This is a genomic window from Pseudomonas sp. FW305-70, from assembly GCF_058783925.1.
Map to the genome: position 1 here is coordinate 115,057 of NZ_JBYSYZ010000009.1, position 57,671 is coordinate 172,727.

Consider the following 57,671-nt stretch of genomic DNA (forward strand, 5'->3'; position numbering starts at 1 on the left):
AAGCGGCCAAACGCCTGGGCTATGACCTGCAGGTGGAAACCCAGGGCTCGGTCGGTGCGCGCAATCCACTGAGCGCAGCGGCGATTGCCGAGGCCGATGTGGTGCTGTTGGCGGCCGATATCGAAGTCGCCACCGAGCGTTTCGCCGGCAAGAAAATCTATCGCTGTGGCACCGGTATTGCCCTCAAGCAAGCCGAAGCAACCTTGAAAAAAGCCTTGGCCGAAGGCCAGCAGGAAAGCGCATCAGGCGCTGCCAATACAACGGTCAAGCAGGAAAAAACCGGCGTTTACAAACACCTGCTGACCGGCGTGTCGTTCATGTTGCCGATGGTGGTCGCCGGCGGCTTGCTGATCGCCTTGTCGTTCGTGTTCGGCATCACCGCGTTCAAGGAAGAGGGCACGTTGGCGGCGGCGTTGATGCAGATCGGTGGCGACACTGCATTCAAGCTGATGGTGCCGTTGCTGGCAGGCTATATCGCCTATTCCATTGCCGACCGTCCCGGCCTCGCTCCGGGGATGATCGGCGGACTGCTGGCGAGCACCTTGGGCGCGGGTTTCATCGGCGGGATCATCGCCGGGTTCCTCGCCGGTTATGCGGCCAGGGCGATCAATAAATACGCGCGTTTACCCCAGAGCCTTGAGGCGTTGAAACCGATCCTGATCATTCCGTTGCTGGCGAGTCTGTTCACCGGTCTGGTGATGATTTACGTGGTTGGCAAACCGGTGGCCGGAATGCTCGCCGGACTCACGCATTTCCTCGACAGCATGGGCACCACCAACGCGATCCTGCTCGGTGTGCTGCTGGGTGGAATGATGTGCGTCGACCTCGGCGGGCCGATCAATAAAGCGGCCTATGCCTTCTCGGTCGGCTTGCTGGCATCGCAGAGTTACGCGCCGATGGCGGCGACCATGGCCGCCGGCATGGTGCCGCCGATTGGCCTGGGCATCGCCACGTTCATTGCCCGACGCAAGTTTGCGCAGACTGAACGCGAAGCCGGCAAAGCGGCGCTGGTGCTGGGGCTATGTTTCATCTCCGAAGGGGCGATTCCGTTTGCCGCAAAAGATCCGTTGCGGGTGATTCCGGCAAGTATCGCCGGCGGTGCGCTGACCGGTGCGTTGTCGATGTATTTTGGCTGTAAATTGATGGCGCCCCACGGCGGTTTGTTCGTGCTGGCGATCCCGAATGCGATCAACCATGCGCTGTTGTATCTGCTGGCGATTGTCGCGGGGAGTCTGTTGACGGCGGTGGTGTATGCGTTGGTGAAGCGTCCGGAGACGGTGGAGCTGGCACTGGAGCCGGCCAAGGCCTGACACCAATAAGTGTGGGAGCGGGCTTGCTCGCGAAAGCGGAATGTCAGTTGACATCAACTTCGCTGCCACTCCGCTTTCGCGAGCAAGCCCGCTCCCACAGGGTGGTAGGGTGTGGGAAGGATTTGTGTCATGTCTGGGTCATAGGGCCATGCATTGGTTTTCCATTTCAGGGAGAACCCCATGAGCGATTTCAACCTCGGGCGCCGTCGTGTCGTGCAAGCGGTCGGCGCCGGGTTGTTGTTGCCGGGGCTGGCGCCGGCGGTGATCGCTTCGGTCAAGGATCGGCCGCAACTCACCGATGGCGTGCAGTCTGGCGACCTGCTGGGTGACCGGGCGATCATCTGGAGCCGCTGCGACCGCCCCGCACGGATGGTGGTGGAGTGGGACACCCGCAGCTTGTTTCCCGACCCTCGACGATTCGTCTCGCCCCTGGCTGATGCGCGCACCGATTTCACTGCCCGGGTCGAACTCACCGGGCTGCCCGCCGACCAGGCGATTTTCTATCGAGTGCAATTTGAAGACGCCCAGAGCGGTGTTGCCAGTGAACCCTGGTTCGGTCACTTGCGCAGCGTGCCGCAGACCCGGCGCGACATCCGGTTTGTCTGGAGTGGCGACACGGCCGGCCAAGGCTTTGGTATCAACCCGGACATTGGCGGCATGCGCATCTACGAGTCGATGCGCCGGCGCCTGCCGGACTTCTTTATCCACAGCGGCGATACCATTTACGCCGACAACCCGATCCCGGCGCAGCTCAGCGCGGAAGGCGGCCGGGTGTGGCGCAACATCACCACCGAGGCCAAGAGCAAAGTCGCCGAGACCCTCGATGAGTATCGCGGCAATTACCGCTACAACCTGATGGACGAAAACATTCGCCGCTTCAATGCCGAGGTCCCGCAGATCTGGCAGTGGGACGACCACGAAGTGATGAACAACTGGTCACCGGGCAAAAAGCCGGATGCACGATACCAGAGCAAAGATATCCACAGCCTGGTGGACCGCGCGCGTCAGGCCTGGCTCGAATACGCGCCGATGCGCTTGCAGAGTGCCGAGGGTGGCGGGCGGATCTATCGCAAGCTCGGTTACGGGCCGCTGCTGGATGTGTTCGTGCTGGACATGCGCAGTTATCGCGGGGCAAACGACGACAACCTTGGCGAAGCCAGGCCGTTTCTCGGGCGTGAGCAACTGAACTGGCTCAAGCGCGAAATGCAGGCCTCGAACGCGCGATGGAAAGTGATCGCTACTGACATGTCCATCGGCCTTGGCGCGCCTGACGGTGAAGTCAGCCCCGGTGTCACGCGGTGGGAAGCGGTGGCCAACGGCGACCCTGGACCTGCCCGGGGTCGCGAACTGGAAATCGCCGAACTGCTCGGTTTCCTGCGGGCGCAGCAGGTGCGCAATTTCCTGTTTCTGACGGCGGATGTGCATTACTGCGCGGCCCATCATTACCACCCGGATCGGGCGGCGTTCCAGGACTTCGAACCGTTCTGGGAGTTTATTGCCGGGCCGTTGAATGCGGGCAGTTTCGGGCCTGACTCGCTGGATATGACCTTTGGCCCTGAAGTGGTATTCGAGAAGGCCTCCCCTGTGCATAACGCCTCGCCGTTTGCCGGATTTCAGTTTTTCGGCGAGGTGAATATCGATGGACAGACGGGGGAGTTGAACGTGGTGTTGCGCGATCTGGATGGTGTGTCGGTATTCGAGCAAAAACTGTTACCGTGTGACTCGGCTGTTGCTCGTTATGTGGGAAATGATTTTTGCACAAAAAGCTGATACTGGAAGTTGCGGGGTTTTATTTGTCATTACTGTCAAATGCAGGCTCTGGGTGTTGGTGTGTAGATGTTGATTGAAGTTTCAGTGGCTCTCGTTAGTCGCTGAGTTTGATGTTTTTTTGCTGGGGTTTCATCCCGGTTTTCTAACTATCATATTTTCATATATTTAATCGCTTGATCGGCATTGGCGGGTTGCTTACTTTCTTTTCTCAATTTATGGCGATAAGCAGGCTATGAAAGTTAAATAGTCTGGTTAAGCGTCAAATTTTAGAAAGGAGTCGCTATGTCCGCTATGTTGTGGGAAAAGAGCCTGGAAGGCAAAAATCACGAAGAAATTGCAGATCTTGCAGCCGTTGTCCCCCAATCACTAATGTCTTTGTCGACCGGGGGCACGAATGACATTACTCGCCCAAACGGTTTGATACTGACCAAAGCCCAAATCATTTCCCTGCGAAAGTACGAAGCCGTAGGGCTGGCACTTCCGACCAACGAGCGATCCCTTGCGACCTATCTGAACTTTGGCGACGAAGACGGTGGCAAGGGTTTCACAACGGAAGACTTTCTCGCCTCTTTTACGAAGATAAACTCGCATGCCAGTTTGTGGTCCCCCCTGCGCTCTCGCATCATGCTGACGGGAGCCCACTTGAAAATGTTTGCTTTGAGCATGGAGGTATACCTTACTTCGGTTGAGGAAATTTTCGCTGACATAAAGCTGGCCAAGACGCTGGGCACGCACAAAATCACCAACTACAAGGAATTGCGTGACTGGGAAGTGAAAGAAGGCAAACCGTTCCCGGATCTTGCGTTGGAAGAGGACACCATCCCGAATCTGGGGGATGTTCTGGATCTGATCTTCGAACAGGTCAAGGAGCATCTGCAGACGGCCGTTGAAATCAAAACCGATCTAAATACGTTTAGTCGACAACTGACTAACGATATCATTCCCACGATCAAGTTGCTGGCGCTGGCTCTTGAGAGCAATACGTACGCGGCGGATATCGAGAGTTTGAATAACGAGATCAAGGAACGCGCTAATCAGATTGATGAGTTGAATAAAGAGTACAAAGCGCTGGTCATGAAATCGCTTGAGTCAGCGAGCAAACTTTCGCCCATAGGATTGGGGGTTGCCATCTATATCGGAGTCGAAGCCGAAGGTGTTCGATCCCGGCGCAATGATCTGAGGCGCCTCCAGGAAGCAGCCATCAAGAACCTTGAGAGCAAGTCCAAGACCCTGGGCTCGATCGCGCGGATCAGAGGTGACATGCAGGATATGCAGACGGTCGCTCTGGATGCTGAAGTGGCGACAAATAACGTGGTTCATACCTGGAATGTGCTCCATACCTATATCGAAAGCTCCGGAAAAGCGATCTCGAAGATCGAAGGCGGCGTTCGGTTGTTCGGCTTCATTACCCAATTTCGTTTGGTCGCTGCGCCATGGCGCGCAATCTACGACAGTGCGGATGAACTTGTTGAATTATTCCGCGAGGCGGAAATGGAATACATGAGGGAGTACGGTTTTCAAGGAAAAAGATCAAGGAGGTCTTTAATGCAAAGTGATATGTACCCTGGCGTGCAAACCGATGTCTTGCAGGACAGCAGTTCGAAGCTGCGAAACAGTGCGGTGGAAGCAAAGTTGTTGTTTATGAAAACTGATTATCTTCCGGACTTGAGCGAAAAGTTTAAAACACTTTCGGTCGATATTTCGAGCTGCTCCAATGTGGTCAGGGAAAAGGCTCTGAAAACCGAATTTTTACTTAAATCCACACTTGGACAGTTGATGTCGCTCGATGAAGAGCTGCAAGAAGGTTCCGAAGAGGTCGATGAAATTCATGGCGAGCAGGCTGTGTTGTTGAATGAGGCACAGGCATCCGTCGGTGAAGTCTCCAACTCGTTGAGTGAGAACCTCAATAATATCAACGCAGACTACGACGAGACGACCGTGCAGGGATTCAAAGCCTCGTTGATTAATGACGTTTCAGAGCGTGAAGTCGTACTGGAACGTTTGGATTCCAGCCTGACTGATCTTGAAAAAAAACGTGCAGTCATCAACGAAGCTGTGGATGAACTCAATAAGCTCGGAATTTCCGGTATTACCAAAAATATCGAATTGAGTGTTGAAACGGTCAAAAAACTTGGTGCAAAGCCATCTCAGGTTGATCTTGTGCTGGCAGCGATCGAAAAAGTGAAACAGGACCTGGAGGGCGCAGTTAAGAGTGTTTCCTTTGTCTTGATGGTAAAACAGAATCAGGTACTTCGTGATAAGACTTTGGAGGTGCAGGCGCAAATCGCTGCCGAAAAGCGCAGCGCACGAATCACTGCCGACAAGATCAAGCTGATCGAAGTGTTTGGCGAGATGAATGAGCAGCGCAAGCTCTACGTGGCGGAGTTCGAAAAAATCGACAAAACAGTGTCGGGTTTCTTGAGCTCGATGAAGGCTCATCAGGCTATGCCCTTGAATAAGCAGATTTCAGAATTTTTCTCTACCGCCAATGGTTTTGTCGGTTACCTGAATCAGCTTTCTTATCTGTAATTCTTACGTTTCATACCGCCCTTGAATGGCCGTGCGTCGAGCCACTTGATGCACGGTTATTTAATGATTCTATGACTCGGGATTGAATATTCACAGGAGGCGCCTATGAGCGACGAGAGCAGGGATGCCCTGTTTTTTCAGGAAGATGATTTTATTTCGTTGCGCGCATACAAATTGTTCTTGAACGAGGTGCTCCACAGGGATTTCATCACTCACTCCACCCCTGAGACATCAAAGGTGCTAGGTGCCTATGCGCAGAAGTTGACTGAAGAGGCTGACGCCGATCTCTCCAGATTTCAGTCCTTGGTGGATGATGTGGAGTCGGTACGGGCGGGAGTGCTTGCCTGCGTCGATCAAGGCCGAGACCTTCGGCAGGTTTTCATTGAGGCCAAGCCAGGCGTGACGCGTTATCGACGGGTGGCTGTTGATACTTTGGGGTGCGCTCCTTTCGACTTCCACCAACCTCACTTTGCCATTTGCAGCTTTTACAACGTTTCCGGAGTCGTCAGCTATTTCATTGACCAGTGCCGCACCAACCTGAAAACAGTTGAACGGTACAGATTGAACGTCTCCTCGATGGAGCGAGGGATTCATCCAATGTTCTACCGCATCGTTGCAGCAAGAAAACAAAAAATAGAGGCGTATGGCTACTCACCGCAAAAGCCTCCTTCGGGTTCCGGGACCTCCCCCTTCGATTTCAGGAGACCGTATAGAGGAGATCCTGAACCGCAAACGCTGGAGCTGTATCGTTTGACAGGCATATACGCGTCCTCCGCTTCCGCACTCTTCAACTTCGGCAATTTTCTGAACAGGATTCAGCTGTTATTGACGGTGATGATTGACAGGCTTTCCTCAATAACAGCTTCCTCGACGTATTCGACATTGCTCTTGGTGCTGAACCTGGTTGCCAGCTTGCTGAACCCGCTGCAACTGCGGATAGACAGGTTGCAGGAGTGGTCAGACTTCATGCGCCATAAAGGTAAATATGCTGTTGAAGAACAATGAGCAACGTGGAGTGGTAGCCGGATGAGATCCGGCTGCACTCAGTAGACGTCGCGGCGATAACGGTTTTGTTCGATAAGCGTTTCTACCTGCGCTGCTCCCAGGACTTCCTGCAACACTTGATCAACCCCGCTGGCCATCCCATGCATACTGCCGCAGATATAAATCACCGCACCCTCTGCCAGCCATTTTTTCAGTTCCTCGGCCGACTCCTTCAAGCGATCCTGCACGTAGATCTTCTCGGCCTGATCCCGCGAGAAGGCCAGGTCGAGACGCGCCAGATCACCGTTGATCAACCATTCTTCCAGTTCTGCGCGGCAGAGGAAATCGTGCTCACGATTTCGCTCGCCAAACAGCAACCACTGACGCTGTTGACCGTCAGCAATCCGCGCCTTGAGCAAACTGCGTAACCCGGCCAGACCCGTGCCGTTACCCAGCAGAATCATCGGCACCGGCTCGTTTGGCAAATGGAATCCGCTGTTGCGCCGTACCCTCAGGCTGATGCTGCCACCCACCGGCGTATGTTCGGTTAACCAGCCGGAACCAATGCCGAGACTGCCGTCGGCATGCCGCTCCTGGCGCACGATCAGCTCCAGCACGCCGTCTGCTGCAATTGAGGCGATCGAGTATTCACGCACAGCCAATGGCACCATCGCATCGACCAATGATTGAGCATGCAGGCCCACCAGATGCGCGCGGTGTTCCGGCAGTTGACGCGAGGCCAGCGCTACTTCAAGCGGCTCTTCGAGGCCGTTGATTTTCACTATGGTCTCGCCACGAATACCGAGGCCGTCGAGGAAGTGTTCGATGGCCCACGGGCAGTTGCGCGGCAGCACTTCGACGAGATCGCCGGCCAGCCAACTGCTGGTGTTCGGAGCAATCAGGCCCAACAGATAAACCGGCGAACCGCTGCTGTCAGGGTTCATCAGTTCGCGACGCACCAGTGTCCAGTTGTCGTAGCTCGGTGCCTGCCAGGTATCGACCGGTGCCTGCCCGGTGAGCAGACCGAGCTGGGTTTGCCAGTGACGCAGGGCGTAGGGATCACCACTGTCGACTTCCACTGGCGCGAACAGCGTCTTGCCGCCGTGTTCGTTCAGCCACTGATGCAGGCGTTTGGCGAACCCGCAAAAGTGTTGATATTGACGATCACCGAGACCGAGCACGGCGTAGTTCAGGCTGTCGAGCGTCGAAGTCTTACCCAGTACCTTGCGCTCGAAACCGCGAGCATTGTCCGGTGCATCGCCGTCGCCGAAGGTGCTGACCACGAACAGCGCATTACTGGAGTCACGCAAATCCTGTTCGCTGACATTTGCCAGTGGCTGCACCTTCACCGCTAATCCGGCGGCCTGTAATTGGCCGGCAGTCTGCCACGCCAGCTGCTCGGCAAAACCACTTTGGCTGGCGAAGCCGATCAGCCACGCTGGCACATCGCTGGCGGTTTGCACGAGGTCTTTGCGCGCATCCTTGATCTGGCGTTTTTTGCGACGACGATCCAGGTACAGCATCCAGCCGGTGACGAAGAACAGCGGCATGCTCAGCGCCGTGAGGGTCAGGATGATGCGCCCGACGATGCCGAAGTAACTGCCGACATGCAGTGCATAGATGCTGGTCAGCAATTGCGCCTTGAGGCTCTTGTCGCTATAGCGGTCAACCCGTTTGACCAAGCCCGTGGCCGGGTCGAGGGTGATCTGGTTCAGCGCCCGGTCGTGGGGCGAGGTTTTCAGCAGGAAGTAAACGGTCGCTGGCTGGCCGGCCACTGGCGGCATGCGCACGTTATAGGAACTGAGTTGCGGGCCGGCAGCGCTGTAGATGCTGCTCCACATTGCTGCGTAATCGGCTGTTGGTGCCGGACCTTGCGGCGCAGGGCCACGTCCGCCGCGAACGCGTTCGTTCTGCGGTGAGTCGGAGAGCAACCGGGTCAGGCCCTTGTTGTACCACTCGTAGGACCAGGACAACCCGGTCAGTGCTGCCAGGAGGTAAAACACCAGGCACCAGGTGCCGGCCACCGAGTGCAGGTCCCAGTTGAAGCTGCGACCCTTTTTCTTCCAGTCCAGGGTCAGCCAGGCGCGCCAGCTTCTCCACTGGCGCGGCCAGCGCAGGTACAGGCCGGACAGGCAGAAGAACACCAGGATCAGCGTGCACGCGCCGGTGATCTGCCGACCCGTGTCGCCCATGGCGAGGAAGCGGTGAAGTTGCAGCATCAGGCCGAAGAAGCCTTGGCCTGAGGCATCGCCGAGGAGCTCGGCGGTGTACGGGTCGAAGTAGCGCATCTCGCCACGGCGTTCACCCGGCGGCGGGGTGAACCACACTTTGGCGGCGTTGCCGCTGTCGGTTTCCACGGTGAGCATCGAGACTTTTTTGCCCGAAGCGGCTTCGATGTGCTCCACCAGTTCGGCAGGCGGCAGCACACCGGCGAGCTGTTTTTCGACCTGCAACACAGAAGGGTTGAGTGTGCTCAGGATTTCATCCTGAAACGACACCGCCGCCCCGGTAATGCCCATCAGGGCCAGGACCAGCCCGGCGCTGATGCCGAAAAACCAGTGCAACTGGAACAGGGTTTTCTTCAACACGTCACTCGCCTTGTTCGTTCAAGTTGATTCATCACGGCGCGCATTATGCCGTGGGGTTGTCGAGAAGCATTTTTTTACGCGCAAAAGCCCCGTTCATCTGGATGAACGGGGCTTTTGCGCCAACACCGACCTCTGTAGGAGCGAGCTTGCTCGCGATGAACTCAAGAACGACGTGGGGTTTCAGGCTAACCGCGTCATCGTTGACGACCATCGCGAGCGAGCTCGCTCCTACAGAAGAGGTTGCGTATTCAAATGTCCATCAGAAGTGGAAGTTGGTGCTCAGCAACGCGGTGCGACCGGCCGCCTGGTTGGCGAAGTGAGTCGAGAACGCCTTGTCGTAGTAGGTTTCGTCGGTCAGGTTCTGCACGTTCAGTTGCAGGTCGACGTTTTTGCTCAGCTTGTAGGCTGCCATCGCGTCGTAACGAACGTAGGAGTCAACCATGGTGGTGTTGGCTACGTTGCCGAACACGTCATCGACATAGAACGCACCGCCGCCGATGGTCAGCTTCGGCGTGACCTGATAGGTCGTCCACAGGCTGGCGCTGTTTTTCGGCGTGTTCGGCAGTTCGTTACCGTCGTTGGCTTTGTTGGCCGGCATATCACCGCCATCGAGTTGTTCACTGTCCATGTAGGCGTAACCGGCGAAGACCTGCCATTTGTCGGTGAGCTTGCCGCTGGCCGACAGTTCGATACCTTGAACGCGGGTTTTGCCGGCGTTCTCATAAGTGGTGGTGTTGGTTTGCACCCGAGCGTTGTCTTTCTCGGTGCGGAAGATATCGGCGGTCACGGACAGACGATCGTTCAACAGGTCCCACTTGGTACCGATTTCGTAGTTCTTGGTGGTTTCCGGCTCCATGTCGCTTTTCAGCAGGTTGCCGTTGCGATCCGGCGTGCCACCCAACGGGTTGCCCTCCGAACCTTCACCCAGGGTGTTGCCCGGTGGAGTGGCAGACGTCGCGTAGGACGCATAGATGCTGCCGTTTTCCGCAGGTTTGTACACCACGCCGAACTGACCGGTAACGAATTCGCTGGTGTCATCGCCCTTGGACGTGGTCACGCTGGAACCGTTGAAGGTTTTGTAGCTGGTGTCGAAATGGTCGTAACGCAGGCCCATGTTCACCAGCCACTGTTCGGACAGCGTCAGGGTGTCGAACACATACAGTGCGTAGGTGTCGGCCTTGGTGTCAGTGCCGGCGTAGTTACGCGAGATGGCACCGTTCCACGGATCATTCGGGTTCGGATTGGACAGCGAGGTGCAGTTGTAGCCACTTGGCGCGCCGATCAGGGCCGGCGAACAGTTGGTGGTTACCGGGGTTGTTCCCGGGGTGGTGTCCGTGTTGACGTTGTACGAGGACTTTTGGTTTTCCTCATGGGTGTACTCGACACCGGTGGAGAAGCTGTTCTTGAAACCGGCGATGTAGACATCACCAAACAGGTCGGTCTGGTTGGTGGTGGTCTCGGTGTTGCTCACGCGGGTGTTAGCGCGGCGCCAGACGCTGCCATTGTTGACGTTGCCTTTACTGTCATCCGGCTGGGTCAGGATGTAATCCTGCATGCTGGTGCCGTGACGCAGGGTGTTCTTGATGGTCAGCGCGTCGCTCAGGTCGTGCTCGATGGCGAAGGTCGCCGTATCGACGCGGGTCTTGCGGAAGTCGCGGTCGTTCAGGCCATAGAAGTTGCTGCTGTCGCCGCCGTCATTCGGCTTGTCCGGATTGGCTTTGGTACGCGCAGCCGAGCCACCGGCCGGGATCGAATACGGAATGCCCGAATCCGGCGTGTCGTTGCTTTCGAGGTGGTAGTAGTCGAGGTTGACGCGAGTGTCCGTACCCAGGCCGAAGGCCAGGGACGGTGCAACACCCCAGCGGTCGTAGTTGACGCTGTCACGCCCGGCGACGTTGCTCTCGTGGCTCAGCAGGTTCAGACGGCCTGCGGCGGTGTCGGTGAACTGGTAGTTGCCGTCGAAGGTGTAGCGCTGGGTCTGGTCGGAACCCCAGGTGAAACCACCGTCGAGCGAATCGCCCAGGTGCGCTTTCTTGCTGACCAGGTTGATGCTGCCGCCTGCTGCGCCACGGCCGCCGATCGCGGAGTTCGGGCCTTTGCTGACTTCAATCGATTCAACGGCGAAGATCTCGCGGCTCTGGGAGCCGGTATCGCGCACGCCGTCCAGATAGGTGTCGCCCTGGGCGTCGAAGCCGCGGATGAACGGACGGTCGCCTTGCGGATTACCGCCTTCACCGGCACCGAAGGTGATGCCTGGAACAGTGCGCAACGCGTCCTGCAGGTTGAGCGAACCGGTGTCTTTCAAGACTTGCTGCGGAACAACGGTCACCGAGCGCGGTGTGTCGATCAGCGGCGCGGTGTACTTGGGCGAGGAGGCTTTCTCTACGTTGTAGCTTGTCTCGTCCTGGGCTTCGCCGGTAATGGCGGTGGCGCCCAGCGAAATCACATTGTCCGGTGCTTTCCCGTCGGTTTTCTCCGCCGCGAAAACCATGTGGCCCGCAGAGCCGGCAGTAATCGCCATGCCGATGGCCGATGCGAGCAGACGTGGTGAACTGACCGGTACTTGTGGTTGTTGACGCGACATTTGAATTCCCCTCCCCAAGGATTTGAGGCCGCGGAATATAGGGTAAATAGGTATTCGTAACAATTGCGAAACATTACTATTCGCACTGAATTTACAATCTTTACAATTTAACCTTACGGTTTCTGCTGACTCATTCGTCAGATGTGTTTTACACAGGCAATAAGAATCAATACCATTGGTACCCCTTTGTATTCAGGTGTCTTGTCATGCTGCTGCACATTCCAGGCCTGTTCGAGAAAGACGAGGTGCAGCGCATTCGCGAGGCTCTGGAACAGGCCGATTGGGCCGATGGCAAGATCACCGCCGGCTTCCAGTCAGCCAAGGCCAAGCACAATCTGCAACTGCCTGAAGGGCATCCGTTGGCCAAGGAGATCGGCGCGGCGATGCTGGAGCGGCTGTGGAAAAATCCGCTGTTCATGTCGGCTGCACTGCCGCACAAAGTCTTTCCTCCGCTGGTGAACTGTTACACCGCCGGTGGCAGTTTCGATTTCCATATCGACAACGCGGTGCGTCAGCCCAAAGGCAGCATCGAGCGGGTGCGCACGGATTTGTCCGCCACGCTGTTCTTCAGCGAGCCTGAGGATTACGACGGCGGCGAGCTGGAAATCCAGGACACCTTCGGCACCCAGCGCGTGAAACTGCCCGCCGGCGACATGGTGCTGTACCCCGGCACCAGCCTGCACAAGGTCAACGCGGTGACACGCGGAACGCGACTTGCCTCGTTTTTCTGGACGCAAAGCCTGGTGCGCGAAGACAGTCAGCGCGCCCTGTTGTTCGAGATGGACGGGGCCATCCAGCAACTGACTCGCGATGTTCCTGATCATCCATCGCTGATTCGCCTGACCGGCGCCTATCACAATCTGTTGCGTCGCTGGGTCGAGGTGTAAGTGGCGGATTTTCGTTTACGCCGAGAGGAAATGCTCGACGGCGAACGCCTGCGCTCCATGCTCGACGAAAGTCCGGCCCGCGCCGCCCAGGCCATCCTGATCGCCGCACGTGAAGGTGAAGTCGAGGCCCAGGCCTTGCTCGGGCAGATTCTGCTCGACGGCCAGGGAATCGCGCAGGACCAGCCGCTGGCGATGCGCTGGTTTGGCATCGCCGCGCGCCAGGGGCACCTGATGTCACGCAATATGCTTGGCCGTTGTCATGAGCATGGCTGGGGTTGCGTTGCCGACGCATCGCTTGCTGCTCGGCATTATCGAGTCGCGGCGCAGGCGGGACTGGATTGGGCGATGTACAACTACGCCAACCTGCTGGCGACCGGGCGTGGGGTCAGCAAGAATCAGGCGCTGGCGTTTACCTACTATCAACGCGCGGCACACTCGGGCCATGCCAAATCGATGAACCTTCTGGGTCGATACCTGGAAGAGGGGCAAGTGTCTCCCATGGATTTGCCAGCAGCCCATGACTGGTATCGGCGCTCGGCCGAGGGCGGGGATTTTCGCGGGCAGTTCAGCCATGCGGCGGTATTGGCCCACGCCGGCCAAACCGACGAGGCCCTGGGTTGGCTGCGCAAGGCGCTGACAGGCGGGAATCTGAAGTTTCTGCGGGTGGCGCACAAAGCATTGTCAGCCGCCGATCATCCGCAGATTCAGGCGATGGCTGTGGATTACAAACGTCGTGCCGAACAGTTGGCAACTTTGTAGGAGCGAGCCTGCTCGCGAAGGCCGTCACCGATAACGCGTTCATACTGGATGAGCGCGTTGCCTCAGGTCCTTCGCGAGCAAGCTCGCTCCTACAGAGGGGTTACACGTAGAACGATTTCAGCGGCGGGAAACCATTGAACTCGACAGCGCTGTAACTGGTGGTATACGCACCGGTCGACAGCCAGTACAGGCGATCACCGATGGCCAGGTTCAGCGGCAGGCCGTACTTGTAGTTTTCGTACATGATGTCGGCGCTGTCGCAGGTTGGGCCGGCGATGACCACTTCTTCCATCTCGCCCTTTTTCTCGGTCCAGATCGGGAACTTGATGGCTTCGTCCATGGTTTCGATCAGGCCGGAGAACTTGCCCACGTCCGTGTACACCCAACGCTCTACCGCGGTGCGGGATTTGCGTGCGACCAGTACCACTTCGCTGACCAGGATGCCGGCGTTGGCGATCAGCGAACGGCCCGGTTCCAGGATGATTTCCGGCAGGTCATCACCGAAGTCTTCCTTGAGGAAGCGGATGATTTCTTCCGCGTAGGTTTCCAGGCTGTTGGTGCGGGTGATGTAGTTGGCCGGGAAGCCGCCGCCCATGTTGATCAGCTTCAGGTGGATGCCGTCTTCTTCTTTCAGGCGCTCGAAGATCACTTTGACCTTGGCGATCGCCGCGTCCCAGACGCTGATGTCGCGCTGCTGCGAGCCGACGTGGAAGGAGATGCCGTAAGGCACCAGGCCCAGGTCGCGGGCGAGGATCAACAGGTCCATGGCCATGTCGGTCTGGCAACCGAATTTGCGCGACAACGGCCAGTCGGCGGTGGTCGAGCCTTCGGTCAGGATACGCACGTAGACTTTCGAACCCGGGGCGGCCTTGGCGATGTTGCGCAGGTCGGCTTCGGAGTCGGTGGCGAACAGGCGCACGCCCTTGTCGTAGAAGTAGCGGATGTCCTTGGATTTCTTGATGGTGTTGCCGTAGCTGATGTGCTCGGCGCTGACGCCACGGCCCAGCACTTTGTCCAGCTCATAGATCGAGGCGATGTCGAAGCTCGAGCCTTTCTCTTTGAGCAGGTCAATGATTTCGACGGCCGGGTTGGCCTTGACCGCGTAGTAGACCTTGGCGAATTCGAAACCGGCGCGCAGGTCGTCGTAGGCCTGGGCGATCATCGCGGTGTCGATCACCACGAACGGGGTTTCCTGTTTGTCGGCGAACGCCTTCATTTTCTGAAAGGTTTCACGCGCGAAATAGTCTTCGACCTGGATCGACATGCTGGGAACTCCTACTGGCAAACTAAAATTATCAATGGGTGCAAATGAACGTCCTCCGTATCCCCACTTTGGTTCGCCTACTTCCCAAGGCATGTCGCCGAAAGCAAAAAGGCCATGGGAAGTGCAGCTTTCCCTTGGCCTTGCTGTCTCGTCGTCAGTACTTGAGCCGGATGGATCGTTTCCAGCATGGACGTTCGGCGCGAACTTTAGGGCGTGAGGGGCTTGAGATCAACAAAAAATGTCGCGTTTTTGCACTCTTCTGACGCGCGTTGCGGGCATCACTCTTTGTAACCGACTCAGATGACAGTCGGATGTTCCCGAAGAATTGCGAAGTGTTAAAAATACCTGCACGTTCGATGCTGTTGTGCGCCAAGTCATAGATAAGTGTGATGGCGTCAACATCGGCGACGTTAGCTGCGAGAAGGTGGGCTGAGGGGGGATTTGGCTATTTCAAAAGGTATGTTCGGATAGCTTTTGCATCCGCTGCTGTTGATATTTTTTTCCGACCTGCGAATCCCTGAAAAATTGCACATAAACTGTGGGAGCGAGCTTGCTCGCGATAGCGTTATGTCAGTCAACTACGATGTTGGCTGTGAAAATGCCATCGCGAGCAAGCTCGCTCCCACAGGTTTTGTATTTTTACCGAGCAAGCTGTCAGGCGACTACTGCCTCGGCCGGCGAGACAATATTGGTTTTCATCCCTCGCGAACGTCCCGAACTCAGGTAGGCCGCAATCGACTCCTGCGTCACCTCACCCAAAAACACCCGCTCGGCATCCATCACCGGCAACCACGACCGGTTGAACTCGTACATGCGCGACAGCAGGATGCGTAAATGCTCGTCGTACGCCGCCGTGGCGTTGAACTCGCGTTGGTATTGCGCGCAGGTGCCGGTCTGACGGTGCAGGTCGCGACGTCTTACGTAACCCAGGGCCTTGTTCTCTGTGCAGGTCACCACCACGTAGCGACGGTCATGTTCGTCCATCAACTCCAGCGCCTCGGCCACCGGGGTTTGCGGGCTGACGGAGGGCGCGTTGTCCGCCGCGTCTTCGGCTTTCACCAGCAGCAGGCGTTTCAGCGTGCTGTCCTGGCCGACGAAGTTGCTGACAAACTCATCCGCCGGGTGCGCGAGCAAGGTGTCCGGGTGATCGATTTGCAATAGCTTGCCGGCGCGGAAGATCGCGATCTTGTCGCCGAGCTTGATCGCCTCGTCGATGTCATGGCTGACCATGATCACGGTCTTGTTCAGCGCCCGCTGCATCTCGAAGAATTCGTTCTGGATCATCTCGCGGTTGATCGGGTCGACCGCGCCGAACGGTTCGTCCATCAACAGCAATGGCGCATCTGCCGCCAGGGCGCGAATCACGCCGATCCGTTGTTGCTGACCACCGGACAACTCCCGTGGATAGCGATGCAAGTACTGCTTGGGTTCGAGCTTGATCATGCTCATCAATTCGCGGGCGCGGTCGTGGCATTTCTGTTTGTCCCAGCCGAGCAGTTTCGGTACGACCACGATGTTCTCTTCGATGGTCATGTTCGGGAACAGGCCGATTTGCTGGATCACGTAACCGATGTTGCGGCGCAGCGTCACTTCGTCGAGGCCGGTGGTGTCTTCGCCGTTGATCAGGATCTTGCCCGAGGTCGGAGTGATCAGGCGGTTGATCATTTTCAGCGTGGTGCTTTTGCCGCAACCCGACGGCCCGAGGAACACGCAGATTTCGCCTTCATTGACGGTCAGGCTCACCGAGTCCACGGCTTTCACATCCTTGCCGTTGCTTTGGAAGGTCTTGCTGAGGTTTTGAAGTTCGATCATTTGAGCAGTCCTTTTGGAGTCAGCGAGCGTTGCAGCACTTGCAGGATCAGGTCGGCGATGATCGCCAGCACACTGACCAGCACGGCGCCGACGATCAGCATCGACATGTCGCTGCGGCTGATGGAAGCGAGGATGAGTACACCGAGGCCGCCGGCACCGATGGTGGCGGCGATGGTCATGACGCCGATGTTCATGACCACGGCGGTGCGTACGCCGGCAAGGATCACCGGCACGGCGATGGGCAGCTCAACCATGCGCAGGCGCTGGCCGAACGTCATGCCGATGCCGCGCGCCGCTTCGCGGATGCCCGGTTCGACGCTGGTCAGGGCCAGGTAGGTGTTACGCATGATCGGCAACAGTGAATAGAGGAACACTGCGGTGATTGCCGGCATCGGGCCGAGGCCCTGGCCGAATCTGGAGTAGAACGGCAGCAACAGGCCGAACAGGGCAATCGACGGCACCGTCAGCAGCACCGTTGCACTGGCCTGCAAAGGCCCGGCGAGGCTCGGGAAGCGCGTCATCAGGATGCCCAGTGGCACGCCGACCAGAATCGCCAGGGTCACGGCAATGCCGACCAGCGTGATGTGTTGCCCGGTCAGATACATCACCTGTTGCCAGTCGAGATGGGAAAAGGCGTTCAAGAATTCCATGACTTCTCCTTCTCAGTTCAATGGATGCTGGCGCAGGAAATCGGCGGCCACGGCTGAAGGGCTCTGGTGATCGACATCCACCCGCGCGTTGAGCTCGCGCATGGTCTTGTCGTCGAACAGTTCCGCCAGTGGCTTGAGCTGTGCGGCCAGTTGCGGATGCGCATCGAGGCAGGCCTGACGCACCACGGGCGCGGCGGTGTAGTCGGGGAAGTAGTGCTTGTCGTCTTCCAGCAATTTCAGCTTGAAGGCATTGAGGCGACCATCAGTGGTGTAGACCAGGCCGGCAAACACCTGGCCATTGCGCAGCGCGGTATAGACCAGCCCGGCGTCCATCTGCCGGATGTTGTTGCGGGTCAGGTTCATGTCGTACAGCTGCACCATGCCTGCGAGTCCGTCCGAGCGGTTGGCGAACTCGGTATCCAGTGCCACCAGATTGTTGGTCTTGGCCTCCTGGTGCAGCACCTTGTTCAGCTCACTGATGGTGTTGATCTGCGGGTATTGGTCAGCGACGTTTTTCGGCAGGGCAAGGGCGTAGGTGTTGCTGAATTTCGACGGAGTGAGCCAGACCAGGCCTTTTTGTGCGTCGAGTTCTTTCACCCGCGCGTAGGACTGTTCGCTGTCGAGTTTTTCGGTGACATGGTTGTAGGCCACCAGCGACACACCGGTGTACTCCCAGAGCATGTCCAGTTGACCGCTTTCGTGGGCGCTGCGGGCCAGATTGCTGCCCAGGCCGCCGGTCACTTGCACGTCGTAACCCTTGGTGCTCAGGTATTGCGCGGTGATTTCCGCCAGCAGGGTCTGTTCGGTGAACACCCGGGCGCCGATGCGGATCAACGGTTTTTCCGCGGCCTGGGCAAATCCTGCACACAGCAGAACGCAGCCTAGTAAAAAGCTTGTTGTTTTCATGAGAGTTCCTTTGCCGAGGCTTAAGACGGGCGCAGGCCGCGTTCGAGCCAGAGGCGACTGCCAAGTGTGACCATGCCGTCCAGCAACAGGGCCAGCAACGCGGTGCAGGCGGCACCGAGTAGCAACTGCGGCTGATTGTTCAGGGCAATGCCGGGGAATATCAGGCTGCCAAGACTGTTGGCGCCGATCAGGAACGCCAGCGGCGCCGTCCCGACATTGATCGCCAACGCCACGCGCACGCCACCGATGATGATCGGCACGGCGTTCGGCAGCTCGACTTTCCATAGCACCTGGCGCGGGGTCATGCCGATGCCGACGGCGGCTTCCTTGAGCGAGCCCTGAATGTTTTTCAGGCCCTCATAAGTGTTGCGCACGATGGGCAGCAAGGAGGCGAGGAACAGGGCGAAGATGGCCGGGCCGCTGCCGATGCCGAGGATGCCCAGGGCAATGGCCAGGACGGCCAGGGGCGGAACGGTGTTGCCAATGTTGAAGAACTGCATGAAGCGTTCAGCGCGCCCGACCATGGACGGGCGGCTGAGGAAGATACCGGCGGGGAGACCCACGACAAGGGCGGCCAGCATGGAAGCGAGGACGAGAATCAGATGAGCTTGCAGGTAAAACAGCAAATCGTCGCGGTAGTGTTCGATCGTGTTGATGCCGATCCATTGGATCAGCAGGGCCAGAAGGGCGATTACCAGCGCGCCTCCCATCAGCCCTTTGCCATAGCGGATAGCCACAGGCGGACTCCTTTTTTTCAGTCGGCGAACACTTTTTCGCGTGGCAACGCCATTCCTGGCTGCCGAAAAAATGATCGCGAGAAGCAGCTCATGCCGAGCGCGCTCCACTGTAGGAGCGAGCTTGCTCGCGAAAAACGTCCAGGCAACGCATACATTCGGTACCCAGCGTTATCGTTGAAGTCCATCGCGAGCGGGCTCGCTCCTACAGGGGGTTGGCGCAGGGCAATCGAGCCATGAGCACAGCCTCGTCAGGCTGAAATGCGGGTGTTTCAGGCCTCCGACGAGTGGTCGTTACGGGGGAGTGGACGTCTCCGTGCTTTAAAAGGTTCCCATCCAAGGCAGCGTTTGGCCACCCCTGATGTGCTCAACGGTTCGGTTATTGACTCAACTTGGGCTATAATCTGCGCCCTTTTTTGAATCACCTGCCAGGCGATTTCCCATGACCAAACAGGCCGCCGAAGTCGCGAAACGCCGCACTTTCGCCATTATTTCCCACCCCGATGCCGGTAAGACCACCATCACCGAGAAGCTCTTGCTGATGGGCAAGGCGATCGCGGTAGCCGGTACGGTGAAATCTCGTAAATCCGACCGCCATGCCACCTCCGACTGGATGGAAATGGAAAAGCAGCGTGGTATTTCCATTACCACCTCGGTCATGCAGTTCCCGTATCGCGAGCACATGATCAACCTGCTCGACACCCCGGGCCACGAAGACTTCTCCGAAGATACCTACCGCACCCTGACGGCGGTGGACTCGGCCCTGATGGTTCTCGACGGCGGTAAAGGTGTAGAGCCACGGACCATCGCCCTGATGGACGTCTGCCGTCTGCGTGACACGCCGATCGTCAGCTTCATCAACAAACTCGACCGTGATATCCGCGACCCGATCGAACTGCTCGACGAAATCGAAGCCGTCCTCAAGATCAAGGCCGCGCCGATCACCTGGCCGATCGGTTGCTACCGTGACTTCAAAGGCGTGTATCACCTCGCCGACGACTACATCATTGTCTACACCGCCGGTCACGGCCATGAGCGCACCGAAACCAAGATCATCGAGAAGCTCGACTCCGACGAGGCGCGTGCGCACTTGGGTGACGAGTACGAACGTTTCCTCGAACAGCTTGAACTGGTGCAGGGCGCCTGCCACGAGTTCAACCAGCAGGAATTCCTCGACGGTCAGCTGACCCCGGTGTTCTTCGGTACGGCGCTGGGCAACTTCGGTGTCGACCACGTCCTCGACGCCGTCGTTGATTGGGCTCCGCGCCCGTTGGCCCGGGTGGCCAACGAGCGCACCGTGGAACCGGTGGAGGAGAAGTTCTCGGGCTTCATCTTCAAGATCCAGGCGAACATGGACCCGAAACACCGCGACCGCATCGCCTTCATGCGTATCTGCTCCGGCAAATACGAAAAAGGCATGAAGATGCGCCATGTGCGCACCGGCAAGGACGTGCGGATCGGCGACGCGCTGACCTTCTTCTCCTCCGAGCGTGAGCAACTGGAAGAGGCGTTTGCCGGCGACATCATCGGCCTGCACAACCACGGCACCATCCAGATCGGCGACACCTTCAGCGAAGGCGAAGTCCTGGGCTTCACCGGCATCCCGCACTTCGCCCCGGAACTGTTCCGCCGCGTGCGCCTGAAGGATCCGCTGAAATCCAAGCAACTGCGCCAGGGCTTGCAGCAGTTGGCCGAAGAAGGCGCGACCCAGGTGTTCTTCCCGGAACGCAGTAACGACATCATCCTCGGCGCCGTCGGTGTGCTGCAGTTCGATGTGGTCGCCAGCCGTTTGAAAGAGGAATACAAGGTCGAGTGCTCCTACGAGCCGATCACTGTTTATTCCGCGCGCTGGATCGAATGCAGCGACAAGAAGAAGCTTGAGGAATTCTCCAACAAGGCTGTGGAAAACCTGGCACTGGACGGCGGCGGTCACCTGACCTACCTCGCGCCTACGCGGGTCAACCTGGCACTGATGGAAGAGCGCTGGCCGGACGTGAAATTCCGCGCGACCCGCGAGCATCATTAAGCGCTGAATGGCGACACCCGAAAGCCCACTGTGAAAGCAGTGGGCTTTTTTTTGCTCTTCTCTCTTCTGTAGGAGCGAGCTTGCTCGCGATGGACTTTAACGATGACGCGCAAACTGGATAAACGTGGCGCACTTGAGCCCATCGCCAGCAATCGAGCGTCGACCGGCCGCTCCTACAGTTTCCCGGGATTGCGTGATGAACATTTTTTGGATTGATTTCGCGCTGGAGGCGAATATGTAGGTCTTTTCCTTCGCATTTGTAGCCTGCCTCTGGTTTTTCCCTATGGGGAGATTTGCCCGCGACAAGTCAGTCGTTGGCGTTTAGTGTCCAAGACACATTTCGCAATCAGCGGCCATCTTGATGATCAAGGGAATGACGCATCGGCTGACTCATCTACTGAGGCTGGACGGCTATTTCGGCGTGATGGCCTGGGTGCTCGCGGCGCTGTTGTTCATCAATCGACTGAGCAGCATGGTCAAGTTGTTCATGGCGCTGTACCTGCGTCAGGAACTGGGGCTGGCTATTGAAACCGTTGGCTGGCTGTTGTCGGCCTATGGCGCTGGGTTGTTGATCGGTTCGATGCTCGGTGGTTTGCTCAGTGACCATGTGCGCACGGCACGGCTCACCGCGGCGCTGTTCTTTGTGTCGATGTGGGTGCTGATCCTGCTCGGGCTGGTCACGCAGGTGCCGTTGCTGGCCGGGCTGCTGTTGCTCAGCGGGGCCGTCGACGGGGCGATCCGTACGCTGCATCAGCGGCTGATCATGGAGTATTGCGAGGTTGCGCAGCGTTCCCGGGCACAGGCCTTGAGCCGGGTAGCCCGGAACCTCGGAATGGCCGCTGCCGGGGTGGCCGGCGGCGTTTTGGCGCAGACCGATTTTCGCTGGGTGTTCTTCGCCAGTGCAGCCATGACCCTGTTGGCCTTGCTCTGGTTTGTCCGCACGACATGGCGCCGACCGGTGCTGGTGTCTGACGAGAAACCTGATACCGGTTCAGGCTCATGCGTGCCGTATCGCGACAAACCCTTTCTCTGGTTATTGGCGACGACGGTCTTGCTCGGGATGGCATTCGACACGGTCTACAGCACGCTGGGTAACTACCTGCGTGATTACTATCGCCTGAGCACCGAAGCGATCGGCTGGCAGTTCGCATTGAATGCCGTATTGGTGGTGTCGTTACAGATTCCGTTGACCCATTGGGGTGAACGCTGGGGTACGCGTCGCCAACTGGTGGCGGGCAGTCTGTTGCTGGCCTGTGGGCTCGGTATGTTGCCGTTGGGTTCCGGGCTGTTCTATGCCTGTCTGTCGACGGTGGTCTGGACATTGGGCGAGGCGCTGTTCATGCCACCACTGAATGCACGGGTCATGCAGCATGCGCAACGTGGAAAAAGCGGACAGTACTTCGGCGTGTTTTTCATGAGCTGGAGTGCGAGTGCGCTGTTGTCGCCGATGCTTGGCGGTCAGTTGTACGGTCACTTTGGCGGGCACAGTGTGTGGCTGGTCAGTGCGGCACTGGCGCTGCTGTCCATCCCCATGATTTATCTGGCTACCCGCCCTCGCGCTCCAGACAAGCCTGAGGGGTAGACTGGCCGAACTGTTTCGCTTAGTTGATCCGGCTATTGGGTATATTTGAAACCGGTCTTTCCGCCGAGTGCATTTCTGCTCGCTCGTCAGCGTCCAATCTGGAGAACCCGGCTGATCGGAACTAGATTTCACTCAGCGCCAGACAGGCACTCCACGAAAGGAAGGAATCGGCTATGAACAGGTTGTTTCGCGTTTTACTGCTGTTGAAGGTGTTGGTGATGCTATCGCTCGGGACGTCGACGGCGTGGGCCGAGTGCATCGATCACGGGGAGCAGGCTTCGAGCGGGCAAGCGGGATACGCGGGGTTGATGCTTGCCAAATCCGAATCGGAACCGGGAGATCTGGGGCAGGGTGGTGCTGACAACGACGATGACTCGACCACCGACGAGCCGGACTCCGATGAAGAAGAAAGCGACAGCCAGACGTAATCGCTCGATGGCGAGCATGACTGATAGGCAATCGAGGTAGAAGGGGTTGGGTTACAACTCCAACCCTGTGGGAGCGGGCTTGCTCGCGAAAGCGGTCTGTCAGTCGACATTGATACTGACTGGCATGACGCCTTCGCGAGCAAGCCCGCTCCCACTGTTTTTATGCCGCGCCGTCGAGAACGGGGTCAGGCCTGAAGCCCGTAGACGACCGGGCCGCGATTCCCTGCTTCGATGAAAGCCTCGCCGCCCACGATAATGCGAGCACCGCTCTGGACCTTCACATCCCACGGCAATCCTCCTGAAGGACCAAAAGAAACCCACCCGGCCCCAGTCCCGCCGAAGTGGGTGTCATAGTCTCCAGTGGGCAGCAACCTGCCAGCGATGATATGGAATGCCCGGTTGTAACCGACCACGACAATCTTGCCATCCGGTTGCGGGGCCAGGGAACGCCAGAATGTTTCAGGACCGGCGTTGGTGAATACAGGAAGTCCGCCATTCCACGACTTATCGGGGTGACCGTCTGCGGTAAACCTCATCGCCACGCCCATGCTCTCCTGGAGACCGCCGGCGCATACCAGCTTGCCATCCGCCTGTGCGATGAGTTGACTCATTTTGAGTGAGCCATCCGTTGTTGCCAAGAAAGCAAAACCGTCGACACCAAATTGGCTATCGACCTGCCCCTCCAGATCAAATCGTGCAAGAACGAGCTGGCCGGACACAGTGGTTCCGCCAACAACGATTTTTCCCTCTTGAATCACTACGCTGCAAAGCCGGATGAAGTCGCCCCCGGTTTCGATCTCGACAAAACCGTTATTGCCGAAACCGGTATCGAGTTCGCCGTTACTGTGCAGGCGAACCAGCAGTGCCCCTTCGGAGTCACTGATGAAATAGCTGAACGCCACAAGCACTTTTCCATCCCCCTGCAGACAGCCGTCGATCAACGCCACTTGGGAATAATCATGCTGTGCTACAGGAATGACGACACTGCCGAAGTCCAGGTCAGGGCTGCCGTTGGCATGAAAACGTCTCAGTGCTGCTCGGCCAATACCGTCGGGTTCCCGGGTATCACCGATCACCAGGATCTTGCGATCCTCTTGCAGTAGCAAACGCGACGGACTTGCCTTCTTGCCGCTGACGAACTGCCACTCCCCCGTGTTCCCGTCATTGCCAAACGCCTTGTCCTTGATACCGTCAGAATCGGTGCGGTACACAGTGAAACCCTCTCCCTGCCGAGTGGCGTAGGTCAGTTCACCTTCACCCGATAACACAACGGCCCTGACCGAGCCGGCCAGAAAATTGGGCCGGATCTGGCCAACAACACCAAATGCCGGGTCTAGTTGACCAGCGTTTTCGTCTGTTGCTTGAATTTCCATGATGCTTGCACCTGTCCCTGTAGTTTGAATGTTTCCGGGTCTACGCCTTGTGTCACGTGACACATGACTCTCCGACAGGATTCAAACAAAGCAGCTGGGCGTGCGTAACTGTCAGAAATGGCCGTGCGCTTGTGCAAACAAAAGAAAACCCCTCCTCCGTCGATTGATGCGCAATCGCAAGAGAAGGGGTTTGCCTGATTCAAGCGCGCCCCAATGACCGAGGCGTTTTTTTATGCCGCGCCGTCGAGGAATTGCTCGGCGTAGTGGCAAGCCACCTGGCGGTTGTCGAGCAAGCGCAGGGCCGGCTCTTCAGTGCTGCAACGCGCGGTGGCGTAGGGGCAGCGCTTGTGGAAGGCGCAGCCCGGTGGCGGGTTCAGCGGATTGGGCAACTCGCCGACGATCTTGATTTTCGGCTTGTCCGGATCCGGGTGGATGGCTGGCGTCGCCGACAACAGTGCCTGGGTATAGGGGTGCAGGGGACGGGAGTAGATGTCCTCCTTCGTGCCCATTTCCACCGGGCGACCCAGGTACATCACCATCACATGGTCGGCCACGTGGCGAACTACCGCCAGGTTGTGGGAGATGAACACGTAGGCGGTGTTGAACTCTTGCTGCAGATCCATGAACAGGTTGAGCACCTGTGCCTGAATCGACACGTCCAGCGCCGAGGTCGGTTCGTCTGCCACCAGCACTTTGGGTTGCAGCATCATCGCGCGAGCCAGGGCGATCCGCTGGCGCTGGCCGCCGGAAAACATGTGCGGATAACGCTGGTAGTGCTCGGGACGCAAGCCCACCTGCTTCATCATCGCCTGGACTTTCTCACGACGTTCCGCAGCGCTCAGGTTGGTGTTGATCAACAGTGGCTCGGCCAACTGATCACCGACTTTCTGCCGTGGGTTCAACGAGGCGTAAGGGCTCTGGAACACCATCTGCACGTCTTTGCGCAGTTGCTTGCGCTGAGCCTTGTCGGCACCGGCGACTTCCTGGCCGGCGATTTTCAGGGAACCCGAGGACGGCTCTTCGATCAGGGTCAGGGCACGGGCCAGCGTGGATTTGCCGCAACCGGATTCACCGACGACAGCGAGGGTCTTGCCGGCTTCCAGTTCGAACGACACGCCGTTGAGGGCGCGCACGGTGGCGTGACCCTTGAACAGGCCTCGGGACACCTCGTAGTGACGGGTCAGGTCGCGGGCGGTAAGAACGACGGCCATTACGCCACCTCCTGGTTCAGCGGGTAGAAGCAGCGAGCGAGGCTGTTGCTTTTCTGGTCAAGGGCCGGACGTTGTTGACGGCAGTTGTCTTTCACGTACGGGCAGCGTGGCGACAGCAGGCAACCCTGCGGGCGGTCGTAGCGACCGGGAACGATGCCCGGCAGCGTCGACAGGCGCGAGGCCCCCAGGCTGTGTTCCGGAATCGCCTTGAGCAGCGCTTCGCTGTAAGGGTGTGCCGGAATGTCGAACAGTTGCGGCACCTGACCGACTTCGACCGCCTGGCCGGCGTACATCACGCACACGCGCTGGGCGGTTTCGGCCACGACCGCGAGGTCGTGGGTGATCAGCACCAGGCCCATGTTCTGCTCTTTCTGCAACGCCAGCAGCAGGTCCATGATCTGCGCCTGAATCGTCACGTCGAGTGCTGTGGTCGGTTCGTCGGCGATCAGCAGTTTCGGTTCGCCGGCAATCGCCATGGCAATCGCGACACGCTGGCTCATGCCGCCGGACAGTTGATGCGGGTAGGCGTCCATACGGCTGGCTGCACCCGGGATTTCAACTTTTTCCAGCAGTTCGATGGCACGCTTGCGGGCCACCTTGCCGGACATTTTCAGGTGCAGGCGCAGCACTTCCTCGATCTGGAAGCCGACGGTGTAGCTCGGGTTCAGCGCGGTCATCGGGTCCTGGAAGACCATGGACAGGTCTTTGCCGACAATCTGTCGACGCTGGCGATTGTTCAGCTTGAGCATGTCCTTGCCGTCAAAGCTGAGCGAGTCGGCGGTAACGATGCCGGGGTGCTCGATCAGGCCCATCAGCGCCATCATGGTCACGGACTTGCCGGAACCGGACTCGCCAACGATGGCCAGCACTTCGCCCTTGTCCACTTTCAGGTCGAGGCCGTCGACCACGGGCGTGGCGTTCTTGTCGCCGAAGCGAACGTTGAGATTCTTGATTTCTAACAGTGACATGGGAATCTCCTCAGGCGGCGTTCTTGAGTTTCGGGTCCAGCGCGTCGCGCAGGCCGTCACCCATCAAGTTGATTGCCAGCACGCTGAGCAAAATGGTCAAACCAGGCAGGCTCACCACCCACCAGGCGCGTTCGATGTAGTCGCGGGCCGAAGCCAGCATGGTGCCCCACTCAGGGGTTGGCGGTTGTACGCCAAGGCCGAGGAAGCCCAGTGCGGCGGCATCGAGGATCGCCGAAGAGAAACTCAGGGTGGCCTGAACGATCAGCGGCGCCATGCAGTTGGGCAGCACGGTGACGAACATCAGGCGCGGCAGACCGGCACCGGCCAGGCGCGCAGCGGTCACGTAGTCGCGGTTCAGTTCGCCCATCACCGCGGCGCGGGTCAGACGAACGTAGGACGGCAGCGACACCACGGCGATGGCGATCACGGTGTTGATCAGGCCAGGGCCGAGGATGGCGACGATCGCCACGGCCAGCAGCAGGGACGGCAGGGCCAGCATGATATCCATCAGGCGCATGATGGTCGGGCCGAGCACGCGGGGGAAGAACCCGGCGAACAGACCCAGCAGGATCCCCGGGATCAGCGACATCACCACCGACGACAAACCGATCAGCAGCGACAGGCGCGAGCCGGTAATCAGGCGCGACAGCAGGTCGCGACCCAGTTCATCGGTACCGAGCAGGAACTGCAGTTGCCCACCTTCCAGCCAGGCTGGCGGAGTCAGCAGGAAATCGCGGTACTGCTCGCTCGGATCGTGTGGGGCGACCCACGGGGCGAAGATGGCGCAGAAAATCACCAGCAGCATGAACATCAGGCCGGCGACGGCGCCTTTGTTCTTGGAGAACGCTTGCCAGAATTCTTTGTACGGAGACGGGTACAGCAGGCTTTGATCGACTGCTACCGATGGAATTGGAGTGGTCATGGTCATGATCTCAGCGCTGATGACGGATGCGTGGGTTGGCAAAGCCGTAGAGGATGTCCACTACGAAGTTGACCAGAATCACCAGGCAGGCGATTAACAGGATGCCGTTTTGCACGACGGGATAGTCCCGGGCGCCGATGGCTTCGATCAGCCATTTGCCGATGCCGGGCCACGAGAAGATGGTTTCGGTCAGGACCGCACCGGCCAGCAGGGTGCCGACTTGCAGGCCGACCACGGTCAGTACCGGAATCAGCGCGTTACGCAGACCGTGCACGAACACCACGCGCGACGGCGACAGGCCCTTGGCCTTGGCGGTGCGGATGTAGTCTTCACGCAGTACTTCGAGCATCGAGGAGCGGGTCATCCGCGCGATCACCGCCAGCGGAATGGTGCCCAGCACGATGGCCGGCAGGATCAGGTGGTGCAGGGCGTCGAAGAAGGCGTCCGGCTCGTTGGCCAGCAGCGTATCGATCAGCATGAAGCCGGTGCGTGGCTCGATGTCGTAGAGCAGGTCGATCCGTCCGGATACCGGGGTCCAGCCCAGGCTCACCGAGAAGAACATGATCAGGATCAGGCCCCACCAGAAGATCGGCATCGAGTATCCCGCCAGGGAGATACCCATCACTCCATGGTCGAACAGGGATCCTCGCTTGAGTGCCGCGATCACCCCGGCCAGAAGGCCCAGGATGCCGGCGAACAACAGGGCGGCCATGGACAGCTCCAGGGTCGCGGGGAACAGGGAAGTGAATTCGTTCCAGACGCTTTCACGGGTACGCAGGGACTCGCCGAGGTCGCCGTGGGCCAGTTTGCCGATGTAATCCAGGTACTGGGCATACAGGGGTTTGTTCAGACCTAGGCGTTCCATTGCCTGAGCGTGCATTTCCGGGTCGACTCTGCGTTCGCCCATCATGACTTCCACGGGGTCGCCAGGGATCATGCGAATCAACGCGAATGTCAGCAAGGTGATGCCGAAAAACGTGGGGATCAGTAACCCCAGTCGGCGGGCAATAAAACTAAACATCGTAAGGTGTACCTCATCAGCCGGTTAGGCGTGCCCGGCATCCCTGCGTCAGGAATGCCGGGAGTTTTCTTATCTACTTCACCTGGGTGGTGGCGAAGTTGTTCGTGGTGAGGGGGCTAATGTGATAGCCCTCTACGTTGTTGCGCATCGCGGTAAACATTCTAGTGTGCGCCATACTGATCCATGGCTGGTCCTGGTTAAAAATAACCTGGGCCTGTTCGTAGAGTGCTGCACGTTCGGCCGGATCGGTTTTTTCCCGGGCCTGGTCGATCAGCGCCTGGAACTTGTCATTGCACCAGCGCGCGTAGTTTTCTCCGTTCTTGGCCGCTTCACAACTGAGCATAGGCGTAAGGAAGTTATCCGGGTCGCCGTTATCGCCCGCCCATCCGGCGGAAACCATGTCGTGCTCGCCGTTTTTGGCGCGTTTGAGCATTTCGCCCCATTCCATCACGCGGATGTCGATCTTGATCCCGACCTTGGCCAGGTCGGCTTGCATCATCTGCGCGCCGAGCATCGGGTTCGGGTTGGTGGCACCACCGCCGTTACGGGTGAACAGGGTGAATACCGTGCCTTCTGGTACGCCGGCTTCCTTGAGCAGGGCGCGGGCCTTGTCCAGGTCACGGGGCGGGTTCTTCAGGTCGTGGTTGTAGCCCAGCAGAGTGTCCGGGAACGGGTTGACCGCCGCGGTCGCATTGCCTTTGCCGAACAGCGCGTTGACGGCTGCTTCCTTGTCGAAGGCGATGTCGATGGCTTTACGCACACGCACGTCGCTCAGGTATTTGTGAGTGGTGTTGATGGCGATGTACGCAACGGTCATCGCGTTCAGTTCGTCGACTTTGAGGTTGGTGTCTTTCCTGATGCTCTGGATGTCGTCCGGTTTCGGGTACAGCGCGACCTGGCATTCGTTGGCCTTGAGCTTCTGCAGGCGCACGTTGTTGTCGGTGGCGATGGCGAAGATCAATGAGTCAGCCGGTGCCTTGCCACGGAAGTAGTCCGGGTTGGCCTTGAAACGCACCTGGGCATCCTTGTTGTAGCGCTGGAAGACGAACGGGCCGGTGCCGACGGGCTTGTTGTTCAGATCGCCGGTCTTGCCGGCCTTGAGCAACTGGTCGGCGTATTCGGCGGAGTAGATCGAAGAAAACGCCATGGCGATGTCGGCCAGGAACGGCGCTTCGCGACGGGTCAGGGTGAACTTGACTGTGTTGTCGTCGACTTTCTCGACGCTTTTGAGCAGCTCTTTGAAGCCCATGCTTTCAAAGTACGGGAAGCCCACGCTCGACAGTTTGTGCCACGGATGATTCGGGTCCAGCTGGCGCTGGAAGCTCCAGACCACGTCGTCGGCATTCATGTCGCGGGTCGGCTTGAAGTATTCGGTGGTGTGGAACTTGACGCCTTTACGCAGGTGGAACGTGTACGTCAGACCGTCCTCGCTGATGTCCCAGGATTCGGCCAGTGCCGGAATCACATCAGTGGTGCCGGGCTTGAAGTCCGCCAGGCGATTGAAGATGGTTTCGGCCACCGCATCGGCTGTGACTGCAGTGGTGTACTGGACCATGTCGAAGCCTTCGGGGCTGTTTTCGGTGCAAACCACCAAGGGTTTGGCCGAGACGCCGACAGCGACACTGAGCAAAGCAGCCGCGATGGCCGCACGTAGGGGAAGCATTTTCATCAAGAACCCTCTGCAATCAGTTAAAGGACAAAAGCCGAACGGCCGATTCGTCATTGAATCAGCCGTCAGGCGCGCGCATTACAGGATGTTGAACGGAACCGTGGTCACGAGACGGAACTCGTTGATGCTGCCGTCAGCCTGGTTTTCGCTGGCACGGTGAGCGGTGTAGGTACCGCGGATCGTGGTGGCCTTGAGTGGGCCGCTCTGCACGGCGTAGGTTGCGCCGATGCCATATTCATAGTGGTGTTCGCCATCCTGGGACTGGATGCCGTCGTAACCCTTGCCAGCCACGCCGCCGTTGCCGGTGTAGTGAGTGCCGTCGATACCCCAGCCGCGCGCCTGGTAGATGTTGAACTTCAGGCCTGGCACGCCGTATTCGGCCATGTTCAGACCGTAGGCAACCTGGAACGATTTTTCGTTCGGGCCGTTGAAGTCCGACAGCAGGGAGTTGGCCAGGTAGATACCGTTGGTTTCGTGCAGGTAGTCGAAGTACTCGTTGCCGTTCACTTCCTGGTACGAGAGGGTCAGGGTGTGCGCCTGGTGGGTCAGGCCGAACGACAGGGAATAGGTGTCGTTGTCGATAGTGCCGATCAGGGCCTTACCGGTGTCTTGGGTTTTGTAGTAGTTCAGGCCGGTGGTCAGGCTCAGTACCTGGCTGTCGCCCAGTACGTGGGAAGCGCCGAAGTAGTACTGGTTCCAGATGTCTTCCGCCTGGGTCGCCCAGAGGCTGGTGGTCAGGCTGGCAAATGGGGTGTAGGTCAGGCCGCCGGTGTAGACGTGATCGGTCTCGACGATGCCGTTGGCGTATTCGGTGCGGAATTTGCGCTGGCTTTCTTCGGTACGCGGTGAGTTGCGGTCGAAGGTGGCCAGGTCGAAGGCCAGGTTGTTCAGCTCTTCGCTGTGGATGGCCACACCTTCGAAACTCGAAGGCAGTGCGCGGTTACCGATCACGTCGACCATCGGGCTGCTGAAGTTCATGCGGCCGGCGGTCAGGGTGGTGTTGGAGACACGGGCCTTGACGTTGGCCAGGCCCAGTTTGCTCCACTGGCCTTGAGCGTCGCCGCCTTCTTTGGTCAGGGTACGGTTGTTGCCTGCGCTTGGACGAGTACCCGGTGCGCCACCGTTGCCGGATGCCAGGTCTTTACGATCCTGGTCCAGTGCGATGGCGTTGTAGGCCGCCACTTCGGTGCTGAAACCGACTGTCCCTTCGGTGAAGCCCGAGTTGTACTTGACGATGGTGCCCTGGACCCAGTTGATACGACGATCGGTATCGGTCAGCGTGCCGTGATCGTTGTATTTGAACTTTGCACCACGTTTCAGTTGTTCATTGGCGTACCAGTTGCGCGTGGTGCCGGTGATCGACTGGCCTTCGACAAAGCCGGTGGCTTCGCTTTGGGCGTTCTTCTCGTTCACGGTAACCGGGGTGAAAGCCTGGCTTTGGGTTTCTGCGTAAGCCGTGGCGGTTACGCTGCTGATGGCCAGGGCCAATAACGCGGTACTGCTCAGTTTCATGGGTAAAGCTCCTTACTTTCTTTTTTTATGCCGGTCTTTTTTTGTGATCCGGCTATTGGTTTAGAACTCATTCACGGCATCGCAAACGTTTGCTGTCGGCCAAATTGGCAAAAGACGGCAAAGCGTCTGCGTGAGGGCGGAAAATCCGCCCCCCTGCATTTCTGGCTAATCGGTTATTTTTCTATGCTGACACCCGAGAACACATTGCGGCCGAACGGGCTCACCTTGAACCCTTCGATTTTGGCGCTCAGCGGCTGGTTGACCGTTGAGTGGGCGACTGGCGTGATCGGCACCTGCTGCTTGAGGTACTGCTGCGCCTGTTTGTAGAGCAGGGTGCGCTGGTCTCGGTCGGTGACGACCTTGGCCTGCTTGATCAGCTTGTCGTAGGCAGGATCACACCACATCGAGTAGTTGTTGCCGCCAATGGCGTCGCAGCTGTAGAGCGTGCCCAGCCAGTTGTCCGGATCCCCATTGTCACCGGTCCAGCCGATCAGGCTGATGTCGTGCTCGCCATTTTTGGTGCGCTTGATGTACTCGCCCCACTCATAGCTGACGATCTTGACCTTGAGGCCGATCTTCGCCCAGTCAGCCTGGAGCATTTCGGCCATCAACTTGGCGTTGGGGTTGTAAGGACGCTGGACCGGCATGGCCCAGAGGGTGATTTCAGTGCCTTCCTTGACGCCGGCAGCCTTGAGCAATTCCCTGGCTTTCTCCGGGTTGTAGGCGGCGTCCTTGATCGTGTCGTCGTAGGACCATTGGGTCGGCGGCATGGCGTTGACCGCCAGTTGTCCCGCGCCCTGGTAAACGGCATTGAGAATGCCCAGCTTGTTTACCGCCATGTCCAGCGCCTGACGCACTTCAAGTTGGTCGAACGGTTTGTGGCGCACGTTGTAGGCGATGTAGCCGAGGTTGAAGCCAGGCTTTTCGATCAATTGCAGGGCCGTGTCGTTCTTCAGTGCGGGCACATCGGCAGGGCGCGGATGCAGGGTGATCTGGCACTCGCCGGCCTTGAGTTTCTGCACGCGCACCGAGGCGTCGGTGTTGATGGCGAAAATCAGGTTGTCGAGCTTGACCCGGTCAGGAGCCCAGTAATGCTTGTTGCCGGTGTAGCGGATGTTCGAGTCTTTCTGATAGCTCTTGAACACGAATGGCCCGGTGCCGACCGGCTTCTGGTTGATGTCGCTCGGCTTGCCTTCGGCCAACAGCTTGTCGGCGTATTCGGCCGACAGGATGGCGGCGAAGCTCATGGCGATGTTCTGGATGAACGCGGCGTCCACGCTGTTGAGCGTAAAGACCACGGTCAGTGGCCCGGTCTTTTCGACCCTGGCGATGTTCTTGTTCAGGCTCATGCCGTTGAAGTACGGAAACTCTGTCGGATAAGCCTTACGGAATGGTTGTTGCGGATCGAGCATGCGATTGAAGGTGAACAGCACGTCGTCTGCGTTGAAGTCGCGGGTCGGCGTGAAGTATTTGGTAGTATGAAACCTCACCCCTTCGCGTAGGTGAAAGGTATATTTGAGGCCGTCCTCGGAGATGTCCCAGCTCGTGGCCAGGCCTGGTACGACGTTGGTCGCACCTTTTTCAAACTCTGCCAGCCGGTTGTACAGCGGTTCGGCGGCGTCGTTGTCGGTCGCGGTGGTGTACTGCGCCGTGTCGAAACCGGCGGGGCTGCCTTCGGAGCAGAATACCAGGCTGTTGTTGGCGGCCTGGCTGATGGAAGTGGCGGCCAACAGGCCGGTGCCCAGCAATGCGGATAAAACCAATGTATGGCGCATAACGCTCCCTTTTCTCTCAAAGTGTTGTCAATGAGCCGTCGTCCCGTCCGTAGACGTAGAGGCATCACTGATTTCAAGCCATGCACGCAGCATTAACCGATGACCCACGCATGCACTGGTCGGATCCCGACGGTATGAGCCGCGGGTCCGGCAGTAAATGCGTAGAGTCCTAAAGACTCGTAGGAAATGGCGACGCGTCCTCACCCGATGCTGTAATCAGCTGCGGATTGGGATGTAGGCAAATTCCTGCTTGCTCGGTAGATAAAGCAACGGCGACGTCAGAAACGTCGCCGTTGCAAAACCTTATTTGCTGACGCTGACGCCGTAGAAGGAGTTCAAGCCAAATGGGCTGATCTTGAAGTCCTGCACGTTGGCGCGCATAGGTTGGAACACCGTCGAGTGAGCGATAGGTGTCATTGGGACTGCATCTTTGAGGACGTGTTGCGCCTGCTTGTACAGTTCGGTGCGCTTGGCCTGGTCGGAAGTGCGCTTGGCCTGCTTGACGATGTCGTCGAACTTCTTGTCGCACCACTTGGAGAAGTTGTTGCCTTCCAGCGAGTCGCAGCCGAACAGCACGTTCAGCCAGTTGTCCGGATCACCATTGTCACCGCTCCAGCCAATCAGCATCGCCTGGTTCTCGCCACCTTTGGAGCGCTTGATGTACTCGCCCCACTCGTAGCTCTGGATCTTGACCTTGAGGCCGATCTTGGACCAGTCGGACTGCAGCATTTCTGCCATCAGCTTGGCGTTCGGGTTGTATGGACGCTGCACCGGCATCGCCCAGAGCACGATTTCGGTGCCATCTTTCACGCCAGCTTCCTTGAGCAGCTCTTTGGCTTTCTCAGGGTTGTACGGCGCATCCTTGATGGTGGTGTCGTAGGACCACTGGGTCGGTGGCATGGCGTTGACGGCCAGTTGGCCGGCGCCCTGGTACACGGAGTCGATGATCTGTTGCTTGTTGACCGCCATGTCCAGTGCCTGGCGAACTTTCAGCTCGGCCAGCGGGTTGGCATCGGTTTGACCCTTGACCTTGGGCATCACGTTGTAGGCGATGTAACCCAGGTTGAAACCGGCCTGGTCAGGCAGTTTCAGGTCCTTGTCTTCTTTCAGCGCCTTCAGGTCGGCCGGACGAGGGAACAGGGTGACCTGGCACTCGTTCTTCTTCAGCTTCTGGATACGTACCGACGGGTCGGTGGTGATGGCGAAGATCAGGTTGTCGATCTTCACGTCGTCAGGCTTCCAGTAGTCCTTGTTCCCGGTGTAGCGGATGTTGGAGTCTTTCTGGTAGCTCTTGAACACGAACGGGCCGGTGCCGACCGGTTTCTGGTTGATGTCGGCGGCCTTGCCTTCCTTGAGCAGCTGGGCAGCGTACTCGGCGGACTGGATCGAGGCGAAGCTCATGGCCATGTTCTGGATGAACGCGGCATCAACGTCCTTGAGGGTGAACTTGACAGTTTTGTCGTCGACTTTATCGATCTTGGTGATGTTGGTGTCCATCCCCATGTCGGTGAAGTACGGGAATTCGGTCGGGTACGCTTTGCGGAACGGGTCATCCTTGTTAATCATGCGATTAAAGGTGAACAGCACGTCGTCGGCGTTGAACTCACGAGTCGGCTTGAAGTACGGGGTCGTGTGGAACTTCACACCTTCACGCAGATGGAAGGTGTAGGTCAGGCCGTCATCGGAGACGTCCCAGCTGGTCGCCAGACCTGGAATGACAGCGGTGCCGCCGCGCTCGAACTGGGTGAGGCGGTTGAACATGGTTTCTGCAGAGGCGTCGAAGTCGGTTCCGGTGGTGTATTGACCTGGATCGAAACCGGCCGGGCTCCCTTCGGAGCAGAACACCAGGTTAGTCGCAGCTTGAGCGAACGGTGCACTAGCCAACAGGCTGGCGCCGACTAAAAACGGAATGACCGCTTGTTTAAGCATGGTGGCCTCATGATTTGTTGTCATTTTTGGAATTAGAGGACGACCTCGTGAGTCGTGCCTGCGGATACTTATGCAGGGGCCATACCCAATGCAAGATCCAGAGTGACTACAAGCCTTAAACGGTGGCACGAACGTACCTTAATGTCGCATTTGTGTAATTCCTGACGCATTTGACCGTTTGCGCGGCGTTTTTACGGTGCAAGTGACGCACTTTTACAGTGCGCGCCTGACTCGGGTTGCTCCCGCGTGGGGCGGGGTGTTACTTATTCATACCCCGGATTGCGGGGTGGGCATGGCGTGAATAAGAGTGGTTATTGTTGCACCGATAGTGGCCAATCGACGGCATTTCTCGGGTGGACCTATCCAGTTATAGCTCATGCCTGAAAACTGCCAAAAAAAACGGCGATCGTTTTAATGATCGCCGTTTTTGTCTACGGGCTATCGATTCAAGGCATCAGCACTTCAATCGAGCCATCGGCGGTCATGCTGACCTGGCTGGTGCCGGCTTCGACATCCGGTGTCACGGGGGCGGCGTCCATGGCGGCCGCTTTCATCATCATCGGCGCGCGCAGGTAAGGCTGTGGATAACCGTTGCTGTTGAGGTTCAGGTTGACGATTTTGTAGCCCTTGCCGCCTAGGGCATCGGTGGCCAGTTGGGCGCGGGCCTTGAAGGCAGCCACGGCGTCCTTGAGCAGGGCATCTTCGCTGGCCTTGCGGGTCGGGGTAGCGATGGCGAAGTCCATGCCGCCCATTTTCAGGTCGGTGAGCAGCTCGCCAGTCAGCTTCGAGAGCGCGGCGAAGTCCGGGCTTTCCAGGCGCAATTCGGCGCGCTCACGCCAGCCGGTGATTTTCTGGCCCTTGGTGTCGTAGATCGGGTAGCTGTTGCGACTGCCCTGGCGCAGGGTGATGTCCTTGACCTGCTTGGCCTGGGCCAGCGCCTTGTTCATGGTGGTGCTGACGTCGGCGGCGAGTTTGGCCGGGTCGCTGTTCTGTTCTTCGGTGTAGAGCGTCACGATCATCAGGTCGCGAGCCACTTCCTGACTGACTTCGGCGCGCAGGGAAATCTGGTTGTAATGCAGTTCGTCGGCGGCCAGGGCCGGGAGGCTGGCGACGGTGCCGAGACTCAGGGCGAGGAGGGCGGCGCTGCGGCGGAATGTGTGCATGAAGGCTCCTTGAAAGGTGCGCAGGGGTATGGTCCGGACCTGCGTGAAACCATCAGACTCTATGGAGCAGCGGCAAGTTTCAAGCTACAAGCTACAAGCTTTTATCTTGTGGCTTGCAGCTTGAAACTTGTAGCTGCTTCTCTGTGTCCTTTTGCCGCACTTTTGCCTGTCAGCCCCCGCGCTTGGTTATACTCCCTGCGATCCGCCTGGAGCGCTCATCAGGAGAGCTCATGCTCGCCCCCGTTCAAATCACTTCCGCCACTCGCCAGAACCTCTGGCGGCTGACATTCATCCGCACATTGGTGCTGGCCGCCCAGGCCGGTTCCGTGGGCCTGGCCTACTGGCTCGAACTGTTGCCTCTGCCCTGGTTTCAACTGGCGGCGACCCTCGCTTGCTCGATGCTGTTGTGCGTGTTCACAGCGATTCGCCTGCGTACCTCGTGGCCGGTGACCGAGCTCGAATACGCCGTGCAACTGGCTTGCGACCTGTTTATCCACAGCGCATTGCTGTACTTCTCCGGTGGCTCGACCAACCCCTTCGTCTCCTATTACCTGGTGCCGCTGACCATTGCCGCCGTGACGTTGCCATGGCGTTATTCGGTGATCCTCTCGGGTATCGCGCTGACAATGTACACACTGCTGCTGGCGCAGTTCTATCCGCTGCAAACCTTCCCCATCGCCCGGGAAAACCTGCAGGTGTACGGGATGTGGTTGAGTTTTGCCCTTGCGGCTGCGGTCATCACGTTTTTCGCCGCGCGCATGGCCGAAGAACTGCGTCGTCAGGAAGAGCTGCGCGCCATTCGTCGCGAAGAAGGCCTGCGCGATCAGCAACTGTTGGCCGTCGCCACCCAGGCCGCTGGTGCCGCCCATGAACTGGGCACGCCGCTTGCGACCATGAGTGTGCTACTCAAGGAAATGCGTCAGGACCACCCTGACCCGATGTTGCAGGATGACCTGAGCGTGCTGCAGGATCAGGTCAAGTTGTGTAAAGAAACCTTGCAGCATCTGGTGCGCGCCGCAGAGGCCAATCGCCGGTTGGCGGTGGAGATGCAGGACGTCACCGACTGGCTTGATGAAGCCCTCAATCGCTGGCACCTGATGCGTCCGGAAGCCAGTTATCGCTTCCAGCGCCTCGGTCAGGGCGCAGTACCTCGTATGGCGCCGCCGCCGGATTTGACCCAGGCGTTGCTGAATCTGCTGAACAACGCCGCCGATGCCTGCCCCGAAGGGCTGCAGGTGACGCTGGACTGGGATTGGGAAAACCTCACCATCAGCATCCGTGACCATGGCGCCGGTGTGCCGCTGGCCATCGCCGAGCAAATCGGCAAACCGTTTTTTACCACCAAGGGCAAAGGTTTCGGCCTGGGCCTGTTTTTGAGCAAGGCCAGCGTGACACGCGCCGGCGGCTCAGTGAAACTCTACAGTCATGAGGAAGGCGGCACACTCACCGAGCTGCGCCTTCCCCGTGTCGCCCGAGGAGACGAACATGAGTGAAGAGATCCAAGTCGAAGGCGAAGAACTGCCGCATTTGTTGCTGGTCGATGACGACGCCACATTCACCCGCGTCATGGCCCGCGCCATGGCCCGTCGCGGTTTTCGCGTCAGCACCGCCGGTTCCGCCGAAGAAGGCCTGGAACTGGCCAAGGCCGATCTGCCGGATTACGCCGCCCTGGACCTGAAAATGGACGGCGATTCGGGCCTGGTGCTGCTGCCCAAGTTGCTGGAAATGGACCCGGAAATGCGCGTGGTGATCCTCACCGGTTATTCGAGCATTGCCACCGCCGTCGAGGCGATCAAGCGCGGTGCCTGCAACTACCTCTGCAAACCGGCGGATGCCGACGACGTGCTGGCGGCGCTGCTGTCCGAACACGCCGACCTCGACAGCCTGGTGCCGGAAAACCCGATGTCCGTGGACCGCCTGCAGTGGGAGCACATCCAGCGCGTGCTGACCGAGCACGAAGGCAACATCTCCGCCACTGCCCGCGCCCTGGGCATGCACCGCCGCACCCTGCAGCGCAAACTGCAGAAGCGTCCCGTTCGCCGCTGAACCTGCGCTGAACGAATGCGGGCCGTATCTCGCGACAAACCGAACCGATCATCTATGATCGGTTCGTGCGTGTACTTTTCTTTATCGAGCCTTATCCATGAATCAGAACGCTGAGTATTCCGCGGTCAACGACGCCGTGCGCGGGCAGTTTTTTCGCAAAGTGTGGGCGATGATCACGCCTTACTGGCGCAGTGAAGAGAAGGTCAAGGCCTGGACACTGCTGATCGCGGTGATTGCGCTGTCGCTGATCAGCGTGGGGATCTCGGTGTGGTTCAACACCTGGTACAAGGACTTCTACAACGCCCTGCAAAAGAAGGACGAGGCAGCGTTCTGGCAACTGATCCTGTATTTCTGTGCGATTGCGGCGGTGGCGATCATCGGCGCGGTGTATCGGCTCTACCTGACGCAGATGCTGACGATCCGCTGGCGGGCGTGGCTCACCGAAAAGCATTTCAGCCGTTGGCTGGCGGACAAAAACTACTACCAGCTGGAGCAGGGCGGTTACACCGATAACCCGGACCAGCGGATTTCCGAAGACCTCAACAACTTCACCTCCAACACCCTTGAACTGGGTATCGGGCTGCTGCGCAATATCGTCAGCCTGGTGTCGTTCTCGATCATCCTGTGGGGCGTGTCGGGCAGTATCGAAGTGTTCGGCATCACCATTCCCGGCTACATGTTCTGGTGCGTGCTGGTCTACGCCGTGGTGGGCAGTTGGCTGACGCATTTGATCGGTCGTCGCCTGATCGGTCTGAACAACCAACAACAACGCTTCGAAGCCGACCTGCGTTTCTCCATGGTGCGGATTCGCGAGAATGCCGAAAGCATCGCGTTGTACAACGGCGAGCCGAACGAAAATCGTCGGTTGAGCAGTCGCTTCGGGATGGTCTGGCATAACTTCTGGGACATCATGAAGGTGTCCAAGCGCCTGACGTTTTTCACCGCCGGTTACAGCCAGGCAGCCATCATCTTCCCGTTCATCGTTGCCTCGCCGCGTTACCTCTCCGGCAAGATCGAACTGGGCGAACTGATGCAGATCAGCTCGGCGTTCGGCAATGTGCAGGAAAGCTTCAGCTGGTTCATCAGTGCCTACCAGAGCCTCGCTTCCTGGCGCGCCACCTGCGATCGTCTGCTGAGCTTCCACCAGGCCATGCGTGACAACGAAGAGCGTGCGCCAGCGATCGACGTGCAGAATTCGGGCTCCGTCCTGAAGGTGCACAACCTCGGCCTCGACCTGGCGGACGGTCGTCACCTGCTGACCAACACCGACATGACCGTGGAGGAGGGCGAGCGTGTGATGCTCAGCGGTCGTTCCGGCAGTGGCAAGTCGACCCTGCTGCGGGCAATGGGACATCTGTGGCCGGCCGGCCACGGCAGTATTCGCCTGCCATCGGCGCGTTACCTGTTCCTGCCGCAAAAACCGTATCTGCCGATTGGCACCCTGCGTGATGTCCTCAGTTATCCACAGCCCGGCGATACCTATCCGAACGAGCGCTACGTGCAGGTGCTGGAAACCTGTCGCTTGCCGCACCTGATTGCCCGTCTCGACGAAGCCAACCACTGGCAGCGCATGTTGTCTCCGGGTGAGCAACAGCGCCTGGCCTTTGCCCGTGCGCTGCTTTATGCACCGCAATGGCTGTACATGGACGAAGCGACCTCGGCGATGGACGAAGAAGACGAGGCCACGCTGTACCAGGCGCTGATCGATGAATTGCCGGGGCTGAGCATTGTCAGCGTCGGCCATCGCAGCAGCCTCAAGCGCTTCCATCCGCGGCACGTTCGTATCGAGAATGGCCATCTGGTGGACCAGGCCGTGACCGCGTAAATACCCCCGATTCCTTGTAGGAGCGAGCTTGCTCGCGATGGACTTGAAAGCGCCGCGTTTATTCAGAAAGCACGCGTTATCGTTAGCCTCCATCGCGAGCAAGCTCGCTCCTACATGGGGCGGTGGTGATCGTACAACCGCGTTGCGCTATGATGCGCTTTCAGCCGCCGAACTTTTCGAGACCGATGTTCACCATGGAAAACCCGATCAACACACCACGCCTCCCACGCAAGCGCCGCAGCCTCGCTCAGGAACTGGTGACGGTGCTGTCCGAGCAGATCCGCGACGGTCATCTCAAGCGTGGCGACAAGTTGCCCACCGAGTCGGCCATCATGGATGCCCATGGTGTCAGCCGCACGGTGGTGCGCGAAGCGATATCCCGTCTGCAGGCGGCCGGCCAGGTGGAAACCCGCCATGGCATCGGCACCTTCGTGCTCGACACGCCGAGCCCGAGTGGCTTTCGTATCGACCCGGCGACCGTGGTGACCTTGCGTGATGTGCTGGCGATTCTGGAACTGCGCATCAGCCTGGAAGTGGAGTCCGCCGGCCTGGCGGCGCAACGCCGCAGTCCGGAACAACTGGCCAACATGCGCGCCGCCCTCGATGCGTTGAATGAAAGCGCCGCCCACGCCAGTGACGCCGTGGCTTCGGACTTCGCCTTCCACCTCGAAATAGCGCTGTCCACAGGCAACCGTTATTTCACCGACATCATGACCCACCTGGGCACCAGCATTATCCCGCGCACACGGTTGAATTCCGCGCGCCTGGCCCATGACGACCAGCAGCACTACATGGGGCGTCTGAGCCGTGAGCACGAGGAAATCTACGACGCCATTGCCCGTCAGGATTCCGATGCGGCCCGGGCCGCCATGCGTCTGCACCTGACCAACAGTCGTGAACGGTTGCGCCATGCCCATGAAGAGGCTGAGGCGCAGCGGGGCTGAGTGTGCTGATCCAATCCTGTGTTGGACTGACAGATTGCCTTCGCGAGCAAGTCCGCTCCCACACTTGATCTGTGTCGTTCACAAATTGTGAGTTCGCAGAAATTCAAATGTGGGAGCGGGCTTGCTCGCGAAGAGGCCGTAAGCCATCCCACAAAATCTACAGTCAGCCTCCATCCCTCGCCAGAATCTTCCGACAACGTATCTCCTGAACACCTGTTTTTCGAGATGTGATCATCCCTGTTCTCTTCCGCGTAAGCTCTCTAAAACAAGGGTTTTGCGTATTCGTGTCGAACAATTTTTACCCCCTGCGATGAAATGCAGTTGACGGTTGTATTTTAAGTTGTACGATGACCTACAACTTCAGCGCAGGCTGAACGGTTTTCTCACACAACGTCGCTATCCAGGGTGTTCGAATAATGAATCCACAAGAACTGAAGTCCATCCTCTCTTCCGGTCTGCTGTCTTTCCCGGTCACCGATTTCAATGCTCAGGGCGACTTCAATCGCGCGGGTTATATCAAGCGTCTCGAATGGCTGGCCCCATACGGCGCCTCGGCGCTGTTCGCCGCGGGCGGCACCGGTGAGTTCTTCTCTCTGGCGGCCAGCGAATATTCGGAAATCATCAAGACGGCGGTCGACACTTGCGCCACCAGCGTGCCAATCCTGGCCGGCGTGGGCGGTTCGACCCGTCAGGCCATTGAATACGCACAGGAAGCCGAGCGCCTGGGCGCCAAGGGCCTGTTGCTGCTGCCGCACTACCTGACAGAAGCCAGCCAGGACGGCGTTGCCGCCCACGTTGAAGCCGTGTGCAAATCGGTCAACATCGGCGTGGTGGTCTACAACCGTAACGTCTGCCGCCTGACCGCGCCGCTGCTGGAACGCCTGGCCGAGCGCTGCCCGAACCTGATCGGCTACAAGGATGGCCTGGGTGACATCGAGTTGATGGTGTCGATCCGTCGCCGCCTCGGTGATCGCTTCAGCTACCTGGGTGGCTTGCCGACCGCCGAAGTCTACGCCGCGGCCTACAAGGCACTGGGCGTGCCGGTCTACTCCTCGGCGGTGTTCAACTTCATCCCGAAAACCGCGATGGACTTCTACCACGCGATCGCTCGCGAAGATCACGCCACCGTCGGCAAGATCATCGACGACTTCTTCCTGCCGTACCTGGACATCCGTAACCGCAAGGCCGGTTATGCCGTGAGCATCGTCAAGGCCGGGGCAAAAATTGCCGGCTACGACGCGGGTCCTGTTCGTGCACCGCTGACCGATCTGACCGGCGAAGAGTATGAAATGCTCGCCGCGCTGATCGACAAGCAGGGTGCGCAGTAACACATCCGATTAAGTAAGGCCGCTGAGCAATCAGCGGCTTTTTGCGTGAGGAGATCTTAAAGTGGCAGATGCAAAGCGTTTCGATAACTACATCAACGGCGAGTGGGTTTCCGGCGGCGATTACTCGACCAACATCAACCCGTCCGAACTGACCGATGCCATCGGCGATTACGCCAAGGCTGACCTGGCCCAGGTCAACGCAGCCATCGATGCCGCCCGTGCCGCGTTCCCGGCATGGTCCACTTCCGGCATCCAGGCGCGCCACGATTCCCTGGATAAAGTCGGCACTGAAATCCTCGCCCGTCGCGAAGAACTCGGCACCCTGCTGGCCCGGGAAGAGGGCAAGACCCTGCCCGAAGCCATCGGCGAAGTGACCCGCGCCGGCAACATCTTCAAGTTCTTCGCCGGTGAATGCCTGCGTCTGTCCGGCGACTACCTGCCGTCGGTACGTCCGAGCGTCAACGTTGAAGTCACTCGCGAAGCCTTGGGCGTGGTCGGTCTGATCACCCCGTGGAACTTCCCGATCGCGATCCCTTCGTGGAAAATCGCCCCGGCCCTGGCCTACGGCAACTGCGTCGTGCTCAAACCCGCGGATTTGGTACCGGGTTGCGCCTGGGCCCTGGCGGAAATCATCTCCCGCGCCGGTTTCCCGGCCGGCGTGTTCAACCTGGTGATGGGCAGCGGTCGCGTAGTCGGCGAAGCGCTGGTCAACAGCCCGAAAGTCGATGGCATCAGCTTCACCGGTTCGGTGGGCGTGGGTCGTCAGATCGCTGTGAATTGCGTGTCGCGTCAGGCCAAGGTCCAGCTGGAAATGGGCGGCAAGAACCCGCAGATCATTCTCGACGATGCCGACCTCAAGCAAGCGGTCGAGCTCTCGGTGCAGAGCGCGTTCTACTCCACCGGCCAGCGTTGCACCGCATCCAGCCGCTTCATCGTCACCGCCGGGATTCACGACAAGTTCGTCGAAGCCATGGCCGAGCGCATGAAGTCGATCAAGGTCGGCCATGCGTTGAAGGCTGGCACCGATATCGGTCCGGTGGTCTCGCAAGCGCAGCTTGAACAGGACATGAAGTACATCGACATCGGCCAGTCCGAAGGTGCACGACTGGTCAGCGGCGGTGGTCTGGTGACCTGCGACACCGAGGGCTACTTCCTCGCGCCGACCCTGTTTGCCGACAGCGAAGCGTCGATGCGCATCAGCCGCGAAGAGATCTTCGGCCCGGTGGCCAACATCGTCCGCGTCGCCGATTACGAAGCCGCGCTGGCCATGGCCAACGACACCGAGTTCGGGTTGTCGGCGGGTATTGCCACCACCTCGTTGAAGTACGCCAACCACTTCAAGCGCCACTCCCAGGCCGGGATGGTGATGGTCAACCTGCCGACCGCCGGTGTGGATTACCACGTTCCGTTCGGTGGGCGTAAAGGTTCATCCTATGGATCACGTGAGCAAGGTCGCTATGCGCAAGAGTTCTACACGGTCGTGAAGACCTCTTACATCGGTTCGTAACGCAACATCCCTGTTGTAGGAGCGAGCTTGCTCGCGATGGTCGTGAGGTCGCGGCGGTAAACCTGATGCCCCGCGTCATCGTTGACCACCATCGCGAGCAGAGCTCGCTCCTACAGGGGAAACAAAGATTCACCCGCGCATAAAAATAATCAGTGGGAGTACATCTACATGCAATCGACCAAGCCGACTCACGTCCGCTATCTGATCCTGCTCATGCTGTTTCTGGTGACCACGATCAACTACGCCGACCGGGCTACCATCGCAATCGCCGGCTCCAGCCTGCAGAAAGACCTGGGCATCGACGCCGTTACCCTTGGCTACATCTTCTCCGCATTCGGTTGGGCCTACGTGGCCGGGCAAATCCCCGGTGGCTGGTTGCTGGACCGTTTCGGTTCGAAAAAAATCTATGCACTGAGCATCTTCACCTGGTCGCTGTTCACCGTGTTGCAGGGTTATGTCGGCGAGTTCGGCATGTCCACAGCCGTGGTTGCGCTGTTCATGCTGCGCTTTTTGGTCGGCCTGGCCGAAGCGCCATCCTTCCCCGGCAACGCACGCATCGTCGCCGCCTGGTTTCCGACTGCTGAACGCGGCACTGCCTCGGCGATCTTCAACTCGGCTCAGTACTTTGCCACCGTGTTGTTCGCACCGCTGATGGGCTGGATCGTCTACAGCTTCGGCTGGCAGCACGTGTTCATCGTCATGGGCGTGATCGGCATCATCTTCTCCGGGATCTGGCTGAAAGTGATCTACAGCCCGCGCCAGCATCCGATGATCAATGATGCCGAGTTCAAGCACATTGCCGACAACGGCGGCATGGTCGACATGGACCAGGACAAGGGCAAAGGCAAGAAGACCGACGGTCCGAAGTGGGACTACATCCGCCAACTGCTGACCAACCGCATGATGCTCGGCGTGTACCTGGGCCAGTACTGCATCAATGGCATCACTTACTTCTTCCTGACCTGGTTCCCGGTGTACCTGGTGCAGGAGCGTGGCATGACCATCCTCAAGGCCGGTTTCATCGCGTCCTTGCCGGCGATCTGCGGCTTCATCGGTGGTGTGCTCGGCGGGGTGATTTCCGATTACCTGTTGCGCAAAGGCCATTCCCTGACTTTCGCCCGCAAGGCGCCGATCATTGCGGGCCTGCTGGTCTCCAGCAGCATCGTGGCCTGCAACTACGTGGACGTAGAATGGATGGTCGTCGGCTTCATGGCTCTGGCGTTTTTCGGCAAAGGTGTTGGTGCACTGGGCTGGGCCGTGGTGTCCGATACTTCGCCCAAGCAGATCGCCGGTCTGAGCGGTGGCCTGTTCAATACCTTCGGCAACCTGGCTTCGATCACCACCCCGATCGTTATCGGCTACATCATCAGCTCCACCGGTTCGTTCAAGTGGGCGCTGGTGTTCGTCGGTTGCAACGCGCTGGTCGCGGTGTTCAGCTACCTGGTGATCGTAGGTCCGATCAAGCGTGTGGTGCTCAAAGAGCCTCCCGCGAATGGTTCTGAAGCCCCTGGCAAATTGTCCCAAGCGCATTCCTGAGGAGCGGCGTCATGCAGTTGATTGAACATTCCGACTCGCCGCGCTACATCCGCCTGCACGAGCGGGATAACGTAGTGATCGTGGTCAACGACCAGGGCGTACCGGCCGGTACCGAATTTGCGGACGGCCTGGTGACCGTGGACTTCGTGCCACAGAGCCACAAGGTCACCCTGGAGGACATTCCCGAGGGTGCCCAGGTGATTCGTTACGGCCAGGTCATTGGCTACGCCTTGCAGCCGATTCCCCGCGGCAGTTGGGTCAAGGAAGATCAACTGCGCATGCCGACCGCGCCACCGCTGGACAGCCTGCCGCTGTCCACCGACGTGCCCGCCGCGCAAGCACCGCTGGAAGGCTTCACCTTCGAGGGATATCGCAACGCTGACGGCACCGTCGGCACGCGCAACATCCTCGGCATCACCACCACCGTGCAATGTGTGACCGGGGTGCTGGATCATGCGGTCAAGCGCATCAAGGCCGAGTTGCTGCCCAAGTATCCGCACGTCGATGACGTGGTGGCCCTGACCCACAGCTACGGCTGTGGCGTGGCGATCACCGCCACCGACGCGTACATCCCGATTCGCACGGTGCGCAACCTGGCGCGCAACCCGAACCTGGGCGGCGAAGCGCTGGTGATCAGCCTGGGCTGCGAGAAATTGCAGGCCGGGCAGGTGATGCACGAGAACGACAGTTCGGTGGATTTGAGCGAGCCATGGCTGTACCGCTTGCAGGACGCCAGCCACGGCTTCACCGAGATGATCGAGCAGATCATGGAACTGGCCGAAATCCGTTTGAAGAAGCTCGATCAACGTCGCCGGGAAACCGTGCCGGCGTCCGAGCTGATTCTCGGCATGCAGTGTGGCGGCAGTGATGCGTTCTCCGGCATCACCGCCAACCCGGCGCTGGGTTACGCATCGGATCTGTTGCTGCGTGCGGGTGCGACGGTGATGTTCTCCGAAGTCACCGAAGTGCGCGACGCGATCTACCTGCTGACGTCCCGCGCGCAGACCAAGGAAGTCGCTCAGGAGCTGGTGCGGGAAATGGACTGGTACGACCGTTACCTGGCCAAGGGTGAAGCGGATCGCAGCGCCAACACCACGCCGGGGAACAAGAAGGGCGGGCTGTCGAACATTGTCGAGAAGTCGTTGGGCTCGATCGTCAAGTCCGGCAGCAGCGCGATCACCGGCGTGCTCGGCCCTGGCGAGCGCTTTAAGGAAAAAGGCCTGATCTTCTGTGCGACGCCGGCCAGCGACTTTGTCTGCGGGACGTTGCAGTTGGCGGCGGGGATGAACCTGCACGTGTTCACCACCGGTCGCGGCACGCCTTATGGGCTGGCCATGGCACCGGTGGTCAAGGTCTCGACCCGGACTGAATTGGCGCAGCGCTGGCCGGACCTGATCGACATCGACGCCGGGCGCATTGCCACCGGCCGCGCTTCCATTGAAGAGCTGGGCTGGGAGCTGTTCCACTACTACCTGGACGTGGCCAGCGGCAAGAAGCAGACGTGGGCGGAGCAGCACAAGCTGCATAACGACATCACCCTGTTCAACCCGGCGCCGATCACGTAAGACCGCGTTATCGTTCTCCGCGAGCAAGCCCGCTCCCACAAGGATTGCGCTGAACCTGTGGGAGCGGGCTTGCTCGTGAAGGCGGTCGACCAGACACCGAAGGACTTGGTGGCTTATCATTAGCCCCCTAACGACGCCCACCCCAAGGTCCTCTCCGGCATGCTGGCAATTTTCCTCGAAACCCTGAACATCACCGCGCCGGTATTTGCCATGCTGTTTCTGGGTGTGCTGCTCAAGCGCATCGACTGGATCAACGACAATTTCATCCACACGGCGTCGGCCCTGGTGTTCAACGTCACCATGCCGGCGCTGCTGTTTCTGGGCATTCTGCATGCCGACCTGCACGCGGCGTTGCAGCCGGCGCTGCTGATCTATTTCTCCCTCGCGACCCTGGTCGGCTTTGCCATCGCCTGGGGCTGGGCGATCTGGAAGTGTCCGCGGGAAGATCGGGGGATCTACACCCAGGGCGCCTTTCGCGGTAACAACGGGGTGATCGGCCTGGCGCTGGCGGCCAGCATGTACGGTGACTACGGGATTTCCCTCGGGGCGATCCTCGCGGCGCTGGTGATCCTGTTTTACAACACGCTCTCGACCATCGTCCTGGCGGTGTACAGCCCGGTGATCAAGTCCGACCCGTGGAGCATTTGCAAAAGCGTGTTGAGCAATCCGCTGATCCTCAGCGTGATGGCGGCGGCGCCTTTCGCCTATTTCAAGATCGGCTTGCCAGGGTGGCTGGAGACCTCCGGCCAGTATCTGGCACAGACCACCTTGCCACTGGCACTGATCTGCATCGGCGGCACCTTGTCCATGGCGGCGCTGCGCAAAAGCGGCAACATGGCGCTGAGTTCAAGCCTGGTGAAAATGATCGGCTTGCCGGTGCTGGCGACGCTGGGCGCGTGGTTGTGGGGTTTTCGCGGCGCGGAATTGGGGATTCTGTTTCTGTACTTCGGCAGCCCGACCGCCGCTGCCAGTTTTGTCATGGCGCGGGCGGCCGAGGGCAATCATGAACTGGCGGCGGCGATTATCGTGATCACCACACTGATGGCGGCGGTCACCACCAACGTCGGGATCTTTTTGTTGCAGTGGGGTGGGTGGATCTGACCTCAGGCTTTGCGGTGTTCTTTCGAGCCATTCGCGAGCAAGCCCGCTCCCACATTTGGAATGTTTTCCCCTGTGCGGGCTTGCTCGCGAAGGCCCCGATCTCAATGACTCACTCAGGTTGCTGGTAACTGTCGATCACTTCCTGCGCCGCCCTGAACGCATCAATCGCCGCCGGCACGCCGGCATACACCGCGCAATGCAGCAACGCCTCGCGAATTTCCTCCACGGTGCAGCCGTTGTTCAAGGCCCCACGCACGTGACCTTTCAATTCCTGCGGGCACTTGAGCGCGGTCAGGGCGGCGAGGGTGATCAGGCTGCGGGTTTTCAGCGGCAGGCCTTCGCGATTCCACACGCCGCCCCAGGCGTGTTCATTGACAAAGTCCTGCAGCGGCTGGGTGAACTCGGTGGCGTTGCCCAGTGCGCGGTCGACGAAGGCGTCGCCCATTACTTGGCGACGAACTTCAACGCCGGTTTTCTTATTCTCGGTCATGGGACTTCCTTCTTATGGTGTTGGCGATGCCAGGCGCGTAGCGACGTGAACAGCAAAAACGCCACCAGCGCCGGCAGGACGAAAAACAGCATCAGGTGTTCCAGCTTGCCGGCCAGTGGCATGCCGGTGGTGAACGACACCACGTGCAGCCCGTATGCCAGGTACAAACCCAGAAACAGCAGGCCTTCGGCGCGGGTCACCCGGTAACCGGAGTAGAACACCGGCAGGCACAGCGCCGCGACGCCGAGCATCACCGGCAGGTCGAAATCCAGGGCATTGGGCGACACCGACAGTGGCGACGGTGCCACCAGCGCAGTAAAACCGAGCACGCCCAGGAGGTTGAACAGGTTGCTGCCAATCACGTTGCCCACGGCAATATCACGTTCGCCGCGCATCGCCGCGATCAACGAAGTGGCGAGCTCAGGCAGTGAGGTGCTGACGGCGACGATGGTCAGGCCGATGATCCGCTCCGACAAACCAAGATCGGTGGCGACCGCAACCGCGGCGCCCAGCAGCAAGTGCCCGGCGTACACCAGCATCGCCAGCCCGGCGACGATCATCAGCAGGCTGCTCAGCCATGGCGCTTGCGCATGATGGTCATGGCTCGATACCGGGCGTGCAGAGTGTCGTGACTGGCGCAGCAGCAACCCCAGGTAAATCGCCAGTGCCGTCAGCAGCATCACGCCGTCGACACGGGTCAGTTCTTCATTCCAGGCGAGTACGAACACCAGCAGGCTGGCACCGATCATCAGTGGAATATCCAGGCGCACCAGTTGCCGGGAAACCCGCAAAGGAATGATCAGGGCGGACAGCCCGAGGGTGACGAGGATGTTGAAAATGCTGCTGCCGATCACGCTGCCGACGGCGATGTCGGCATTGTGCGCCAGTGTCGCCTGCAAGCTGACCGCCATTTGCGGTGCGCTGCTGCCGAGGGCGACGATGGTCAGGCCGATGATCAACGGGCGTATGTGCAACCTCGCGGCAATGCGTACGGCGGCGCGCACCATCAATTCGGCGCCGACAATCAGCAGGAGCAATCCGCTGAGCAATTCGATCACGCTGATCAGGGGTAAATCGGCTAGTCCGAAAATGGTCGGGGCTCCATCGGTCAGTCGTCGAGGGCTTGCACGCGAACCCGCGCGGTGCCGCTGCGCAGCATGCCCAGGCGCTCGGCGGCTTCCTTGGACAGGTCGATCAGGCGGCCCCGGGTGTGCGGCCCGCGATCATTGATGCGCACCACGCAGGATTTGTCGTTATTCAGATTGGTGACCTTCACCCTTGTACCGAAGGGTAGCTGGCGATGGGCGGCGGTCATGGAATTCATGTTGAAACGCTCGCCGTTGGCGGTGCGTTTGCCTTGGTGTTTGGCGCCGTAGTACGAAGCCACGCCGGTTTTGTCGTAACCATGCGGATCGACGGTGTCGGTGCTGGCGCAACCGGCCAGGAGCGAGAGGAGGGCGCATAATCCAAGTAGACGCTTCATTTAAAGCTTCCAAAAACAAATGTGGGAGCGGGCTTGCTCCGGGCGGCGTTCCGACGAATGCATTCTGACAGTCAACTTTGTGTTGAGTGCCGAACAGCATTCGCGAGCAAGTCGAATCGTCGCACCGCCGCTCCCACAGGGGAATGGAGCCAGATTGCCGGGCTGGCTCCATTCTCATCAGCCTTCGAGCTTGCTTTTCAGCAGTTCGTTGACCTGTTGCGGGTTGGCCTTGCCTTTGGAAGCTTTCATGGCCTGACCGACGAAGAAGCCGAACATCTTGCCGCGCTTGGCTTCGTCTGCCGCGCGGTATTGTTCGACCTGCTCGGCGTTGGCCGCGAGCATTTCGTCCAGCACCGCCGAGATCGCGCCAGTGTCGGTCACTTGCTTGAGGCCGCGCTTGTCGATGATCTCGTCCGCGCTGCCTTCGCCGTTGGCCATCGCTTCGAACACCACCTTGGCGATTTTGCCGGAGATGGTGTTGTCCTTGATGCGCAGCAGCATGCCGCCCAGAAGCTCGGCGCAAACCGGCGACTGTTCGATGTCCAGGCCTTGCTTGTTGAGCAGGCTGCCCAACTCGACCATCACCCAGTTCGCCGCCAGCTTGGCGTCGCCGCTGATGCTTGCGACCTTCTCGAAGTAGTCCGCCTGCTCGCGACTGGTGGCCAGCACGTTGGCGTCGTACGCCGACAGGCCGAACTGCGCCTGGAAGCGCTCGCGCTTCTGCGGCGGCAATTCCGGCAGGGTGGCGCGCACGTCGTCGAGGAAGGTGTTTTCGATCACGACTGGCAGCAGGTCCGGATCAGGGAAGTAACGGTAGTCGTTGGCTTCCTCTTTGCTGCGCATCGGACGGGTTTCGTCCTTGTTCGGATCGTACAGGCGGGTCTGCTGGATCACCTTGCCGCCGTCTTCGATCAGCTCGATCTGACGCTGGATTTCGCTGTTGATCGCTTTTTCGATGAAGCGGAACGAGTTGACGTTCTTGATCTCGCAGCGGGTGCCGAACTCGACCTGGCCTTTCGGACGGATCGATACGTTGCAGTCGCAACGCAGCGAGCCTTCGGCCATGTTGCCGTCGCAAATCCCCAGGTAACGCACCAGCGCGTGGATTGCCTTGACGTAAGCCACGGCTTCCTTGGCGCTGCGCATGTCCGGTTCGGAAACGATTTCCAGCAACGGCGTGCCGGCACGGTTCAGGTCGATGCCGCTGGCGCCGCTGAATTCTTCGTGCAGGCTCTTGCCGGCGTCTTCTTCCAGGTGCGCGCGGGTGATGCCGACACGTTTGACCGTGCCGTCTTCCAGGGCGATGTCCAGGTGGCCCTTGCCGACGATCGGCAATTCCATCTGGCTGATCTGGTAGCCCTTGGGCAGGTCCGGGTAGAAGTAGTTTTTACGGGCGAACACGTTGTGCTGGCCGATCTCGGCGTCAATCGCCAGACCGAACATCACTGCCATGCGCACCGCTTCCTGGTTCAGCACCGGCAGCACGCCGGGCATGCCCAGGTCTATCAGGCTGGCCTGGGTGTTCGGCTCCGAGCCGAACGTGGTGGAACTACCGGAAAAGATTTTCGACCGGGTGGTGAGCTGGGTGTGAATCTCCAGCCCGATCACGACTTCCCATTGCATGTGTGTCTCCTCAGAAGCCGGTTGGGGTGCGGGTGTGCCAGTCAGTGTTCAACTGATACTGGTGGGCAACGTTCAACAGGCGACCTTCCTGGAAATACGGCGCGAGCAGTTGCACGCCAACCGGCAGACCGTCGACAAAACCGGCCGGCATCGACAGGCCCGGCAGGCCGGCGAGGTTGGCGGTGATGGTGTAGACGTCTTCCAGGTACGCAGCGACCGGGTCGCTGTTCTTGGCGCCGAGCTTCCAGGCCGGGTTCGGCGTGGTTGGGCCGAGGATGATGTCGACCTCATTAAAGGCCGCCATGAAGTCGTTCTTGATCAAGCGACGGATCTTCTGCGCCTTGAGGTAGTAGGCATCGTAGTAACCGGCGGACAGCGCGTAGGCACCGACCATGATCCGGCGCTGTACTTCCACGCCGAAGCCTTCGCCACGGGAGCGCTTGTACAGGTCTTCCAGGTTTTTCGGGTCTTCGCAGCGATAGCCGAAGCGCACGCCGTCGAAACGCGACAGGTTGGAAGAGGCTTCCGCCGGGGCGATCACGTAGTACGCCGGAATCGCGTGCTGCATGTTCGGCAGGCTGATTTCCTTGATCACGGCACCGAGCTTTTCCAGCTCCTTGATGCTGTTGTGGATCAGCTCGGCGATGCGCGGGTCGAGACCGGCGCTGAAATATTCCTTCGGCACACCGATGCGCAGGCCTTGCAGCGAGCCGTTGAGGCTGGCGCTGTAGTCCGGCACGGGTTCATCGATGCTGGTGGAGTCGTTCGGATCGAACCCGGCCATGCCTTGCAACAAAATCGCGCAGTCTTCGGCCGTACGCGCCAATGGGCCGCCCTGATCGAGGCTGGAGGCGTAGGCGATCATGCCCCAGCGCGAAACTCGACCGTATGTCGGTTTCAGGCCGGTGAGGTTGGTCAGGGCCGCCGGCTGACGGATCGAACCGCCGGTGTCGGTGCCGGTGGCTGCCGGCAACAGACGAGCGGCCACTGCCGCCGCCGAACCACCGGACGAACCGCCCGGCACGTGTTCCAGGTTCCACGGGTTTTTCACCGCGCCGTAGTAGCTCGACTCGTTGGCCGAACCCATGGCGAATTCGTCCATGTTGGTCTTGCCCAGGGTCACGGCCCCGGCGGCGGCCAGCTTGGCGACGACGGTGGCGTCGTACGGTGCTTTAAAGTTGTCGAGCATCTTCGAGCCGCAACTGGTGCGAATGCCCTGGGTGCAGAACAGGTCTTTGTGGGCGATCGGCGCGCCGAGCAGGGCGCCGCTCTCACCATTGGCCCGGCGGGCGTCAGCGGCTTTCGCCTGCGTCAGCGCCAGGTCTTCGGTGAGGCTGATGAAACTGTTGAGCTGTGGGTCGAGCTGGGCGATGCGCGCCAGCAGGACTTTGGTCAGTTCTTCGGAGGAAAACTTTTTATCGGCGAGTCCGCGGGCGATCTCGGCCAGAGTCAATTGATGCATTGCAGGCTCTTTCCCTTTAGTCGATGACTTTCGGAACCAGGTACAGGCCGTTTTCGACCGCTGGTGCGATGGACTGGTAGGCCTCGCGGTTATTGGTCTCGGTCACGACGTCCGCGCGCAGGCGCTGGCTTGCTTCCAGCGGGTGGGCCAGCGGTTCGATACCGTCGGTATTGACCGCCTGCATTTCGTCGACCAGCCCGAGAATGCTGTTGAGGGCCGAAGTGATGTGTGGAAGATCGGCATCATTGAGGCCCAGACAGGCCAGATGAGCGATTTTTTCCACGTCGGAGCGTTCTAGCGCCATTGGGATTCTCCAGTGGAAAACAAAACGGACTGCGTCCGTGTGTTAGATTGTCGGAACACTACCGCACTTCTACGGTCATAAGGCCGCGATTGTGGGGCTTGGTGCACAGAAAAGCGTCCAATTTAACATATTGGCGCCTTGCCCAAAATCCCTGTCGTTGTTAGAGTTTGCCGCACTTTTTTACCCACGCGTTGCCTAGGGTCCCTTTCCCATGTTCAAGAAACTGCGTGGCATGTTTTCCAGCGATCTTTCCATTGACCTGGGCACTGCCAACACCCTTATTTACGTGCGCGAGCGCGGTATCGTCCTGAATGAGCCCTCCGTTGTGGCCATTCGGACACACGGTAACCAGAAAAGTGTCGTTGCTGTCGGCACCGAAGCCAAGCGCATGCTCGGCCGTACTCCGGGCAACATTGCTGCCATTCGTCCGATGAAGGACGGCGTAATCGCCGACTTCAGCGTGTGCGAAAAAATGCTGCAGTATTTTATCAACAAGGTTCACGAAAACAGCTTTCTGCAGCCTAGCCCGCGTGTGTTGATCTGCGTTCCATGCAAATCCACCCAGGTTGAGCGTCGCGCCATCCGCGAATCGGCCCTTGGCGCCGGTGCCCGTGAAGTGTTCCTGATCGAAGAGCCAATGGCCGCTGCGATCGGTGCCGGCCTGCCGGTTGAAGAAGCCCGCGGTTCGATGGTCGTGGATATCGGTGGCGGTACCACCGAAATCGCGCTGATCTCCCTGAACGGTGTGGTTTACGCCGAATCCGTCCGCGTTGGCGGCGACCGCTTCGACGAAGCGATCATCACCTATGTGCGTCGCAACTACGGCAGCCTGATCGGTGAATCCACCGCCGAGCGCATCAAACAGGAAATCGGCACGGCCTACCCGGGCGGCGAAGTTCGCGAAGTCGACGTTCGTGGCCGTAACCTGGCCGAAGGCGTTCCACGCGCATTCACCCTGAACTCCAACGAAGTGCTGGAAGCTTTGCAAGAGTCCCTGGCAACCATCGTTCAGGCCGTGAAAAGCGCCCTGGAGCAATCGCCTCCGGAACTGGCTTCCGACATCGCCGAGCGCGGTCTGGTACTGACCGGTGGTGGCGCCTTGCTGCGTGACCTGGACAAGTTGCTGGCCCAGGAAACCGGTCTGCCGGTGATCGTTGCCGAAGACCCGCTGACCTGCGTTGCTCGCGGCGGTGGCCGTGCATTGGAAATGATGGATAAACACACCATGGACCTGCTTTCCAGCGAATAAGTCGCCGGATCGCTTCTATGCTGTTGAGCGCGCAGGCGGCACTTTGCAGTGCTGCCTGTTCGCGTTTATCTTCTGTCAGTCTGCATCCAGGCCGGATTGCTGCCGTATGAATAAACAGAACATTTGCCTGGGAGGAGCGGCTTATTAAACCGCTTTTCACCAAGGGCCCTTCACTGGGCGTGCGCCTGTTGGTGCTGGTCGTGCTATCGGTCGCGCTGATGGTGGTCGATGCCCGTTTCAGTCTGCTCAAGCCTGCACGCAGCCAGATGTCGCTGGTGCTGATGGACGCCTACTGGATCACCGACCTGCCCGGACGACTCTGGGACGGCGTTGCCAGTCAGTTTGGCAGCCGGACCGAACTCGTCGCCGAAAACGAAAAACTCAAGACCGAGAACCTGCTGTTGCAGGGGCGCATGCAGAAGCTTGCCGCCCTGACCGAGCAGAACGTGCGGCTGCGCGAGTTGCTCAACTCTTCGGCACTGGTCAACGAGAAGGTCGAAGTGGCCGAGTTGATCGGCATGGACCCCAACCCCTTCACCCATCGCATCATCATCAATAAAGGTGAGCGCGACGGCGTGGTACTCGGTCAGCCGGTACTCGACGCTCGTGGCCTGATGGGCCAGGTGGTCGAGTTGATGCCCTACACCTCTCGCGTCCTGCTGCTGACCGACACCACCCACAGCATTCCGGTGCAGGTGAACCGTAACGGTTTGCGGGCGATCGCCAGTGGCACCGGCAACCCGGAGCGCCTCGAGTTGCGGCATGTGGCCGATACCGCCGACATCAAGGAAGGCGACTTGCTGGTCAGCTCCGGCCTCGGCCAACGTTTTCCGGCCGGGTACCCGGTGGCGACGGTCAAGGAAGTGGTTCACGATTCCGGCCAGCCGTTTGCCATTGTCCGAGCCGTTCCCACCGCCGCCTTGAACCGCAGCCGCTACTTGCTGCTGGTATTCAGCGACAACCGGACTGCCGAAGAGCGCGTCAACGCTGCCGCTCAGGCCCAGGAAAGCCTGGATGCACAGGGCGGTGGGCCGACCATTCCGACGACGGTTCCGAAACTGGTCAGCCCCGCGGTCCCCGCTGCACCGGCTGCCGCACCGGCGATACCTGCCACGGCGGCGCCTGCAGCGACTGCCCCCGTCAAGCCAGCCACCACGCCAGTCAAGCCTGCGGCCACGCATCCTGCGGCGGCTAAACCGCCGGCGGCGCAACCCGCTGCCGCGAAGCCTGCCGCCAAACCGCCAGTCTCCGCGCCGGCCACTCCAGTGGGGAGAGAATAATGGGCGGTGTAAAAGCATCCCGAAACGGCTGGATAGTCTGGCTGACGTTCGCCGTCGGTCTGCTGCTGAGCGTTTCACCTCTGCCGCAATTCATGGAAATCCTGCGCCCGCTGTGGCTGGCCTTGTTGCTGGCATTCTGGGCGCTGAACCTGCCGCAGACCGTCGGGATGGTGACGGCGTTCTGCCTGGGGCTGGCTGAAGACGTGCTCTACGGTACCTTGCTGGGTCAGAATGCCTTGATCCTGACGCTCATTACCTATCTGGTGCTGGCGCTGCAACAACGCTTGCGGATGTTCCCGATGTGGCAGCAGAGTCTGGTGATCCTGGTGATCTTCGGCCTCGCCCAGCTTGTACAGCTCTGGCTCAGTGCCTTGACCGGCAATCGTCAGCCGACGCTGGCGCTGGTGCTGCCGGCACTGGTCAGTGCATTGCTCTGGCCCTGGATCAGTTTCGGTTTGCGCGGATTGCGTCGACGCTACAAAATCAATTAATTCGCTCAGGCATTAGACAGGGAGAGGTCTTGATGAAACGGTTGTACCTCGCCTCTGGCTCGCCACGCCGGCGTGAATTGCTCACGCAGATCGGCGTTCCGTTCTGCGCTGTCAGTGCGGACATCGATGAAACTCCTATAGATCAAGAATCCCCGTCGACCTATGTCGAGCGTCTGGCGCGCGGCAAGGCCGAGGCCGGGCGCGGCAGCGTCGTGTCTGACGAACCGTTCTGCGTGCTCGGTGCCGATACCGCCGTGGTGCTTGATGGAAAAATTCTCGGCAAACCGGTTGATCAAGCGGATGCCTGCGCCATGCTGATGATGTTGTCAGGGTGTGAGCATGAAGTCCTGACCGCGATTGCGGTACTTGATGGCGAGCGTTGCGAATCCCGGGTTGTCACCAGTCGCGTGCGTTTTCGGGATATCAGTCGTGATGAAGCCGTGGCCTACTGGGCCAGCGGTGAACCACAGGACAAGGCGGGCGGTTATGGCATTCAAGGACTGGGTGCGGTGTTTGTCGCCGGGCTCAATGGAAGTTATTCAGCGGTGGTTGGACTGCCGCTTTGCGAAACCGCGGAACTGCTCGGCCATTTCGGCATACCCTGTTGGCAAACCCGGAACGCACACTAAGCAACGTTCTGAACAGATGCGGCCATTATCGTGAACATGCCTGAACGAGACCCTGCCATGAGTGAAGAGATCCTGATCAACATCACGCCGATGGAGTCGCGCGTGGCGGTGGTCGAAAACGGTGTCCTGCAAGAGGTCCACGTCGAGCGTACGCAAAAGCGCGGGATCGTCGGCAACATCTATAAAGGCAAAGTCGTGCGGGTATTGCCGGGGATGCAGGCGGCATTCGTCGATATCGGCCTGGACCGTGCGGCGTTCATTCATGCGTCGGAAATTTCCCTGCGCGAAGGCCCGGCGGTCGAGAGCATCAGCGCACTGGTGCACGAAGGCCAGAGCCTGGTGGTGCAAGTGACCAAGGACCCGATCGGTTCCAAAGGCGCACGCCTGACCACTCAGCTGTCGATCCCTTCGCGCTACCTGGTGTACATGCCGCGCACGGCCCATGTCGGGAT

The 57,671-nt window shown here is 59.3% G+C and carries 47 protein-coding genes (2 of these 47 only partly in view); 23 read left to right on the forward strand and 24 right to left on the reverse strand.

Annotated features, from left to right (window positions below; all coding sequences use genetic code 11):
• From AC3WN7_RS09715 to AC3WN7_RS09730, 4 genes are all read left to right on the forward strand, one after another.
• Window positions 1-1,310: the 3' portion of a PTS fructose-like transporter subunit IIB gene (locus AC3WN7_RS09715; protein WP_102674687.1), read on the forward strand. It extends 430 nt beyond the left edge of the window; the window shows 1,310 of its 1,740 coding nt (coding positions 431-1,740); its start codon lies beyond the left edge, outside the window; the stop codon is at window positions 1,308-1,310.
• A gap of 180 nt (window positions 1,311-1,490) precedes the next feature.
• A complete protein-coding gene (locus AC3WN7_RS09720) occupies window positions 1,491-3,080 on the forward strand; it encodes an alkaline phosphatase D family protein (protein ID WP_102674686.1) in 1,590 nt (529 codons plus the stop codon).
• A gap of 282 nt (window positions 3,081-3,362) precedes the next feature.
• Window positions 3,363-5,609, forward strand: coding sequence for an alpha-xenorhabdolysin family binary toxin subunit A (locus tag AC3WN7_RS09725; RefSeq protein ID WP_102674685.1), 2,247 nt, complete (start codon window positions 3,363-3,365; stop codon window positions 5,607-5,609).
• A gap of 105 nt (window positions 5,610-5,714) precedes the next feature.
• Window positions 5,715-6,614 (forward strand): hypothetical protein, encoded by a 900-nt coding sequence (locus AC3WN7_RS09730; protein WP_102674684.1) that lies wholly within the window; start codon window positions 5,715-5,717, stop codon window positions 6,612-6,614.
• A gap of 38 nt (window positions 6,615-6,652) precedes the next feature.
• On the opposite strand, the gene AC3WN7_RS09735 is transcribed toward AC3WN7_RS09730, so the two are convergent.
• Genes AC3WN7_RS09735 through AC3WN7_RS09745 form a run of 3 tightly spaced genes read right to left on the reverse strand, consistent with a single transcriptional unit; the run spans window position 6,653 to window position 11,765 of the window.
• Window positions 6,653-9,181 carry a PepSY domain-containing protein gene (locus tag AC3WN7_RS09735; protein WP_102674683.1) on the reverse strand — a complete coding sequence of 843 codons (2,529 nt, stop codon included), beginning with the start codon at window positions 9,179-9,181 and terminating at the stop codon, window positions 6,653-6,655.
• A 43-nt stretch (window positions 9,182-9,224) separates the two neighbouring features.
• The gene (locus AC3WN7_RS09740) at window positions 9,225-9,392 is read right to left on the reverse strand and encodes a hypothetical protein (RefSeq protein ID WP_158247842.1); all 168 of its coding nucleotides are present in this window, start codon (window positions 9,390-9,392) and stop codon (window positions 9,225-9,227) included.
• Window positions 9,393-9,440: 48 nt separating this feature from the next.
• Window positions 9,441-11,765 carry a TonB-dependent receptor gene (locus AC3WN7_RS09745; protein WP_102674682.1) on the reverse strand — a complete coding sequence of 775 codons (2,325 nt, stop codon included), beginning with the start codon at window positions 11,763-11,765 and terminating at the stop codon, window positions 9,441-9,443.
• 206 nt (window positions 11,766-11,971) lie between these two features.
• Between AC3WN7_RS09745 and AC3WN7_RS09750 the strand changes: the two genes are divergently transcribed.
• Window positions 11,972-12,652, forward strand: coding sequence for a Fe2+-dependent dioxygenase (locus AC3WN7_RS09750; RefSeq protein ID WP_102674681.1), 681 nt, complete (start codon window positions 11,972-11,974; stop codon window positions 12,650-12,652).
• Window positions 12,653-13,411 carry a tetratricopeptide repeat protein gene (locus AC3WN7_RS09755; RefSeq protein WP_102674680.1) on the forward strand — a complete coding sequence of 253 codons (759 nt, stop codon included), beginning with the start codon at window positions 12,653-12,655 and terminating at the stop codon, window positions 13,409-13,411.
• A gap of 100 nt (window positions 13,412-13,511) precedes the next feature.
• Here AC3WN7_RS09755 and AC3WN7_RS09760 read toward each other — a convergent pair whose 3' ends face one another.
• From AC3WN7_RS09760 to AC3WN7_RS09780, 5 genes are all read right to left on the reverse strand, one after another.
• A complete protein-coding gene (locus AC3WN7_RS09760; RefSeq protein WP_015093460.1) occupies window positions 13,512-14,675 on the reverse strand; it encodes a type III PLP-dependent enzyme in 1,164 nt (387 codons plus the stop codon).
• Between the two features lie 654 nt (window positions 14,676-15,329).
• Window positions 15,330-16,487 (reverse strand): osmoprotectant ABC transporter ATP-binding protein OsmV, encoded by a 1,158-nt coding sequence (locus tag AC3WN7_RS09765; RefSeq protein WP_102674679.1) that lies wholly within the window; start codon window positions 16,485-16,487, stop codon window positions 15,330-15,332.
• Complete coding sequence (locus tag AC3WN7_RS09770; RefSeq protein ID WP_102674678.1) at window positions 16,484-17,137, reverse strand: ABC transporter permease; 654 nt, start codon at window positions 17,135-17,137, stop codon at window positions 16,484-16,486. Before AC3WN7_RS09770 ends, AC3WN7_RS09765 begins: the two co-directional genes overlap by 4 nt.
• A gap of 12 nt (window positions 17,138-17,149) precedes the next feature.
• The gene (locus tag AC3WN7_RS09775) at window positions 17,150-18,043 is read right to left on the reverse strand and encodes a glycine betaine ABC transporter substrate-binding protein (protein ID WP_102674677.1); all 894 of its coding nucleotides are present in this window, start codon (window positions 18,041-18,043) and stop codon (window positions 17,150-17,152) included.
• Window positions 18,044-18,063: 20 nt separating this feature from the next.
• On the reverse strand, window positions 18,064-18,753 hold the full coding sequence (locus AC3WN7_RS09780; RefSeq protein WP_173862107.1) for an ABC transporter permease: 690 nt from the start codon (window positions 18,751-18,753) through the stop codon (window positions 18,064-18,066).
• A gap of 466 nt (window positions 18,754-19,219) precedes the next feature.
• Here AC3WN7_RS09780 and AC3WN7_RS09785 point away from each other — a divergent pair, with 466 nt between their 5' ends.
• The 3 genes from AC3WN7_RS09785 (at window position 19,220) to AC3WN7_RS09795 (ending at window position 22,813) form a co-directional block, all read left to right on the forward strand.
• A complete protein-coding gene (locus AC3WN7_RS09785; protein ID WP_007973058.1) occupies window positions 19,220-20,803 on the forward strand; it encodes a peptide chain release factor 3 in 1,584 nt (527 codons plus the stop codon).
• A gap of 373 nt (window positions 20,804-21,176) precedes the next feature.
• Window positions 21,177-22,385, forward strand: coding sequence for an MFS transporter (locus AC3WN7_RS09790; RefSeq protein WP_102674675.1), 1,209 nt, complete (start codon window positions 21,177-21,179; stop codon window positions 22,383-22,385).
• Window positions 22,386-22,558: 173 nt separating this feature from the next.
• Window positions 22,559-22,813 (forward strand): hypothetical protein, encoded by a 255-nt coding sequence (locus AC3WN7_RS09795; protein WP_102674674.1) that lies wholly within the window; start codon window positions 22,559-22,561, stop codon window positions 22,811-22,813.
• A gap of 185 nt (window positions 22,814-22,998) precedes the next feature.
• On the opposite strand, the gene AC3WN7_RS09800 is transcribed toward AC3WN7_RS09795, so the two are convergent.
• The 10 genes from AC3WN7_RS09800 to AC3WN7_RS09845 form a co-directional block, all read right to left on the reverse strand.
• Window positions 22,999-24,186, reverse strand: a complete 1,188-nt coding sequence (locus AC3WN7_RS09800; RefSeq protein ID WP_102674673.1) for a hypothetical protein — start codon at window positions 24,184-24,186, stop codon at window positions 22,999-23,001.
• A gap of 230 nt (window positions 24,187-24,416) precedes the next feature.
• On the reverse strand, window positions 24,417-25,397 hold the full coding sequence (locus AC3WN7_RS09805) for a peptide ABC transporter ATP-binding protein (RefSeq protein WP_007973052.1): 981 nt from the start codon (window positions 25,395-25,397) through the stop codon (window positions 24,417-24,419).
• On the reverse strand, window positions 25,397-26,365 hold the full coding sequence (locus AC3WN7_RS09810) for an ABC transporter ATP-binding protein (protein ID WP_102674672.1): 969 nt from the start codon (window positions 26,363-26,365) through the stop codon (window positions 25,397-25,399). The genes AC3WN7_RS09805 and AC3WN7_RS09810 overlap by 1 nt, the downstream gene beginning before the upstream one ends.
• A 10-nt stretch (window positions 26,366-26,375) precedes the next feature.
• Complete coding sequence (locus AC3WN7_RS09815; RefSeq protein WP_095965919.1) at window positions 26,376-27,287, reverse strand: ABC transporter permease subunit; 912 nt, start codon at window positions 27,285-27,287, stop codon at window positions 26,376-26,378.
• A 10-nt stretch (window positions 27,288-27,297) separates the two neighbouring features.
• Entirely contained in the window at window positions 27,298-28,308 is a 1,011-nt protein-coding gene (locus tag AC3WN7_RS09820) for an ABC transporter permease subunit (protein ID WP_015093471.1), read from the reverse strand.
• Window positions 28,309-28,381: 73 nt separating this feature from the next.
• On the reverse strand, window positions 28,382-29,977 hold the full coding sequence (locus AC3WN7_RS09825; RefSeq protein WP_095965918.1) for an ABC transporter substrate-binding protein: 1,596 nt from the start codon (window positions 29,975-29,977) through the stop codon (window positions 28,382-28,384).
• A 78-nt stretch (window positions 29,978-30,055) separates the two neighbouring features.
• On the reverse strand, window positions 30,056-31,489 hold the full coding sequence (locus AC3WN7_RS09830; RefSeq protein ID WP_102674671.1) for an OprD family porin: 1,434 nt from the start codon (window positions 31,487-31,489) through the stop codon (window positions 30,056-30,058).
• Window positions 31,490-31,662: 173 nt separating this feature from the next.
• Window positions 31,663-33,264: an ABC transporter substrate-binding protein gene (locus tag AC3WN7_RS09835; RefSeq protein ID WP_102674670.1), complete on the reverse strand. Its 1,602-nt coding sequence runs from the start codon at window positions 33,262-33,264 to the stop codon at window positions 31,663-31,665.
• 303 nt (window positions 33,265-33,567) lie between these two features.
• Entirely contained in the window at window positions 33,568-35,193 is a 1,626-nt protein-coding gene (locus tag AC3WN7_RS09840; RefSeq protein ID WP_007973045.1) for an ABC transporter substrate-binding protein, read from the reverse strand.
• 446 nt (window positions 35,194-35,639) lie between these two features.
• Window positions 35,640-36,356, reverse strand: a complete 717-nt coding sequence (locus AC3WN7_RS09845) for an SIMPL domain-containing protein (RefSeq protein WP_102674669.1) — start codon at window positions 36,354-36,356, stop codon at window positions 35,640-35,642.
• Window positions 36,357-36,586: 230 nt separating this feature from the next.
• On the opposite strand from AC3WN7_RS09845, the gene AC3WN7_RS09850 reads away from it, so the two are divergent.
• The 9 genes from AC3WN7_RS09850 (at window position 36,587) to AC3WN7_RS09890 (ending at window position 48,208) form a co-directional block, all read left to right on the forward strand.
• Window positions 36,587-37,849 carry an ATP-binding protein gene (locus AC3WN7_RS09850; RefSeq protein ID WP_015093476.1) on the forward strand — a complete coding sequence of 421 codons (1,263 nt, stop codon included), beginning with the start codon at window positions 36,587-36,589 and terminating at the stop codon, window positions 37,847-37,849.
• Window positions 37,842-38,402, forward strand: a complete 561-nt coding sequence (locus AC3WN7_RS09855; protein WP_007973041.1) for a response regulator transcription factor — start codon at window positions 37,842-37,844, stop codon at window positions 38,400-38,402. The genes AC3WN7_RS09850 and AC3WN7_RS09855 overlap by 8 nt, the downstream gene beginning before the upstream one ends.
• A 97-nt stretch (window positions 38,403-38,499) precedes the next feature.
• On the forward strand, window positions 38,500-40,227 hold the full coding sequence (locus AC3WN7_RS09860; protein WP_095965914.1) for an ABC transporter ATP-binding protein/permease: 1,728 nt from the start codon (window positions 38,500-38,502) through the stop codon (window positions 40,225-40,227).
• A gap of 194 nt (window positions 40,228-40,421) precedes the next feature.
• Window positions 40,422-41,171, forward strand: a complete 750-nt coding sequence (locus AC3WN7_RS09865) for a FadR/GntR family transcriptional regulator (protein WP_178081985.1) — start codon at window positions 40,422-40,424, stop codon at window positions 41,169-41,171.
• Between the two features lie 416 nt (window positions 41,172-41,587).
• A complete protein-coding gene (gene kdgD / locus AC3WN7_RS09870; RefSeq protein ID WP_007976489.1) occupies window positions 41,588-42,499 on the forward strand; it encodes a 5-dehydro-4-deoxyglucarate dehydratase in 912 nt (303 codons plus the stop codon).
• Between the two features lie 61 nt (window positions 42,500-42,560).
• Window positions 42,561-44,006 carry an aldehyde dehydrogenase family protein gene (locus AC3WN7_RS09875; protein WP_102674668.1) on the forward strand — a complete coding sequence of 482 codons (1,446 nt, stop codon included), beginning with the start codon at window positions 42,561-42,563 and terminating at the stop codon, window positions 44,004-44,006.
• Window positions 44,007-44,174: 168 nt separating this feature from the next.
• Window positions 44,175-45,542, forward strand: coding sequence for an MFS transporter (locus tag AC3WN7_RS09880; RefSeq protein ID WP_102674667.1), 1,368 nt, complete (start codon window positions 44,175-44,177; stop codon window positions 45,540-45,542).
• Between the two features lie 11 nt (window positions 45,543-45,553).
• The gene (gene garD, locus AC3WN7_RS09885; protein ID WP_102674666.1) at window positions 45,554-47,107 is read left to right on the forward strand and encodes a galactarate dehydratase; all 1,554 of its coding nucleotides are present in this window, start codon (window positions 45,554-45,556) and stop codon (window positions 47,105-47,107) included.
• Between the two features lie 159 nt (window positions 47,108-47,266).
• A complete protein-coding gene (locus AC3WN7_RS09890; RefSeq protein WP_095965910.1) occupies window positions 47,267-48,208 on the forward strand; it encodes an AEC family transporter in 942 nt (313 codons plus the stop codon).
• A 109-nt stretch (window positions 48,209-48,317) separates the two neighbouring features.
• Here AC3WN7_RS09890 and AC3WN7_RS09895 read toward each other — a convergent pair whose 3' ends face one another.
• The 6 genes from AC3WN7_RS09895 to gatC all read right to left on the reverse strand — a co-directional run bounded on the left by AC3WN7_RS09895 (window position 48,318) and on the right by gatC (window position 53,570).
• Window positions 48,318-48,698: a carboxymuconolactone decarboxylase family protein gene (locus AC3WN7_RS09895; RefSeq protein ID WP_015093483.1), complete on the reverse strand. Its 381-nt coding sequence runs from the start codon at window positions 48,696-48,698 to the stop codon at window positions 48,318-48,320.
• Complete coding sequence (locus AC3WN7_RS09900; RefSeq protein WP_102674665.1) at window positions 48,695-49,756, reverse strand: calcium/sodium antiporter; 1,062 nt, start codon at window positions 49,754-49,756, stop codon at window positions 48,695-48,697. The genes AC3WN7_RS09895 and AC3WN7_RS09900 overlap by 4 nt, the downstream gene beginning before the upstream one ends.
• A 50-nt stretch (window positions 49,757-49,806) precedes the next feature.
• Window positions 49,807-50,181, reverse strand: coding sequence for a septal ring lytic transglycosylase RlpA family protein (locus AC3WN7_RS09905; RefSeq protein ID WP_008051680.1), 375 nt, complete (start codon window positions 50,179-50,181; stop codon window positions 49,807-49,809).
• A 177-nt stretch (window positions 50,182-50,358) separates the two neighbouring features.
• Complete coding sequence (gatB, locus tag AC3WN7_RS09910) at window positions 50,359-51,804, reverse strand: Asp-tRNA(Asn)/Glu-tRNA(Gln) amidotransferase subunit GatB (RefSeq protein WP_102674664.1); 1,446 nt, start codon at window positions 51,802-51,804, stop codon at window positions 50,359-50,361.
• 10 nt (window positions 51,805-51,814) lie between these two features.
• Window positions 51,815-53,266, reverse strand: coding sequence for an Asp-tRNA(Asn)/Glu-tRNA(Gln) amidotransferase subunit GatA (gatA, locus tag AC3WN7_RS09915; protein ID WP_095965906.1), 1,452 nt, complete (start codon window positions 53,264-53,266; stop codon window positions 51,815-51,817).
• Window positions 53,267-53,282: 16 nt separating this feature from the next.
• On the reverse strand, window positions 53,283-53,570 hold the full coding sequence (gene gatC / locus AC3WN7_RS09920; RefSeq protein ID WP_007976465.1) for an Asp-tRNA(Asn)/Glu-tRNA(Gln) amidotransferase subunit GatC: 288 nt from the start codon (window positions 53,568-53,570) through the stop codon (window positions 53,283-53,285).
• Between the two features lie 211 nt (window positions 53,571-53,781).
• Here gatC and mreB point away from each other — a divergent pair, with 211 nt between their 5' ends.
• The 5 genes from mreB to rng all read left to right on the forward strand — a co-directional run.
• On the forward strand, window positions 53,782-54,819 hold the full coding sequence (gene mreB / locus AC3WN7_RS09925; protein ID WP_002555108.1) for a rod shape-determining protein MreB: 1,038 nt from the start codon (window positions 53,782-53,784) through the stop codon (window positions 54,817-54,819).
• Between the two features lie 143 nt (window positions 54,820-54,962).
• A complete protein-coding gene (gene mreC, locus AC3WN7_RS09930; protein WP_095965905.1) occupies window positions 54,963-56,099 on the forward strand; it encodes a rod shape-determining protein MreC in 1,137 nt (378 codons plus the stop codon).
• Window positions 56,099-56,590 (forward strand): rod shape-determining protein MreD, encoded by a 492-nt coding sequence (mreD, locus tag AC3WN7_RS09935; protein ID WP_007970244.1) that lies wholly within the window; start codon window positions 56,099-56,101, stop codon window positions 56,588-56,590. Before mreC ends, mreD begins: the two co-directional genes overlap by 1 nt.
• Window positions 56,591-56,622: 32 nt before the next feature.
• Window positions 56,623-57,219, forward strand: a complete 597-nt coding sequence (locus AC3WN7_RS09940; RefSeq protein WP_095965904.1) for a Maf family protein — start codon at window positions 56,623-56,625, stop codon at window positions 57,217-57,219.
• Window positions 57,220-57,276: 57 nt separating this feature from the next.
• A protein-coding gene (gene rng / locus AC3WN7_RS09945; RefSeq protein ID WP_007970246.1) for a ribonuclease G crosses the window boundary here: on the forward strand, window positions 57,277-57,671 show its beginning. The gene runs 1,063 nt beyond the window's last position; the window shows 395 of its 1,458 coding nt (coding positions 1-395); the start codon lies at window positions 57,277-57,279; the stop codon falls past the right edge of the window.

What these genes read in the sequence shown, in the direction of transcription:
- AC3WN7_RS09720 (WP_102674686.1), top strand. Translation starts at nt 1,491, where the DNA reads ATGAGCGATTTCAACCTCGGGCGCCGTCGTGTCGTGCAAGCGGTCGGC.
- AC3WN7_RS09725 (WP_102674685.1), top strand. Translation starts at nt 3,363, where the DNA reads ATGTCCGCTATGTTGTGGGAAAAGAGCCTGGAAGGCAAAAATCACGAA.
- AC3WN7_RS09730 (WP_102674684.1), top strand. Translation starts at nt 5,715, where the DNA reads ATGAGCGACGAGAGCAGGGATGCCCTGTTTTTTCAGGAAGATGATTTT.
- AC3WN7_RS09740 (WP_158247842.1), bottom strand. Translation starts at nt 9,392, where the DNA reads ATGGTCGTCAACGATGACGCGGTTAGCCTGAAACCCCACGTCGTTCTT.
- AC3WN7_RS09745 (WP_102674682.1), bottom strand. Translation starts at nt 11,765, where the DNA reads ATGTCGCGTCAACAACCACAAGTACCGGTCAGTTCACCACGTCTGCTC.
- AC3WN7_RS09750 (WP_102674681.1), top strand. Translation starts at nt 11,972, where the DNA reads ATGCTGCTGCACATTCCAGGCCTGTTCGAGAAAGACGAGGTGCAGCGC.
- AC3WN7_RS09760 (WP_015093460.1), bottom strand. Translation starts at nt 14,675, where the DNA reads ATGTCGATCCAGGTCGAAGACTATTTCGCGCGTGAAACCTTTCAGAAA.
- AC3WN7_RS09765 (WP_102674679.1), bottom strand. Translation starts at nt 16,487, where the DNA reads ATGATCGAACTTCAAAACCTCAGCAAGACCTTCCAAAGCAACGGCAAG.
- AC3WN7_RS09770 (WP_102674678.1), bottom strand. Translation starts at nt 17,137, where the DNA reads ATGGAATTCTTGAACGCCTTTTCCCATCTCGACTGGCAACAGGTGATG.
- AC3WN7_RS09775 (WP_102674677.1), bottom strand. Translation starts at nt 18,043, where the DNA reads ATGAAAACAACAAGCTTTTTACTAGGCTGCGTTCTGCTGTGTGCAGGA.
- AC3WN7_RS09780 (WP_173862107.1), bottom strand. Translation starts at nt 18,753, where the DNA reads ATGGGAGGCGCGCTGGTAATCGCCCTTCTGGCCCTGCTGATCCAATGG.
- AC3WN7_RS09785 (WP_007973058.1), top strand. Translation starts at nt 19,220, where the DNA reads ATGACCAAACAGGCCGCCGAAGTCGCGAAACGCCGCACTTTCGCCATT.
- AC3WN7_RS09790 (WP_102674675.1), top strand. Translation starts at nt 21,177, where the DNA reads ATGACGCATCGGCTGACTCATCTACTGAGGCTGGACGGCTATTTCGGC.
- AC3WN7_RS09795 (WP_102674674.1), top strand. Translation starts at nt 22,559, where the DNA reads ATGAACAGGTTGTTTCGCGTTTTACTGCTGTTGAAGGTGTTGGTGATG.
- AC3WN7_RS09800 (WP_102674673.1), bottom strand. Translation starts at nt 24,186, where the DNA reads ATGGAAATTCAAGCAACAGACGAAAACGCTGGTCAACTAGACCCGGCA.
- AC3WN7_RS09805 (WP_007973052.1), bottom strand. Translation starts at nt 25,397, where the DNA reads ATGGCCGTCGTTCTTACCGCCCGCGACCTGACCCGTCACTACGAGGTG.
- AC3WN7_RS09810 (WP_102674672.1), bottom strand. Translation starts at nt 26,365, where the DNA reads ATGTCACTGTTAGAAATCAAGAATCTCAACGTTCGCTTCGGCGACAAG.
- AC3WN7_RS09815 (WP_095965919.1), bottom strand. Translation starts at nt 27,287, where the DNA reads ATGACCACTCCAATTCCATCGGTAGCAGTCGATCAAAGCCTGCTGTAC.
- AC3WN7_RS09820 (WP_015093471.1), bottom strand. Translation starts at nt 28,308, where the DNA reads ATGTTTAGTTTTATTGCCCGCCGACTGGGGTTACTGATCCCCACGTTT.
- AC3WN7_RS09825 (WP_095965918.1), bottom strand. Translation starts at nt 29,977, where the DNA reads ATGAAAATGCTTCCCCTACGTGCGGCCATCGCGGCTGCTTTGCTCAGT.
- AC3WN7_RS09830 (WP_102674671.1), bottom strand. Translation starts at nt 31,489, where the DNA reads ATGAAACTGAGCAGTACCGCGTTATTGGCCCTGGCCATCAGCAGCGTA.
- AC3WN7_RS09835 (WP_102674670.1), bottom strand. Translation starts at nt 33,264, where the DNA reads ATGCGCCATACATTGGTTTTATCCGCATTGCTGGGCACCGGCCTGTTG.
- AC3WN7_RS09840 (WP_007973045.1), bottom strand. Translation starts at nt 35,193, where the DNA reads ATGCTTAAACAAGCGGTCATTCCGTTTTTAGTCGGCGCCAGCCTGTTG.
- AC3WN7_RS09845 (WP_102674669.1), bottom strand. Translation starts at nt 36,356, where the DNA reads ATGCACACATTCCGCCGCAGCGCCGCCCTCCTCGCCCTGAGTCTCGGC.
- AC3WN7_RS09850 (WP_015093476.1), top strand. Translation starts at nt 36,587, where the DNA reads ATGCTCGCCCCCGTTCAAATCACTTCCGCCACTCGCCAGAACCTCTGG.
- AC3WN7_RS09855 (WP_007973041.1), top strand. Translation starts at nt 37,842, where the DNA reads ATGAGTGAAGAGATCCAAGTCGAAGGCGAAGAACTGCCGCATTTGTTG.
- AC3WN7_RS09860 (WP_095965914.1), top strand. Translation starts at nt 38,500, where the DNA reads ATGAATCAGAACGCTGAGTATTCCGCGGTCAACGACGCCGTGCGCGGG.
- AC3WN7_RS09865 (WP_178081985.1), top strand. Translation starts at nt 40,422, where the DNA reads ATGGAAAACCCGATCAACACACCACGCCTCCCACGCAAGCGCCGCAGC.
- kdgD (WP_007976489.1), top strand. Translation starts at nt 41,588, where the DNA reads ATGAATCCACAAGAACTGAAGTCCATCCTCTCTTCCGGTCTGCTGTCT.
- AC3WN7_RS09880 (WP_102674667.1), top strand. Translation starts at nt 44,175, where the DNA reads ATGCAATCGACCAAGCCGACTCACGTCCGCTATCTGATCCTGCTCATG.
- garD (WP_102674666.1), top strand. Translation starts at nt 45,554, where the DNA reads ATGCAGTTGATTGAACATTCCGACTCGCCGCGCTACATCCGCCTGCAC.
- AC3WN7_RS09890 (WP_095965910.1), top strand. Translation starts at nt 47,267, where the DNA reads ATGCTGGCAATTTTCCTCGAAACCCTGAACATCACCGCGCCGGTATTT.
- AC3WN7_RS09895 (WP_015093483.1), bottom strand. Translation starts at nt 48,698, where the DNA reads ATGACCGAGAATAAGAAAACCGGCGTTGAAGTTCGTCGCCAAGTAATG.
- AC3WN7_RS09905 (WP_008051680.1), bottom strand. Translation starts at nt 50,181, where the DNA reads ATGAAGCGTCTACTTGGATTATGCGCCCTCCTCTCGCTCCTGGCCGGT.
- gatB (WP_102674664.1), bottom strand. Translation starts at nt 51,804, where the DNA reads ATGCAATGGGAAGTCGTGATCGGGCTGGAGATTCACACCCAGCTCACC.
- gatA (WP_095965906.1), bottom strand. Translation starts at nt 53,266, where the DNA reads ATGCATCAATTGACTCTGGCCGAGATCGCCCGCGGACTCGCCGATAAA.
- gatC (WP_007976465.1), bottom strand. Translation starts at nt 53,570, where the DNA reads ATGGCGCTAGAACGCTCCGACGTGGAAAAAATCGCTCATCTGGCCTGT.
- mreB (WP_002555108.1), top strand. Translation starts at nt 53,782, where the DNA reads ATGTTCAAGAAACTGCGTGGCATGTTTTCCAGCGATCTTTCCATTGAC.
- mreD (WP_007970244.1), top strand. Translation starts at nt 56,099, where the DNA reads ATGGGCGGTGTAAAAGCATCCCGAAACGGCTGGATAGTCTGGCTGACG.
- AC3WN7_RS09940 (WP_095965904.1), top strand. Translation starts at nt 56,623, where the DNA reads ATGAAACGGTTGTACCTCGCCTCTGGCTCGCCACGCCGGCGTGAATTG.